This is a genomic window from Embleya sp. NPDC020630 (assembly GCF_044334985.1).
Lineage (GTDB): Bacteria > Actinomycetota > Actinomycetes > Streptomycetales > Streptomycetaceae > Embleya.
Window position 1 is genome coordinate 1 of the sequence record NZ_JBIRUB010000037.1, and the last position, 49,882, is coordinate 49,882.

The following is a 49,882-nucleotide window of genomic DNA, read 5'->3' on the forward strand; positions in this document are numbered from 1 at the left end:
GGGGCCCCCCCCCCCCCGGGGGGGGCCCCCCGGGGGGGGGGCCGGGCCGCCCGGGGGCCCCCCCCCCGGGGGGGGGGGGGGGGGGGGGGGGCGGGCCCCCCCCCCCCCCCCCGACGGCGGTGGGAGAACTCAGTGGAATTCTTCCTCCGGATGTTCGGTGCCCGCCGAGACCCGCGCGGCGAGGCTCTTGGGGCTGCTCAGGAAACCCGCGCCCCACGACCCGTGCATCGTCGCCAGCACGATCGGCAGCCGGACGAACGCGGCCGGCCGCAGACCTCGGCCCTCCCACGCGACGCCGGCGAGAATGCCGATCACGTAGCCGGCCGGCAGCAGCCACCCAGGCCAGAATCCGAGCACACCCGCGACCGTGCCCGCGGCGACCGCGAGCAGCGCGGCCGGCGGTGCCAGGTAGCGGAGATTGACCGAGCCCTTGTGGTGCCGGGCGACGACGCGCCGCCAGCGGCCGTAGTTGAAGTACTGCTTGGCCAGCGCCCGGGGCGTCTGCCGCGGCCGGTAGGAGACCTTGAGCTGGGGCGAGAACCAGATCAGGTAGCCCGCCTGCCGGATCCGATAGTTCAGCTCCCAGTCCTGGGCGCGCTCGAACTCCTCGTTGTATCCGCCCAATTCGTCGAGCACCTCGCGCCGGAAGACACCGAGGTACACGGTGTCCGCGGGGCCGGCCTCGCCGCCGGTGTGGAAGCGGGCGTTGCCGACGCCGAGCTTGGAGGTCATCGCCCGCGCGACGGCGTCCTCGTACGGGGTCGTGCCCTCGGCGTGCATCAGGCCGCCGACGTTGGCCGCCCCGGTGTCGGCGAGCAGCCGCACCGCGGTGGAGATGTAACCGGCCGGCAGGATCCCGTGCCCGTCCACCCGCACGATCACGGGGTGGTTCGACGCCCGGATCGCCGCGTTGAGCGCGCTGGGGGTACGACCGCTCGGATTGGCGACGGTATGTACCCGAATGTCTTCAGCGACCAGTTTCGCGGCGATCGCGTCGGTGTTGTCGGTCGACGGGCCGAGCGCGATCACGACTTCGATCTCGCCCGGATAGTCCTGAGCGAGCACACGACCGACGGCCTCCGCGAGATGTCGGGACTCGTTGAGCACCGGCATGATCACGGAGACGGGCGGTTTTTCGGGTAGCGGCTCCACCCTGCGAGCTGAGGGCTCGGGCTTGGCGGGCTCGTCGGTGGTGTGATTCATCGCCTCGGAGCGTACTGCGAACGGCCGGATCGGCGGGCATCGACCGGGTGGGCGAGCGCGGGCCGACCGTCGGCGTGCCGCTGCGGTTCGCCCCCCGTCCCGCTTTACGGTGGTTCGACGCCCACCGCAACCGTGGCCGGACGACGAGGCGTCCTTCGGGGGTAAGCGGGTACGGATGCACATCCGCACGGCGCGCGCGACGGTGCGCAACAAAACGGCGGGACGAGATCGGTCCGCGAGGAGGGACACCGCACCCCATGGCGACAACCGGCGGCCGATCCTCGGCGAGAAGCCCCCAGGGCGATCGGAACGGGCAGCGCGTCGGCCGCAACTGGCTGGTGCTGCTCACCGGCGCGCTGGCCGCGGCGATCCTGGCCACCAGCGGCATCGGCTGGGCCTGGGTGAAGCACTTCGACGGGAAGATCCAGCGGATAGACCCGTTCAAGGGTCTGACGGACCGTCCGGACACCGGATCCGGCAAGGACCTGAACTTCCTGATCGTCGGCTCGGACAACCGCGAGGGCATCCCCAGGGAGACGCTGAACAAGCTGCACGCGGGCGGCGAGTCCTGCGACTGCACCGACACGATCATGATCGTGCACCTCAACGGCAAGCGGGACCGGGCCACCATCACCAGCCTGCCGCGCGACAGCTACGTGGACTTCCCCGCGCACAAGGACAAGACCACCGGACAGCAGCGGGGCCCGTCCAAGGGCAAGATCAACGCCGCGTACACGCTCGGCGGCCCGACGCTGACCGTGGCCACGGTGGAGAAGGCCACCGGGATCCGGATCGACCACTACATCGAGGTCAACTTCGTCTCCTTCGTCAGCGTCGTGGACACCCTCGGCGGTATCGAGATGTGTACGCCCAAGGCGCTGCGCGACCCCAAGTCGGGCCTGGACCTGCCCGCCGGCACCAGCAAGCTGGACGGCGTCAAGGCGCTGCAGTTCGTCCGCGCCCGCTACATCGCCAGCGACCCGACCGGCGACATCGGCCGCACCCAGCGCCAGCAGAAGTTCATCACCCAGGTGCTCGCGAAGGCGACCTCCTCCGGCACGCTGACCGACCCGCTCAAGCTCAAGAACGTGCTGGACGCGGTGCTCGGGTCGATCAAGGTGGACGAGGGGATGAGCTCGCAGTCCTTCCTGGAACTGGGCACCAAGATGCGCAACCTGTCCAACTCGGGCGTGACCTACGCCCAGGTGCCGCTCAAGAGCATCGACCACCAGGTCCCGGAGTGGGGCTCGACGGTGTTGTGGGACGACGCCAAGGCCCCCGGCCTGTTCCGGGCGATCCGCGAGGACAAGGACCTGATCGCGCCGCCGGAGAAGAAGCCCGACGGGCCGAGCCCGAGCACCGCCGCCGCGCCCTCGCCGGTGTCGGTGGAGGTGGCGCCGGGCGACATCTCGGTGCAGGTGTACAACGGCACGCCGACCACGGGCCTGGGCACGCGCGCGTACGACGACCTCAAGGGCGCGGGCTTCGTCATGGCCGGTCTGCCGCGCAGTTCCAACGCCTCGGACGGGACGCGCACGATCATCCGCTACGACCCCAAGTGGAACCGGTCGGTCAAGACGGTGCAGGCCGCGCTGCCGGGCGCGGCCTCGGAGCAGGTCACCGGCCTGGGCCGGACGATCGAGGTGATCGTGGGCTCGTCGTATCCGGGCCTGACCCCGGTTCGGGTCGGCGGCGCGAACACCGAGGCGCCCTCGACCGATCCGGCCACGCCGGGTCCGGCATACTCCGCCAAATCCGGCGATGAGGTCTCCTGTAAGAAGTGAGCATCAAGTGTGGAACAGATGGTCGCCGAGTCGGGCATTCGGTTGCCTCGGGGCTGATCGAGTGACAACTTCGGGGGCATGAACACGTGGCCGCCGGGGTGGGCGGATGGCGACCAGCAGCCGCAGCAGCCTCCCCCGGGAACGATTCCGAGCCGCCCCGGCGGGAACGCCGCGGGCGGCTATCCACCGCCGCCGGCGCAGAGCCCGAGCGGATACCCGCCGCCGCCCCGGACCCCCGATGGCTACCCGCGCCCGCAATCCGGCGCGGCCGGGCCGGGCGGCGTGCCGCCGGTACAGGGGCCGCCCGGTGCGGACGGCTACCCGCCCCAGCCGTCGTACGCCGACGCGAACGCCGCACCGCCCGGACCGCCGCCGCAGCGCGCTCCGGACGGACCGGGCGGACCGGAAGGTCCCGACGGCCCCGGTGGTCCCGGGGGCCCGGGCGGCCCGCCCGCGCGTCCCCGCCGTCCGGTCAACATCAAGAAGCGCATCCTCATCGGGGTCGGCGTCTTCGTCGCGCTCGTGCTCACGTTCGGCGTGGTGACCTACTTCTGGGCCGACTCGAAGATCCGGCACGAGGACGTGCTGGACAACTACGCGGGCCGGCCCAAGGGCATCGAGGGCACCACGTGGCTGATCGTCGGCTCGGACAGCCGCGAGGGCCTCGACGCGACCGACCGCAAGAAGCTGCACACCGGCAAGGCCCCGGGCAAGCGCACCGACTCGATGATGCTGCTGCACAAGGGCAAGGGCGGCACCGCGCTGATCAGCCTGCCGCGCGACTCGTACGTGGACATCCCCGCGTTCAGCAAGAACGGCAAGACGGTCAAGGCGCAGAAGAACAAGCTGAACGCTGCCTTCGAGAAGGGCGGCGCGCCGCTGCTCGCCCGCACCGTGGAGATGGCCACCGGCATTCGGCTCGACCACTACGCGGAGATCGGGTTCGGCGGGTTCAACAACATCGTCAACGCGATGGACGGTGTGGACATCTGCCTCAAGGGGCCGATCAAGGACCCGAAGTCCGGGGCGAACCTGGAGGCCGGCTGCCAGACGCTGAACGGCGAGCAGTCGCTGGCCTTCGTACGCTCGCGCTACTACGACCCGGCGCGCTCCGACCTGGCCCGGATGGAGAACCAGCAGATGTTCCTCAGCGCGCTGGCCAAGAAGGCCAAGTCGGCGGGGATCCTGCTCAACCCGTTCAGCGCCTTCCCGGTCGCCGACGCCTCGCTGAGCGCGGTGACGGTGGACGACGACGCGGGCCTGTTCGACCTGTACGACCTGTTCAAGGACATGGGCAGCCTGTCCGGCGGCAAGGGCGTCACCACCACGGTGCCGATCGCCAATCCCGGCCACATGGTCAAGGACATCGGCTCGACCGTGTTGTGGGACGACAAGGGCGCCAAGGCGCTGTTCCAGGCGCTGCGCGACGGACGCACGGTGGACGCGGCCAAGAACTGAGCCGGGGGACGGGGCGCCGGATCGTGGTGCCCCGTCCCGCCCGTGGTGACTGATGGTCGACAAGTGACTCGCCGCCTGTCCCCGTCGTTTCGTACCATCGGCACTCGGCCGGGATGTCGGCCGGCGACCCTGCCCCGAGGTGACTGACTCCGCATGAACGACGCCGCGATATCCGACGCAGACCACACCTTCCAGGTCGATCTGCGGGGTCTGGTCGACCTGTTGTCGCACCACCTCTACTCCAGCCCTCGGGTATACCTGCGCGAGCTGCTGCAGAACGGCGTCGACGCGGTCACCGCGCGGCGGGCCGTCGATCCGCAGGCCGAGGCGGCGATCACCATCACGGTCGCCGACGGCGGGCTGCGCGTCGCCGACACCGGGGTGGGGCTGACCGAGGCCGACGTGCACCGCTTCCTGGCCACCATCGGCCGCAGTTCCAAGCGCGACGCGTTGGAGAGCGCGCGGCGCGACTACATCGGCCAGTTCGGCATCGGCCTGCTCGCCTGCTTCGTGGTCGCCGACGAGATCACCGTGGTGACCCGCTCGGCGCTGACCGACGCGCCGCCGGTGGAGTGGAAGGCGGGCGCCGACGGCCGCTACACGGTGCGCACCCTGGACCCGAGCGCACACGAAGTGCCGGGCACCACGGTGTTCCTGACCCCGCGTCGGGGCAGCGAGGCGTGGTTCGCCCCCGAGCGGGTGGTCGAACTGGCCCGCGACTTCGGCGCGTTGTTGCCGTACCGGGTCACCGTGGTGGCCGGCGGCGAGCACACCCCGATCACCGACACCCCCGCGGTGTGGGACCGGCCATACCCGACGGCGGGTCTGCGGCGGGCCGCGCTGACCGCCTACTGCGAGAGCCGGCTCGGCTTCACGCCGCTGGACGTGATCGACCTCGACGTACCGCTCGCGGGCGTGCGCGGCGCGGCGTTCGTCCTGCCGGAGGCGGTCAGTCCGGCGATGCGCGGCAAGCACCGGGTGCACCTCAAGGGCATGTTGCTCACCGAGAACGCCGACGGGCTGCTGCCCGACTGGGCGTTCTTCGTGCGCTGCGTGGTGGACACCGACACGCTGCGGCCCACCGCGTCGCGGGAGAGCCTGTACGACGACGAGTCGCTGGCCGGGGTGCGCGACGCGCTCGGCGGGCACATCCGGGACTGGCTCGCGGACCTGGCCGCGCACGACCAGCCGCGCCTGGCCCGGTTTTTGAGTGTGCATCACCTCGGCGTCAAGGCGCTGGCCCGGCACGACGACGAACTGCTGCGCCTGGTGCTGCCGTGGTTGCCGTTCGAGACCACCGACGGGCGGATCGCGCTGGACGAGTTCGCCCGCCGGCACCCGGTCGTGCACGTGACGTCGACGGTCGAGGAGTATCGGCAGGTCGCGCCGATCGCGGCGGCGGCCGGCCTCGGCGTGGTCAACGGCGGCTACACCTACGACCTGGACCTGGTGTACCGGCTCGCGGAGATCCGGCCGGGCACCACCGTCGCCGAACTCGACCCGGACACGGTCACCGCGCACCTGGACGCGGTCGACCCGGCCGTGGAACTGGGCGCGGCGAGCTTCCTCGCGCACGCGCGGGCCGCGCTGGACCCGCTCGCGTGCGATCTGTCGTTGCGCACGTTCCAGCCGGTGACCGTGCCCGCGCTGCTGCTGGACGGGCGCGACGCGCGCGGGGAGCGGGGTCGGGCCGAGGCCGAGCAGGACGCGGCCGGGCGCGGCGACGACCTGTGGTCGGGGATCCTCGGCTCCCTGCGCGACCAGGGTCCGCGCGCGCAGCTCGTGCTCAACCACCTCAACCCGCTGGTCCGCCGGATCGCCGGCCTGGCGGATCCGGAACTGGCCCGGGCCGCGGTCGAAGGGCTCTACGGCCAGGCCCTGTTGCTCAGCCACCGTCCGCTCACCTCGGCCGAGACCGGCCTGCTCGGCCGATCCTTCCTCGGCCTGCTCGAGCGCGCCGTCCACCAGCCGAACCCCGCCGAATAGGAACCCCGTGATGGAAATCCGTGACGACGCCGGGTTCTTCGCTGCCCTGGACGCGAACGAGGAACAGCCCTACGGCAAGGCCCGCACCGCCCGCGCCGAGGAACTGGTCACCGTCGCCGAGCGCATGGGCAACGACGAGAACCTCGCCTGGGCGCTGCTGCGGCTGATCACCGCGTACAACTACGGCGGCGAGTCGCCGCGCACCCCGGTGCCGCTGTCCCGGCTGCTCAAGCTGTGGGATGAGCACCCGGAGGGCTTCGACGAGCAGTTGACGCACCACCTGTTCTGGGATCTGAAGTGGATCACCAGTTCGCTGCTCTCGGTGCCCGAGGTGCCGCTGACCGCGATCCGCGGCTATCTCGCCGACATGGAACGCCGCTATCGCACGGCCGGACACAGCCTGCGGCCGGTGCACCAGAGCCGGTTCTACCTGGCCCGGCACATCGGCGCCGACGCGGAGACCACCGAGGCGTTCGAGGCGTGGCTGGCGGCGGACCGGGACCGGCTGGCCGACTGCGACGCGTGCGAACGACGCGAGCAGGCCCGCTGGTTGATCGCGCAGGGCCGGGACGCGGACGCGCTGGAACTGCTCGCGCCGACCCTGGACGGCGCGCTCACCTGCGCGGAGGAGCCGCAGGTCTCGTTGGCCACGTCGATGTTGCCGCTGGTGCGCGAGGGCAACCCGGACCGGGCCCGGGCGCACCACCTGCGCGGCTACCGGTCGGTGCGGGGCAAGGTGAGCACGTACGCGGCGGTCGCCGAGCACATCGAGTTCTGCGCGCTGACCGGCAACGAGGGACGCGGGATCGAGATCCTGGCCGAGCACCGGGCGTGGCTGGCGCGTCCGCAGAGCGATCCTTCGGACCACTCCGACTTCCTGGCCGGGGTTGCCGTGCTGCTGCGGCGTCTGGTCGCGGTGGGCGGGCCGGAGGTGGTGGTGTTCGAGGACACCACCGCCGGTGGGCTGGGGGAGAGGGTCGAGCGGGAGCTGTTCGAGATCGCCGCGCGCTTCGACGTGCGCAACGGGAACGACGCGGTGAGTTCGCGGGTGCGGCGTCGGTTGGCGGCGGCTCCGGTGGCGGATTCGCTGCCGCTGGGCCTGCGCTCGGTCCGGGTGGCGACGCGGGCTGTCGTCGATCCGGCAGCAACTGCGATGTCCGGTAGGGGCGTTGCGGAACTGCTCTCCTATGCAAGCGAGTTGGATGAGCGGGGGCATCCGCGGGCGGAGGCCGCCTGGCGGGACTACGCGGCGGCGGCGCGGGCGCAGGGGCAGGACGTGGATGGGTTCGCGCTCGCGGCGCTCACCGAGGCGGACGGCATCGAGCTGGTCGAGGAGGGCGAGTTCGCGGCCGGCGCCGCGGCGCTCGAACGGGCCGCGGCCGGCTATCGGGCGGCGGACGCGGCGGGGCGGGCGGTGGGCGCCGAGGTGCGGCTCGCGATGGCCCGGTTCCGCGCCGACGAGCCGGACGCGCTCGCGCTGTTCGAGGCGGCGCAGGTCAAGGCCGCCGCATTCCTGCCGGACGACGCGGCGCCGCTCGCGCTGGTCCTGCACCACCGCGCGATCGTGGCGCTCGCGAGCGAGGCCGAGGACGCGGACGCGATCCTGACCGAGCTGCACGACCTGGGCCGCGACCACGGGCTGCGGCACCGCCAGTCGGCGGCGCTGCACATCCGGGCCGAGCGGGCGCTCCAGGACGACCGGACGGCGGACGCCGAGGCCGACCTGAGTGCGGCCATCACGCTGTGCCGGGAGGCCGAGCGGCCGTGGCTGGCCTGCCGGCCGCTGTTCCTGCGCAGCCAGGTGCGGATGCGCCTCGCCGACCCGGCGGCGGCCGAGGCGGACATGCGGGCCGCGCTGGAGACGGCCGCGTTCTACACCGAGCCGCAGTTCCCGGTGGGACACGCGCTGACCATGCTGGCCAACGCGATCGGGGCGCAGAACCGGCCCGAGGACGCACTGCCGTTCGCGCTGGAGGCCGCGCACGTCTTCGACGACGAGGGCGACCCGGAGATGGCCGCGGCCTGCCGACGGGGCGCGGTGGGCATGTTGTTCGGCCTGGGTCGGGACGCGGAGGCCGCGGCGATCCTGGAGGAGCTGCTCCCGGAGGTCGAGGAGCACCACGGCCCCGAACACGCGATGCAGGAACGCTGGGCGCTCGGGTTGTGCCTGCGCCGACTCGGCGACACCCGGGAGGCGGCCCGGCACCTGGCGATGGCGGCGGAGACCGCGGTGAAGGTGGCCGACCGGGCGACCCAGGCGGAGCTGGCGGTGGCCGCGGCGCACGCGCTCGACGACGCGGGAATGGCGCCGCAGGCCCAGGCGGCGTTCGGGCGGGCGATCGAACTGCTGCGCGCCGAGGGGGATGTGCGCGAGACGGTCCGGGCGCTGCGGGCGAAGGCGTGGAACATCGCGAGCAGCACCGACCGGGAGGACCCGTCGGGGGTGGACCGGGCGGTGGCGCTGTTCGCCGAGGCACTGCGGGAGCTGGCGGGCGCCGAGACCGGTGCGCGGGCGACGGACGACGAGGCGACGATGGTCGTGGTCGAGCGGGCGGGTACGCACCACCAACTCGCACACCTGCTGGCCCGCGCCGACCGGCTGCACCCCGCTCGGGCGGCGGCGGACAAGGCGGCGACGGCGTATGTGGCCGTGCTGCCCGAGGAGGCCGACGGCTACCTGGACGCGGTGCAACTGGCCGCGCGCATCGAGGCGTTCGGCCTGGACGAGCGGCCGGCGGCGGTGACCCGGTTGGACGTGGCGTTGAAGGTGTGCGCCACGAGCGGGATCACGGCGGTGGAGGAACTGACTGAGCTGCGCGAGGAGTTGGACCGGGCCTGAGCCCGGAGGAGCCCGGCCGGGCGGGGCGTCCGGCCGGGCGTGGGGTCAGGCGCGGGTGATCGTCACGTCGCGCGTGTTCTGCGCGAGGATGTTCGGGACCACCGGGACCACACCTTCGCCGGGCAGGAGTTCGAGCAGCGTCGCGTCGCCGCGCGCGGGACCGGGCACGAAGTCGAGCGGGGACCGCGCGGAGCTGCGCCAGTCGTGCGTCAGGCCGTCGCACGTGGCGTCGCTGCCACCGACCGAGAAGTGCAGGCCGGCCTGGTTGACGTTGCCGCCGACCAACACGGTCCCGGTGTGGTCGGCCGAGCAGCTGTAGGTGCCGGAGATCGTGACGGTCCCGTCGGCCGTCACCCACACGGTGGGGTCGAGCGAAACCTGGTCGCCCGCGACCGGGAGCCGCCGTGCCTGGGGCTGCGCCGGTGCGTGTGCCGGTGTCTGTGCCTGTGCGGCGACGGGGACGAACGCGAGTGCGAGCCCGGCGCATCCGACGGACAGGGCCATGGCCGTACGGCCGGAACTGATCATCATGCCGACGCCAACGATCCGCACCCTCGAAGGTTCCGTGCACGCGTACGAACGGGGGAATGGTCAGTCGATGTCGAGGGTGGCTTCGATGGTGTCGCCGTCGGGGGTGGGGGTGGCGCGGGTGCGCAGGTGGGCGCCGGCGCCGCTGAGGAGGCGTCGGGCGGCGGTGTTGGCGTCGGTCGTGGTGGCGACGACGCGGGGCGCGCCCTGGGCTCGGGCCTCGGCGCGCAGGAGGGCGACGACGGCGCGGCCCACGCCTCGGCCCCGGTGTTCGCGGCCGATCCACAGGCCGGTCTCCAGGTCCCCGTCCGGGGTCGGCTGGAGGCGGGCGGCGCCGACCACCACGTCGTCGACCAGGATCGCGTAGGTGGTGGGCGTGGCGGCCCACTCGTGATGAAAGGCCAAAAACGCGGCCCGCCGATCGGCGGTCCACCCGGCCGCTCCGGCCTCGACCGGCATGACCTCCCCCGGCTCGGCCCCGCGCACGGCCGCATCCAACAGGGAGGCCGACAACGCCTCATCCAACCGCCGAAGCACCACCCGAAACCCATCCACCCCCAAACCCTCCCCACCCCCGGTTCCCCCGTCAAACCCATTCCCGGCCCGCCCGCCGCCCGCCCGGCCGATCGGCACCCACCCAGCGCGCCGCTCGTCCGGCTGTTCGGCGCCCGGCCGCACGCTTCGCCGTCCGGCGGCCGGTCGGTGGGGCATCGGGCGTGCGACGGCCGCGCCTCTTCCCTCTTTTCGGGGACGAGGCGCGGCCGTTGGTGGGGTGCGTCAGCGGTTTTTCTTGGGCGCGCAGATGTTTTTGTCGGCTGTTTCCATGTCGATGTTCTTGGGGGGCTCCGTGGGTGGGGCCGCGTTGTTGGGCGGGGCGGTGCCCGGGTAGTCCTTGCCGATCAGGAGTTCGAAGCGGGTTACCGCGGCGGACGTGCTCTCGGTCAGCGCGCTGTCGGGCAGGCCCGTCGCGGCGGCCAGGGCCTTGGCGGCGTCCAGGCGGCCCTTGGGGTAGGTGATCGAGCTGGTCGCGTGGGTCTTGCCGTCCTTCGCGTTGCCCGCGCTGACCGCGACGAACTTGCGGCCGACCAGGTCCGCCGCCACCTCGTTGGCCCGCTTGTTGACCCCGCTGCCGTTGCGGACGTCGACCTTGAGCGTGGCCGGGTCCACCTTCGGCGCCTCCGGCGTCGGCGGGGCCGCCGGCTGCTGCTCCGCGGGCTTGTCGTCCTTGGTGACCGCGGTGTCCGTACGCAGCATCGCCATCAGGTTGTTGGCCTCGGGCTGCTTCGGCTGCACCTTGACCTTGGGCAGCGGCGGGTATTCCTCGACCGGCAGCGTGGTGAACGCCATCCGCTTCTCGGGGACCTTCTTCAACTGGTTGCCCAGCGAGATCAGCTTGTCCACGCCGCCGAGGCCGTTGTCCACGGTCAGCGACTCCACCGCGATGTTGGCGATCTTGAACATGCCCTGGACGTTGGTCAACGACGCGCTGTTCTTGAGCTTGCGGGTGAGCGCCATCAGGAACGCCTTCTGCGCCTTGATCCGGGCCAGGTCGCTGCCGTCGCCGAAGGCGTGCCGCGCGCGCAGGAACTTCAGCGCGGTTTCGCCGCTCAGGTTCTGGTTGCCGGCGTCGAGCTTGAGGTCGGTGCCGCCCTGCTGGTTCGGCAGTACCGGGTCGTTGATCGGCTCCGAGATGCACATGTCCACGCCGTCGACGGCGTCGGTCATCTTCTTCACGCCGGTGAAGTCGATCATGATGTAGTGGTCCACCTGGACCCCGAGCATCTTGTCGACCGTGGACACCGTGCACGGCGGACCGCCGTTGGCCAGGCTCTCGTTGAACGACTGCGGCCCGTTGGACGCGGGATACGTCTTGCCGTTCACGACACACTTGGGTATCTGCACCATGGTGTCGCGGGGGATGCTGACCAGCGTCGCGTTGCTGCGGTCGGCCGATACGTGCATCAGGATCGTGACGTCGGCCAGGCCCTCGGTGTGCTCGGACGCGCCGTACTTCTTGCCGAGGCCCTTACGGCTGTCGTTGCCGATCAGCACGATGTTCAGCGGCCTGCGTCCGAACGCGTCCTCCTCCGCCTTGGGGACGCCTTCGCTGCCCGCGTTCTTCGCGGTGGTGGATATCTTGCTGTCCAGATACTTGATGTAGCCGTACGCCGTGCCGGCCAGCACCACGATCAGTCCCACCACGGTGAGCGCGATCCACTTGAGCCGCTTCTTCACCTTGCTCTTGGGCGCGGCCTTGTCCCTGCCCGCGGCGGCGTTGCGGGCGCCCGCGCGCCCGGCGGGGGCCGTTCCCGCGCCCCGCCGACGCGCCGACGACGGCGCGTCGTCGGCGGCGCCCTGCTCCGAGCCGGTGCCCCGACCCGAGGCGGCCTCCACCGCCGACGGCCGGCGCCGGCCCTCGGACGTACCCGCCGCCCCGGGGGTGCGCGGCCGGGTCGTGCCGGGGGCATCGACCACACCGCCGCCCGGCGCCCGCAGCTCGAAGCTGCCGGTGTCCGGGTTCATCACCCACATGTCCGCGACGTCGGCGTCGTCCATGCCGCCCAGGGGATCGTTGTCCCCGGGCGCGCCACGATGCGGCCCGTTCCCTCTGTTCACGCCGAGATCCCCTCCGGCTGTACCTGCCGCCGCACGATCCCCCCGGCTGTGCACGGTCCTCTTGGCGACACCGGGGTTCCGGAGCCACCCACGGAACCCGACGGTGATAAGTGATGGTCGGTATGAAGCAGCCACCATAACCGGCGAGATCTCGCCATGGTCACCGAGACTGCGAAGTCCTGACACTCGGATCATCGGAAAAGGCACAAAAACCTGATCCGACCGTTCCCGATCCGTCGTCAGTCGGTCGACAGCCGGTCATGGACCGGTCGTCGACCGGTCGAGGAAGGGCACACACGAGCGTCCTGATCCGCACGTCGCGCGTGCCCCCCTCGACCGCCCGCCGGTCATTTCCGGCGTGGTGAGGCGCACTTCGTGTTGTCGGCCGTTTCCAGGTTCAGGTCGGCCGCCTTGGGCGGCTCCGGCACCCGCTCGGGCCCTGCGCTCGCCGGACCCGTCGGCGAGCCGCTGCCGCCGGCGCCCGCGTCGGGCAGATCCGCGCCGATCAGCAGCTTGATCGTGCTCTCCCCCGCACGGGCCGCCTCCAGCGCGGTCTCCGGCAGGTTCAGCGCCACGGCGATCGCCCTGGCCTGTTCCTGCCTGCCGTCGGGGTAGGTGATCCGACTGTTGGCGTGTTCCCGCCCGTCCGGCATGGACGTACCCGAAGTCGCCTTGAAACCCAGCCGCTTGAGCGCGTCGACCACCGGGGTGATTCGTTTCCGCGCGCTCCCGCTGTCCACCGTCACCCGGATCTGCGCCGCGTCGGACGGCGCGATCGTCTGCGGCGGTGCCGGCGCCTCGGTCACCGGCGCGGGCGGCGGATCCGTGGCCGGATCGCCCGCGGTCAACGGCCGATCGGCGCGGATCGCGGCCCACAGGTTGTCGGCGGCGGGCCGTCTGGGCTGGACCTGATCCGGCGCGGGCCGGTAGGTCTCGGTCGGCAGCGTGGTGAACGCCATGCGCTTTTCCGGCACCTTCTTGATCTCGTCGGCGAGGTCGATCAGCTTGTCCACGCCCGCCAGGTCGTTGTCGACGGTCAACGCGCCGACCGCGCTGTTGGCGATCCGGAACATGCCGTCCACGTTGGTCAGTTTCGCGTTGCTCTTCAACTCGCGCGCCAGCGACGCCAGGAACACCTTCTGCGCCTCGATCCGCGCCAGGTCGCTGCCGTCGCCGAACGCGTGGCGCGCGCGCAGGAATTGCAGCGCGTCGTTGCCGCTCAGCGTGTTCGGGCCGGCCGGCAGGTCCAGTCCGGTGCCGCCGCGCTGTCCGGACAGGACCGGGTCGTGGATCGGCGCGTCCAGGCAGATCGGCACGCCGCCGACCGCGTCGGTCAGGTCGCGGACGCCCTTGAAGTTCACCTCGACGTAGTGGTCGATGCGTACCTGGAGCATCCGGTCCACGGTCGCCACGGTGCACGGCGCGCCGATGCTGCGGAAGCTGTCGTTGAACTGGCCGAACCGGGCCTCGGTGACCTTTTTGTCCTTGCCCTTGCCGATCTCGCATCGCGGGATGTCCACCATCGTGTCCCGGGGGATGTTCACCAGCGTGGCGTTGGAACGGTCGGCGGACAGGTGCATCAGGATCGCCACGTCGGCGAGCCCTTCGTGCCCCTCCGCGCCGTAGCGCCGGCCCTCACCGATCCGGCTGTCGTTGCCGATCAGCAGGATGTTCATCGGACTTCGGCCCTGGGCGTCCTTCGGGGACGCCGGTGGTCGGTTGTTCTTGTCGGCGGTGATCTGGGTGTGGTGCAGCTTCCCGTTCAGGTACCGGATGTACCCGTACGCGCTGCCGGCCAGGATCAGCAGGACACCGACCACGGAGATCGCGATCCATTTGAGGCGCTTCTTCACTGTGCTCTTTCTGCGTCCGTCCCGTCCACCGGGTGCCGTGGGTCCCCCGGTTCCGGTCTCCGCGTCCGTGCCCATGCGTGGCGTCCCCTCCGGCGACCTGCCGGGGGCGTCGCGGTCGGCGACGTCCCCGGCTCTCCCTGATGCGGTGTCGATGAATCAGCCCGCGCACACGTCCTGTTCCGCCGTCCGCCCCGAGACGGTGACGATCGGGCTCGTGTCCGCGGGCGTGGTCGGCGTGGCCGACGGGATGCCGCTGCTCGAAGTGGGGTCTGCCGTGGACGTCGACGAGGGCGCCCCCGTACCCGGCGGGGTGGATCCGGCCGGGGACCGCGTGGCGCCCTTGCCGGTCGCGCCCGTGCCCGGGGCGGTCGGGGTGACGGTCACCCGTTCGCCGTTCTCGTCGATCGTGGTGCGGGTGGACGGCAGCGGGGTCGCCGGCTGCTCGATCCGCACCTCGCCGTTGTTCTCGAAGCCGTTCTCGTCCTTGCCGCTGACGCCCGCGCCGACCGCGACCCGGTCGAAGCGGATCGCCTCGAACAGCCGGTCCGCCTTGGGCTGGACCAGTTCGTCCCGGTCGGTGTCGAACCGGTACGGCTGACGGGGCACGGTCAGGAACGCGACCTTGTCGTTCGGGATGCCCTTGATGCTGTCGGACAGGTCCATCAGCTCCTTGAGCGAGCTCAGTCCCGGATCGGCGGTGATCGACCGGGTTCCGGCGTCGAGGAGGTTGTACAACTTCCACGGCTGGGTCAGCATGTCGCCGACCTTGACCTTCTTAACGAGCGCGGCCAGAAAACGCTGCTGTCGGGTCATCCGCTGGGTGTCGCTGCCGTCGTCGACGTTCTTGCGGGCGCGTACGTAGCCGAGCGCCTGCTCGCCGTCGAGCTTGTGCTTGCCGGCCGGCAGGTCGAGCTTGGCGGCGGTGTCGCGCATCGGGCGGCTCAGGCACACCTCGACGCCGTTGACCGCGTCGACCATCTCCTTGAAGCCGGAGAAGTCGATCACGATGTGGTGGTCGACCCGGACCTTGGTCATCTGTTCGATGGTCTTGATCGTGCAGGCGGCGCCGCCGATCTCGAACGCGTGGTTGAACTGGTCCCGGTACGCCCGCGACTTGCTGCCGTCCGGCCGGACGCAGGAGGGGATGTCCACCATCAGGTCACGCGGAATGCTGACCGCGACCGAGCTCTTCCGGTCGGCGGCGAGGTGCAGCAGGATCGTGGTGTCGGAGCGCTTGGTGCCCTCGCCGACGTCGCCGTACTGCTTGTTGTCGCCGCTGCGGTCGTCCGAGCCCATCAGCAGGATGTTGGCCGCGTCGTGTGCGCCGGCCGCCACCTGCGGGCGTTCGGTCTCCGGGCCGAGCTTCGCGCTCAGGTCCTCGGAGGTGATGTTGCCGTCCAGCTTGCGGTACAGGGTGTAGACCACGACGCTGCCGGCGACCAGGCTCAGCGCCACGGTGACGGTGACGCCGATCAGGATGCGCTTGTACACCCGGCGGCGGCGGTCGCGCCGGGCCCGCCGGTCGGCCGCCTTGCCGCCGTCGGCGGCCATCGCGGCCACGGCGGCGGTGAGCGGGTCGCCGCCGGCCGGGGGAGGGGTGGTGGTGGGGGCGGTGGAGGGCCCCGCCGCACGGGTCCCGGCCGAGGTCGCACCGTCGCCGCCCTCGGCCGTGGTGGCGTCGCCCGGAGCACCTGCGGCGCCCGCCGCGTCGGCCGTCGCGCCGTCGGTGGTCGCGCCAACTGCCGCCGTGCCCGGTGCGTCGGCGGCCACCTCGGCCGCCGCGCCCTCGGTGGTCGCGCCATCGGCCGTTGCGCCGTCGCCCGGTTCGGCCGCTTCGCCTTCGCCGTCCTCGGCCGACGCGCCCGACTCTGCGGCAGGGGCGGCCACGGCGGCGTCCTCGGCACCCGGTGTGGGTGCAGGGCCGGCCGCCGCCGATTCGCCTACGGGTTCGGCCGCGTCGGGCCCGGTCGCACCCGAAGTCGGCGTCGCGGACCCCGCGTCCGCGCCCGACGCGGCTGCGCCCGAGCCGTCCGGGCCCACCGCGTCCGCGCCCGACGCGGCCGCGTGCGTGCCCGGTTCCTCCGCGCCCGCCGCCTCCGCGCCGCGCGCGTTGCCGGCGTTCGCGTCCCCCACCGGCCCGTTCGGGGGCGGAGTCGTGGATATGTCCGGTTCGGTCGGGGTCTCGGGCGCCGTTTCCGGGCTCGCGTCCCGACCGGATCCGGCCTGCTTGCCGGCCCGTTCGCTGTCACTCACGTCGTGTCTGCTTCTTTCCCCGAGGCGCCCAACGCTCATCAAGCGACGAACCGCGCGTGGGGCGGCCGTTGCACTGATAGACGTGGCGCCGGTTCTTCGAGTTGCGTGCACCCTTGTGCGTGTGACACAGGTCACGCCGAACCGTCGCAACACCACGTGTCGACCCGGGCCGCACGGCTGCCGGCACGTTATCGTGCGCGACTCCCGGGGTCGGCCGCCAGGTGGGCTGCCGGCCTCCGGCCGCGATGACGCGCGATCAGTTCGCCTTGCAGATGTCCTGGTCCCCGTCGCGGACCTCGGCCTTCACCGGCGGCTTCACCGGTTCGACCGGAACCGCGCCGCTCCCGGGCGCGGCGGATGTCGCCGGCACCGCGCCCGGACCGCCGAGTGCTCGCGCCGGCACACCGGCCGGGACCGCCCCACCCGCCGGCGCGACCGGGGCCGGGGCCGGTTCCACGCCCGGTTTGCGCCGACCGTCCAGCGGCTCGTCGTGGTTGATCGCGTCGAACAACCGCCGCGCGTCGGGCTGGATCAGCGCGACCCGGTTGTTGTCGTCCGGCGGGTTGTACACCGGGATGTGCGCGAAGGTGATGTTCTTCGTCTCCAGGTCCCGCATCCCGCGCGCGAGATCGACCAGCGCGGAGACCGAGTCCAGACCCTCGTCCGCCCGGATCGACTTCGTCAACGCGTCGGCGAGGGCGAACAGCCGGGTCGGACTGGTCAGCGTGTCGCCGCTGCGGATCTGCTTGGCGAGCGAGGCCACGAACGCCTGCTGCCGCTTGATCCGGCCCAGGTCGCTGCCGTCGCCGCCGAGCCCGATGTCGTGGCGCAGCCGTACGTAGTCCAGCGCCTCCCGGCCGTGCACCTTGCGCCGGCCGGCCGACAACGAGATGTTGCCCTCGCGGTCCTGCACGGTCCTGGGCAGGCAGATCTCCACCCCGCCGACCGCGTCGACCATGCCCTTGAAGCCGGCGAAGTCCACGATGATGTGGTGGTCCACCCGCATCGCGGTGACCTTCTCGACGGTGTTGCGCGTACAGGCCGCGCCGCCGAGTTCGAACGCCGAATTGAACATCACCCCGCGCTGCTCGGCCGAGCGCGCCCCGTCCCTGGTCACACACGAGGGCACGGTCACCAGCAGGTCGCGCGGGATGCTCATGACCACCGCGTGTTCGCGGTCGGACGTCAGGTGCACGAGGAGCGTGGTGTCCGAGCGCTCGCCGATGTCGCCGCCGCCGCCGAGCGCGCGGTTCTCGCCGGCGCGCGAGTCCGAGCCGATGATCAGCAGGTTCATCGGCTTGCCCTTGCCGTTGCCGCCCACGTCGGGACGGTCGGCGTTGAGCTTGCCGTTGACCGGGTCGGTCTTGATGTTGCCGTCGAGCCGCCGGTACGCGACGTAGGCGGCCGAGACGCCGGTCAGCAGGATCAGCGTGATGCCCACCCCGATCGGCAGGAACACCCGGCGCCGCCGGTCCCGCCTGCGGCGCGCGCGCCGGGTGGCGGCCCGACCGGCGGCGGCGTCGACCGGGGTGGACTCGTACGCCGGGCACGCCGCCGGTTCGGGCACGTCGGGTTCGGGTGCACGTTCGGACCGGTAAAGGTGATCCCACACGTCCATGAACCCCACGCCTCCCCGCCTGCTGAGGGACCGCCGGGCACGGCACTACGGGCGGTCGGGGCCACGAAAGCGCAGCCTGACCCGTCTTGTCATGGACTAGTCGGCGGAACGGGTGACGGCGCGCGTGACGCGCTCCGCCTCGATGCGCCGCTCCAGCAGGGATTCGTCCAGGTGACGGCATACGACGACGGGTACGGACGCGGCCAGGGGCGCGAGCAGGCCCGCCCGCAATCCACCCGTTCGGGCGAAGCTCGAAGAGGTGAGCAAGCGATCACCTGGGCCGAGGTTCCACTCCCGCGCGGCGGCCTCGCCCGCCGCGGCCAGGTCGCCGGCGGTGTACTCGCGGCCGGCCTCGATCAGCGCCGGCGCGTCGGCGCGCGCCGAGCCGTCGGGCACGAACCGGTCGCCGTGTCCGGCCACTTCCGCCGCGTAGTCCAGGAAGCCGGCCGGCGGCTCGGGGAAGCGCCCGCCCATCGGCCGCAGCGCCAGGGCGACCCGCTCGCCGGGGCAACTCGCCGCCCGATCGAGCGTCTCGGGGCCGGACACCACCACGTCGGCGTCGGCGGGATCGCCGTCGAAGGTCACCGCCAGGCCGAGCGACCACGCGGCGAGCAACCACACCTGGGTCTGCCAATGCGCCGGCAGCAGCAACGACACCCGGGCGCCGGGCTCGACCGCGAGGTCGTCGCGCAGCAGATTCGCGGTCTTGGCGACCCAGTTGTCGAACGTCGCCACGGAGAGCTCGACCCGCTCGCCGGTGGCGTCGTCGTAGAAGGTGGTGAAGGGCCGCGCTGAGTCGGCGGCGAGCGCGGAGCGCAACTGATCGACCGGAGTGCTGGGCATGCGCCCAGCCTATCGAGCGGATGAATTCGTACGACAAATGGGTGTAATTGCTGCATTTGGTACAAGCGTTGTGGCGGGACCGGGCACCCGAACGACTCCACCGCCCACGATGGAGGGGCCCGCCCGTGTTCACCAGAATCGTGCTGTCGATCGTCGCCCTCGCCGTGCCGACCGTGCTCGCCGGACCTCCCGCGCAGGCCGACGCGGGACCGAGCACCCCCGGTACCACGATCACCCTCCCGCTGACCGGGGTCGAACAGGAGTCCGACGTCGCCGCGCCCCGCGAGGGGCGGACCGGGGTACTGACCGCCGAACGCGACACCGCGGCCTTCTCGTTGCTCGGCGTCACCTGGGCCGACCCCGACCCGGCCGCGGGCGCGGGGGTGGTCGTCCATGTACGCACCCGCACCGGCGGGGTATGGAGCCCCTGGCGCGCGCTGCACGCGAGCGGCGACGGGATCGGGCCGGCCGAGGGCCGCGTCCGCGGCGGCACCGAGCCGTTCTGGGCCGGTCGTTCCGACGGTGTCCAGATCCGCGTGGGCGTGCTCGCCGGAGCGCTGCCGACGGACCTGCGAGCCGAACTCGTCGACCCCGGCGAGTCGATCGTCGACCGCATGCCGCCGCGCCCGACCCGGCCGAACAGCGTCGACGGCCGGGTCAAGGGCCGCGCCGAGCGGCCCGCGATCGTGGCCCGCCGCGACTGGGGCGCGGACGAGTCGCTGCGGGACGCGAAGTTCAAGTACACCGGCACCGTGCGCGCCGCGTTCGTGCACCACACCGCCGACGGCAACGACTTCCCGTGCAGCGACTCGCCCAAGGTGCTCCGTTCCATCTACCGCTACCACGTGCTGACCAACGGCTGGGCCGACGTGGGCTACAACTTCCTGGTCGACCAGTGCGGCACGGTCTTCGAGGGCCGCGCCGGCGGGGTGGACAAGCCGGTGCTCGGCGCGCATACGCTCGGCTTCAACACGGACAGCATGGGCGTGGCCGCGATGGGCACCTACACCAGCGCCGAGCCGCCCGGGCCGATGCTGATCGCGCTGTCCGCCCTGATCGCCTGGAAGCTCGGCCTGGACGACCGCGACCCGACCGGCCGGGTCACGCTGACCTCCTCCGACAGCGGCAGTCGCTACCCGAAGGGCTCGACCCATTCGTTCGACGTGATCTCCGGCCACCGGGACGCCTTCAACACCGAGTGCCCCGGCCAGGCGCTCTACGAGCAACTGCCCGCGATCCGCAAGGACGTGGCCGTGCGGCTGGGTTAACCGGCGGCGCGCGGGGACGGCGCGGCGGGCGGGCTACCCACGCTTGTCCACGATCTCCCGCAGGCGCTCCACCAGCGGCTCGACCACCGCCTCGGGGACGAACCGCTCCCGCGCCAACGCGACCGCCGCCGCGCGCAGTCGGGCCACCTCCGGCGGATGCTGGGCCAGCCGGCGCAGCGCGTCGGCCAGCGCGTCGGAGTCGCCCGCCGGGACGAACAACCCGGCCGCGCCCAGCAGTCGGCGCTGCGGCGCGGTGTCCGAGGTGAGCACCGCGCACCCCGCCGCGGCGCCCTGGAAGACCTTGTTCGGCACCAGCCGCAACGCCTTGGCGCCGGTGCCGAACACCCCCAGGCACACGTCGTGCGCGGCGACCAGGCGCGGCAGTTCGGCCTCGGGCACCCAGGTCCGCCAGGTCACCCGGGGCGCGTTCGGCCCGACCAGGTCCTTCGTACGCTGGGCCTGGAGGCCGCGGCCGATCATGGTCACGGTGATCGGATAGCCGTCCAGCCGACTGAGCGCGGCGCCGATCACCGGCGCGCCCTGCACCGGCGAGTACAGCCCGACCGAGATCACCCGCAGGTCCTCGCCCGGCCGAAAGCCCGGCTCGAAGTCGGCCGCCGGCTCCGGCAGCGGGTCGCGTCGCGGCTCGGCCGACGCGTCGCCGAACGGGTCCGGGGACGCCTTCGGGCCCGCCCGCCCCGCGTCGAACCACACCGGCGCCGCCCCGATCGGCACCACCACGGCCCGATCCTGCTGCGCCGGCGCGAGCACCCGGCGGTGCTCCTCGGTGTCCACCAGGACCAGGCGCGCCGCGGCGATCGCCGCCTGCTCGATCCGGTCCACCTTGCGCAGTTCGGCCTGGGCGGCGTGGCCCAGCCGATCGGCCACGTCGTCCACGCTCTCCAGGTGGTCCAGCACCAGCGGCACCCCGGGGAACAACCGCCGCGCGATCTGAATGTCGAGCCGGCCCTGATAGCCGACGATCACCACGTCGGGGCGCGGCGCGCGCCGCGCCTTGGCCACCAGCTCCGCGATGCACCGCGCGTGCCGCATGCGCTGGCGGGAGATCCCGGGGTGTGCCGACGGCGGCGGGACCATCGGGCCCGCGTCCATGTGGCCGAGCGGAACGTTGCAGGTCACCACCTCGATGCCGTGCCGCCGCAAGCCCTCGATGAGGATTCCCACCCGGGGGTGGACGGTCGTGTCATAGGTGCCGAACGCCATCACCCGCATAGCTGAAGTCTGCTCTGCGCACATCGGCACAAAACCGGGAAGGTACCGTGGCGGTCCGAACCCGGACCCCGAGGAGAGCCCGTTGCACCCCAGTGCCCACCGGCGCGTGTGGCGTCCCGGGTTCGCCCTCGATCTCCGGCTCACCCTCGGCCAACTGCGCCGGGGACACAGCGATCCGACGTACCACGCGGGCGCCGACGGCTCGGTGTGGCGCACCTCGCGCACCCCCGAAGGGCCGTGCACGCTGCGGGTGATCGACCGACCCGCGACCGGCGAGATCGAGGCGAGCGCGTGGGGGCCGGGCGCCGAGTGGCAATTGCACGCGCTTCCGGCGCTGCTCGGCGCCGACGACGACCCGGCCGCGCTCGTCGCCCGACACCCGATCGTGCGCGACGCGCAACGCCGGTACACCGGCCTGCGGATGCCGCGCAGCGCGCTGGTCCTGGCCGCCCTGGTGCCCTCGATCCTGGAGCAGAAGGTCACCACGATCGAGGCGCGCCGGGCCTTTCGGCTGCTGCTCGGCAAGTACGGCGAGGCCCCGCCCGGCCCGGCGCCGGCGGGCCTGCGGGTGATCCCCGACGCGCGTACCTGGGCGCTGATCCCGTCCTGGGACTGGGCCCGCGCCGGAGTGGACGGGCGCCGCTCGCGCACCGTGATCGAGGCGACCCGGGTGGCGGGCCGCCTGGAGGCGACCACCGAGGTGTCGCACCCCGAGGCGGCCCGGCTGATGCGCCTGGTGCCCGGGATCGGGGTGTGGACCGCGGCCGAGACCATGCAGCGCTCGCACGGCGACCCCGACGCGCTGTCCGTGGGCGACCTGCACCTGCCCAAGACCATCGGCTTCGCGCTCGCCGGGCACGCCGTGGACGACGCCGGAATGCTCGAACTCCTCGCCTGCTACGGGGGAAACCGGCACCGGGCCGCGCTGCTGATCCGCATGTCGGGGGTCAAGGTCCCGCGCCGCGCGCCCCGCTACGCCCCGCGCCCGCACTTCACCGGCCGGACCCTGTGAACGGGCGTCCCTCGGCGGGCGGCACGTTTGTCCCCCGAGGCCTCGGGCAGCCGTTCGGGTGAAGGACCCGGCTGCGCAGCACGGCAGCTCGGAACCGACACCGAGAACGAGGAGGAAGTGCTCGTGACGACCGTCCAGCACTCGATCGACGTGGACGTGCCGGTCCGCACCGCCTACAACCAGTGGACCCAGTTCCGGGAGTTCCCGCGGTTCATGAGCGGGGTCGAACGGATCGATCAGATCAACGCGACACACACCCACTGGGTGACCAAAATCGCCGGAGTGACCCGGGAGTTCGACGCCGAGATCACCGAGCAGCGGCCCGACGAGCGGGTCGCGTGGAAGACCGTGGACGGCCCCCATCAGGCGGGTGTGGTCACCTTCCATCGGCTCGACGACGTACACACCCGCGTGATGTTCCAGATGGAGTTCGACCCCGACGGCCTCGTGGAGACGGTCGGCGACAAGCTCGGCTTCGTCCGCGGCCGGACCAAGGGCGACCTGGAACATTTCAAGACGTTCGTGGAGGAGCGGGGCCAGGAGACCGGCGGCTGGCGCGGTGAGGTCGAGCCGCCCGGCAGCCACGGGTCGGCCGACCTGCCGCAGACGCCGCCTCCGCCCTACCCCGGTCCCGGCATGGCGCCCACTCCCGGGCGGACCGGAGCCCCGGGCGGTGGGCACATCCCGCCGCCGCGTCCGCAGGCTCCGCCGACCACCGGCGGCGGGACGCAGGGCTACTGATCAGGCGTGAAGCCCCCGGACATCGGCCGGACACCGTCCTCGACCCCACGTCGGCGGCGGTGTGGGCCCGCCGATTCCGGGCCGGCAGCGCCGAGCGGTGACGCACCGCGGTGAACCATGACGAAAGGGTGGGCCCCTCGCGGGCCCACCCCTTCGCCTGTCCGGGTTCCGCCGCCCGGTGCCGCGCTCAGCGCACCACGATCACGTCGTCCACCGTGCGGGCCGGACGCTCCCGGGGCGGCTCGGCCGGCCGGCCCACCGCGACGGCGCCCATCGGGTCCCAGTCGGCGGGCAGCGCGAGCGTGGCGCGCACCACGTCCGGACAGAACATCGTCGACGACACCCATGCGGAGCCCAGGCCCTCGGCGGTCAGCGCGATCAGCAGATTCTGTACGGCGGCGCCCGCCGCGACGGTGAACATCTCCCGCTCGGCCCGCGAGCGCACCGGGTCGGGGTAGGCGTGCGCGCCGTCGGTGACCAGGCACGGCACCACCAGGTACGGCGCGTTGCGCAACACGTCGCCGCGCCCGACGCGCCGGGCGATCCGGTCCTCGTCCAGGCCGTCCGCGCGCAGATCCGCCACCCAGCGCGAGCGCATCGCGTCGAGCAGGTCGATCCGGGCCGGCGCGCTCTCCAGGAGCACGAAGCGCCACGGCACGGTGTGATGCGGCGCGGGCGCGGTGATCGCGGCGGCCACCGCGCGGCGTACCGCCTCCGGATCCACCGGCTCGTCGGTGAACGCGCGCACCGTACGTCGGGCGGTGATCGCGGTGCGGGCCCCCTCGGCGACCGCCTCGGCGGTACCGAGTCGGAACATGTCGTCCGCGGCGCCGCGCACCAGCGGGCGCACTCCGGCCCCGTCGGCCTCGGTGACCAGGTGCGCGAGGCCGCGCACCACCGCCACCGGGACGGCGCCGGCCTTGCCTTTGACCAGTTCGGCGGCGCTCGCGAGTTCGTCGACCACGGCGGTGATCGTCACCGCCAACTCGTTGCCGTGCGTGTCGATCCGCCCCCGGTGGTCGTCGACCGCGTCCAGCCCGGCGACGCCGATCGCGACGTCGGTGACCCCGTTGCGCCACGGCCGGCCGAAGGTGTCCGACACCACGACGCCCACCCGCACGCCGGCCCGCTCGGCCAGCGCAGCGCGCAACCGCCGGGCGGAGGCGTCCGCGTCCTCGGGCAGCAACAACAGCGTGCCCGGCTCGGTGTTGGAGGCGTCCACACCGGCCGCCGCCATCACGAAGCCGTGGCGGGTCTGCACGATCCGGGTCGACCCCTTGCGGGCGACCAGGCGGACCGCCTCGGCGTCGATCACCTTCTCCCGATCGACCCCGCGCAGCAGCCGACCCTCGGCCTTGCTGAAGATCTTCGAGGTGACCACGAGCACGTCGCCGTCGCGCAGTCCGGGACCGTCGGGGCCGGCCGCCGCGTCCGCGATCAGCGCTGCCAGGTCGGCGCCTTCGCCCATCTCCGGCAGCCCGGACACGCCCAGGATCGAGTAGCCGCTCGGCGGGGCGCCCATCACCGCACCTCGTCCGCGAGCGCGAGCGCGGCCCGGGCCATCTCGGCGGTGGCCTCGACATCGCTCATCAACAGCGGGATCGCCCGGCACGGGATGCCGGCGGCCTCCACGCTCAGCACGGCCGCCGCGTCGGCGGTGTCCACGAGCCAGCCGTCGAGCAGACCGGGGCCGTAGTGCTGCGCGACCGCCGCGGCGCTCGTCTCCACACCGACGGCCTCCAGGACCCGGTCGGCCATCCCGCGCACCGGGGCGCCCCCGATGATCGGCGACAGGCCGATCACCGGCGCCTCCGCGGCCACCAACGCCTCCCGGATGCCGGGCACGCCCAGGATCGTGCCGATGCTGACCACCGGATTCGACGGCGGGAACAGGATCAGGTCGGCCGCGGCGATCGCCTCCAACACGCCGGGCGCGGGCTTGGCGGTCTCGATCCCGACCGGCACGATCGCGTGCGCCGTCGGCGCGGCCCGCAGCCGCACCCAATACTCCTGGAAATGCACCGCCTTGCGGGTGCCGGGCTTGTCCGGATCATCGATCACCACGTGCGTCTCGACGCGGTCGTCGCTCATCGGGATCAGCCGCACCCCCGGCTGCCACCGCGCGCACAGCGCCTCGGTGACGGCAGACAGCGGATACCCGGCGCCGAGCATCTGGGTCCGCACGATGTGGGTCGCGTAGTCCCGATCGCCGAGCCCGAACCAGGTCGGCTCGACCCCGTAGGCGGCCATCTCCTCGCGAATGCTCCACGACTCGTCCCGACGCCCCCAGCCCTGCTCCTCGTTGATGCCGTCGCCGAGCGTGTACATGACGGTGTCGAGGTCCGGACACACCTTCAGCCCGAACAGGTGGATGTCGTCCCCGGTATTGCCGACGACGGTGATCTCCGCTTCCGGAACGGCCGCCTTGAGCCCCCGAAGAAACCGAGCCCCGCCGATACCTCCGGCCAGTACAACGATGCGCATGAAACCAGTCTCGCAGCACCCGACACCGAAGCGCCGGGGTGGGCGAACCCGACGCGCCACGACGGCAGGTCTTACGAACGGGTGACATCGGGGCGTGTGGGGGGATGAGGCGGCGCGGAGCGACTTAGCTTGGGCGGTATGAGGATCCTTGTCACCGGCGGAGCCGGGTTCATCGGGTCGCACGTCGTGGAGTGCCTGGTCGAGGCCGGGCACGAGGTGCGGGTCTTCGATCTGGTGTCCGTCGAGGGTGTGGACTCCGTGGTCGGGGACGTGCGCGACGCGGATGCGGTGGCGCGGGCGCTGGTCGGTGTGGACGCGGTGTGTCATCAGGCGGCCAAGGTCGGGCTCGGGCTGGATCTGGGGGACGCACCCGACTACGTGGGCTGCAACGACCTCGGCACCGCGGTGCTGTTGGCCGCCATGGGGCGCGCCGGTATCGGGCGGCTGGTGCTGGCCAGTTCGATGGTGGTCTACGGGGAGGGAGTGGGGCGGTGCGCCGAGCACGGTGACGTGGTGCCCGGTGCGCGGCCGATCGAGGCGTTGGAGGCGGGGCGCTTCGAGCCGCCGTGTCCGGTGTGCGGGATGGAGGTGACGCCGGGGCGGATCTCCGAGGAGGCGGCGCCCGACCCGCGCAACGTCTACGCCGCGACCAAGCTGGCCCAGGAGCACCTGGCCGGCGCGTGGGCCCGGAGCACCGGCGGCGTGGCCACCGCCCTGCGCTACCACAACGTCTACGGCCCGAGGATGCCGCTGGACACCCCGTACGCGGGCGTGGCCGCGATCTTCCGCTCGATGCTGCGCGCCGGGTTGCCGCCTCGGGTGTACGAAGACGGCGGCCAGCGGCGCGACTTCGTGCACGTACGGGACGTGGCCACGGCCAACCTGGCCGCCTTCGAGCGCTCGACGCCCGGTCTGCGGGCGTACAACGTGGCCACCGGCGTGCCGCGCACGGTGGGCGAGATGGCCCTCGCCCTGGCGGCCGCGCACGCGGGCCCGACGCCGATCACCACCGCGGAGTATCGACTGGGCGACGTGCGCCACATCACCGCCTCCGCGGCCCGGCTGGAGGCCGAACTCGGCTGGCGCGCCGAGATCGCATTCACGGACGGCATGGCCCAGTTCGCCCACGTGTGAGCGACCCGCCGGCCGGCGGGCCCGGAGCACCCCCGCCCTCACCCCGCCGGCAGGCGCACCTCGAAGCGGCAGCCCGTGCCCGTGTTGGCGACCGCGACCCGGCCCGCGTGGGCTTCGACGATGCCGCGGACGATGGCCAGGCCCAGACCCGCGCCGCCGGCCGGGGACGGGGTGCGGGCGTGGGTGCCCCGCCAGCCCGTGTCGAACACACGCGGCAGGTCCTCCTCCGGGATGCCGCCGCACGCGTCGGTGACCGAGACCACCACCTCGCCGGCGGCCGTGCGCACGCCGACCGCCACCGTGCCGTCCGACGGCGTGTGCCGGATCGCGTTGACCAGCAGGTTCGTCAAAGCCCTGGACATCTCCCGGCCGTCCACCCGCACCGGCACCGCGGCCATGTCCTCGCCCGCCACCCGGACCGATCGGGACCGGGCCAACTCCTCGGTGCCCGCCATCGCGTCCGCCACCAGGTCGTAGAGCGAGACCCGGGCCGGGGACAACTTCAACGCGCCCGCCTGGATCCGGGACAGCTCGAACAGGTCGTCCACCATGCCGCTGAGCCGATCCACCTCGGTGCGGATCCGCCGGTGATAGCGCGCCGGGTCCTCGGGCAGGCCGTCCTCCAGCGCCTCCGCCATCGCCCGCAGGCCCGCCAGCGGGGTGCGCAGATCGTGCGAGATCCACGCGATCAACTCGCGGCGCGCGTGCTCGACCGCGCGCTCGCGGGCGCGCGACTCGGCCAGCTGTACCCCGGCGCGCTCCAACTCGCGCCCCAGTTCGGCCAGTTCGGCCACGGCCGAGACCTGCCGCGGCGGCGCGGGCGGGGGCGGCCCGCCGCCGAGCGCCCGAGCGGTGCCGCGCAGCGCCCGTACGTCGGCCACCACCGGGCGGCCCAGCACCATCGCCACGGCGATCGCCAGCATCGCCGACACCGCGCAGACCACCATCACCACGGTCAGGTCGTGCGAGGACAACAACATCGCCTGCGAGACGCCGACGGTGCCCGCGGCCATGCCGGCTATCGTCACCACCGACATCGCGGCCAGCGCGACCGACAACGAGCGGTTGCGCAACGCCCGCAGGCCGAGCAGCCCGAGCAGCGTGACCCCCAGGCCGCTGCCCGCCGCGATCAGGCAGATCAGCGCGAAATCCTTCACCGGCACCCGGGTTCGACCTCCAAGCGGTATCCCACGCCCCACACGGTCACCAGGAGCCGGGGCGCGGCCGGGTCGTCCTCGATCTTCTCCCGCAGGCGCCGTACGTGCACGGTCACCGTGGACTGGTCGCCGAACTCCCACCCCCACACCCGGCGCATCAACTCCTCCCGGGTGAAGGCTCGGCCCGGCGCCGCCAGGAAGAAGCAGAGCAGGTCGAACTCGCGCGCGGTGAGCGAGAGTTCGCGGCCGGCGCGGAGCACCCGGTGGGCGTGCACGTCCACCTCGACGTCGGCGTGCCGAAGCACCGACGGCACCGCCGCCGCGACGGGCCCCGCGACGCGGCGCAGCACCGACTGCACCCGCAGGACCAACTCGCGCGGGCTGAACGGCTTGGTGACGTAGTCGTCCGCGCCGACCTCCAGACCGAGCACCCGATCGCCCTCGTCGCCCAGCGCGGTCAGCATCACCACCGGGATCGGGCCGCGCTCGCGCAGCCGCCGGCATACGTCGAGGCCGTCCATGCCCGGCAACATCAGGTCGAGCACCACGAGGTCGGGAGGGTCGGCGGCGGCCAGGTCCAGGGCGGACGGTCCATCGGCGGCGTGCGCGGTGTGGAACCCCGCACGTTCGAGATAGCCGACGACGACCTCGGCCACGGTCGGGTCGTCGTCGACGACGAGCACCTTCATGCCGGCGAGTGTAGGTGCGCGAAGGTGGACGATTCCGGCGCGGGTCGGATCCGTAAGCGGCCCGTAACCCACACGGCCGTATCGACGCGACGTCAGTACTTCGTAAGCACGTCATGCCTGGGTACACGCCGCACGCTTACCTAGCGTGAGCCGCATGGACGCCTCTTCAGCACATGCCGTGGAGCAATCCGCGGCCCATTTCGCGACGCGGTCCGCCGAGCCGGCCGCGCCACACTCCGCGGCCCGGGCCCGTTCCACAGCTCACTCCACAGAGCCATCCACGATGCACTCCGCGGCGCCCTCCGCCGCCCACACGGTGGACGTGGTGCTGCCCTGTCTCGACGAGGCCCGCGCGCTGCCCTGGGTGCTCGCGCGGATGCCGGCCGGATATCGCCCCCTCGTGGTGGACAACGGCTCGCGCGACGGCTCGGCCGACCTGGCCCGCTCGCTGGGCGCCGAGGTGGTGGTCGAGCAGCGGCGCGGATTCGGCGCCGCCTGCCACGCCGGGCTGCTCGCCGCGACCGCGCCGATCGTCTGCTTCTGCGACTGCGACGCGTCCCTCGACCCCGCCCAACTCCCCGAGGTGGTGGACCCGGTACGTGCCGGCGACGCGGACCTGATGCTCGGCCGCCGCCGCCCGCAGAGCCTCGGCGCCTGGCCGCTCCACGCCCGCCTCGCCAACGCGGTACTGGCCCGCCGACTGCGCGGGCGCACCGGCGCCCGCCTGCACGACCTGGGACCGATGCGCGCCGCCCGGCGCGCCGACCTGCTCGCCCTCGACGTCCGCGACCGGCGCTCCGGTTACCCGCTGGAGACGGTGGTCCGCGCCGCCGACGCCCGCTGGCGGATCGCCGAGGTCGACGTGCTCTACCGCCCGCGCGCGGGCCGCTCCAAGGTCACCGGCACGGTACGCGGCACCGTCACGGCCGTGCGCGACATGAGCGCGGTACTGGTCCGCCCCGGGCGGCCCGCATGACCACGCTGCTCGTGATCGCCAAGGCCCCCGTCCCGGGCCGGGTCAAGACCCGGCTGACCCCGCCGCTGACCCCCGACCAGGCCGCCGCGGTGGCCGAGGCCGCGCTCGCCGACACGCTCGCGGCGGTGCTGGCCACGCCCGCCCGCCGCCGCGTCCTGGTGCTCGCGGGCGCGCCGGGGCCGTGGTTGCCGCCCGGCTTCGAGGTGTGCCCGCAGCACGGCGGCGGCCTCGACCTGCGCCTCGCCGCCGCGTTCGCCGGGTGTACCGGGCCGACCCTGCTGGTCGGCATGGACACCCCGCAGATCACCCCCGACCTGCTCACCGTGGACTGGTCGGCCGCCGACGCGTGGTTCGGCCCGGCAACCGATGGCGGGTTCTGGGCTATCGGTATGCGTCGACCGGATCCCTCGGTCTTCCCCGGTGTGCCGATGTCGGTGCCCGAGACCGGCGCGGTACAGCGCGCCCGGCTGCTCGCCGCCGGCCTGACCGTGCGCGACCTGCCCACCCTGACCGACATCGACACGGCCGACGACCTGGCCGCCGTTACCCGCGACATCCCCGGCACCCACTGCGCCGGCGTGGCCCGCGCGCTGCTCGGCGACGGGGTGTACGCATGACCCTGGTCCACGAGCCGACGCCCGGGACGAACGCCGCGAGCGATCCGTACGCGGACGCCGCCGATCCGTACGCGGTCGCGCTGCGCGAGGGCGGCGCGCTCTACCTGCGTCGGCACGGCGGTCGGCGGCAGCGCCTCGAACTGGCCCGCTGGTGCGCCGAGCCGGACGCCGCCGACGACACCCTGCTGGTCCGCTGTACCGGCCCCACCCTCGACGTCGGCTGCGGCCCGGGCCGGCTGGCCGCCGCGCTGACCCGGCGCGGGGTGGCCGCGCTCGGCGTGGACCCGGTACCGGCCGCGGTGGCCCGCAGCCGAGCCGCCGGCGCGAGCGCGCTGTGCCGCTCGGTGTTCGAGCCGCTGCCGGGGGAGGGCCGCTGGGCGGTCGCGCTGCTCGCCGACGGCAACATCGGCATCGGCGGCGACCCGGCCCGGCTGCTCGACCGTATGCACACCCTGCTCGCCCCGGGCGGCCTGCTCCTGGTCGAGACCGACCCCCAGGACGTCCACGAACGTTTCGCGGCCCGGGTCGAGAACGCGGGCGGCGGCCACGGCGGCGCCTTCCGCTGGGCCAGGATCGGCACCCCGTCCCTCCGCCGCCTCGCTCCCGCCCACGCGTTCACCCCGACGGAGAGCTGGACCCACACGAAGCGCACGTTCGCCGCTCTGCGCCGGCACTGACCCGGGGCCGATCCCGCCCGCGTCCGTGCCCCACCCGCCCCCGCTCAGTCGTGCCCCCGCCCCCGCGCGTACCGCCACCCCACCACCAGCGCCGTCCCCGCCACCACCACGCCCCACACGATCGCCAGCCCGTCCGCGTAGTCCAGCGGCAGCACCGACGGATTCTGCGTGGGCAGCGGCCGCAACAGCGCCGGCAGCGCGATCAGCGTGCCCGCCACCCCCACCGCGAGCCCGCCGAGCACCGTCCGGCGCACCCACGCGGGCGGCCCCGGCCGCACCCGCATCACCAGCGCGCCGACCACGAAGACCACCACGGCGAATACCGCGTCGTGCAGCAGCAACCCACCGACCAGCCACTTCGCCAGACCCAGCCGATCGCGCAGGAACGGGTCGTCGCGGACCCCGACCACACCCCACCCGATCCCGGCCAGGCCCACCGCCCCGAGCACGAGGCGAACGACCGTGACCACCCGCCCCGTACGCGGCGCGACCGGCGGCGGCTCGAACGCCGTACTCATCGCACCACCTCCATCCTGGCGACCCACTTCGTCTGCAAGACGCCCGGCCGGTTCGGTGCGATGATCCGCGCGGGATACCCGTGATCCTCGGCCAGCGGAGCGCCGTTGAGCATCAGCGCCAGCAGGGTCAGCGGATCGTCGGTCCACTCGCCCGGCATGTCCATCACCGAGTACGGACTGAACCGCTCGTGCGAGAACACCCGCAGCCGATCCCCCGGCGCGGCCCCCGCCCGCTCCAGCAGATCCCGGATCCGCACCCCCGACCAGTGCGCCGACGCGCTCCAGCCCTCGACACACGTGATCGGCAACACCGACCGACTCTGCGGCATCGCCAACAACTCCGCCCGGGACAGCGCGAACGGCCGCGGCCCGGCCACCTCCAGCCGCCACCCGGGATCACGCACCGCCGCGAACACGCCCGCCGCGGCCGCCGTCCGGTTCACCGGCAGCCCCTGCGGCCCCAGATCCGCCCGCCGCGGCGCCAGTACCGACACCCGCCCCAGCGGCGTCACCGTCTGCCCCACCGTGGCCAGCGTGACCACACCCACCCCCGCGCCGAGCACGGTCAACAACCCGCGTCGCGACGGTCCGTGCGGATCCGCCGGCGCCCCGCGCGGCCGGCGCCAATGCGCCACGATCAGCGGCAACTTCACCGCCACGTGCAGCGTGATGGCCCCCGCCGCCACCCACGCGATCCAGTAGTGCGCCGGCACGAACGGGAACGGCCACGGATACCACTGGACGACGTTCAACAAACCGGTGCCCAACTCGAAGATCGCCGCCATCATCAACACCGCGACGGACAACCGCTCCAGGGCGTGCACCACCGACTTCGCCGGCGGCCAGGCGAACAGATGCGGATACACCACCCACAACTTCACCAGGAGCAACGGCACCGCGGCGATCCCGGTCGCCACGTGCAGCCCCTGGGTGACCCGATACCCCCACACCGGCCGCGCGGGCAACGCGAGCCAGTGCGGCTGATGTTGCAGCACATGGCTGTACACCCCGGTCAGGAAGCAGACCAGGAACGCCGGACCGAGCAACCGGCCCACCACCACGGCCGTGCGCGGATCGTGCAGCGTGTCACGGAAGGCCCCGGCCCGGAACGGACCCCGCCGCAACACGGCGGGCGGCTCCGGCAGGCGGATGTCGAGCTTCATGGGTCCAGCCAACGCGCAAAACCCGCCGCCGGCCCCCATTGACCGCCTTACGGAGTGCTGACGGTCGGCCCGGGATGCCCCGAAAGCGGCCCGGCCGCCGACAGACTCGCCGCATGCCACCGAGCCCGCCGCCCACGACCACGAGCGCGACCACGCCCACGCGCAGACCCGCGACTCCCGGCCCCGCGACCACGATCGCCGCCGCCGGCACCGGACTCGCCCTCGCGGCGGCCGTGGGCTGCGCGGTGTACGGGCCGTGGACGCACCCCGGCAGCGTCGGCGTATTCGTGGTCTACGGCGTCGCCTGGGCGCTGTTCGCCCTCGGCGCCCACCTCGTGCGCCGGCTTCCGGAGCGCCGCGCGGTGCCGCTGATCCTGCTCGGCGCGGTGGCGCTGCCCTTCCTCGCGACCGGCGCCGAACCGCGCACCAGCGACGACGCCTACCGCTACGCCTTCGACGGCCGGGTCCAGGCGGCGGGCCACTCGCCCTACACGCACACCCCCGCCGACCCCGAGGTGGCCCGCTACCGCGACGACTGGCTCTTCCCGAAGGGCGAGTGCGCCGGGTGGTTCCGGCACCCGTTGCCGGACGGCGGCTGCACTCGGATCAACCGACCCCAGGTGCACACCATCTACCCACCCGTGGCCGAGGCCTACTACCTGCTGGTGCACCTGGCCACCCCGCCCGGCGGACACGAACCGGTCCAGGCCGCCGCCGCGTTGCTCGCCGTCGCGGTCACGGTGAGCCTGCTCCTGGTGCTGCGCCGCTTCGGGCGCGACCCCAGGAGCGCCGTGTGGTGGGCGTGGTGTCCGATGGTCGCGCTCGAAGCGGGCAACAACGCGCACGTGGACGCGCTCGGCGTACTGCTCATGGTGCTCGGGCTGGCCGCGGTCGCCGCCCGCCGGCCGATCCTGGGCGGCGTACTGCTCGGCGGCGCGGTCGCGACCAAGATGTTCCCCGCCGCGGCCCTGCCCGCCGGGCTGCGCCGCGCCCCGGTGCGGCTGCTCGGCGCGGCCGGGCTCACCGTCGTGCTGGTCTACCTGCCGCACGTGCTCGCCGCCGGGCACGCGGTGCTCGGCTACCTCCCCGGCTACCTGGCCGAGGAACGCTACGACGACGGCGCCCGGTTCGGCCTGCTCGGCCTGGTGCTGCCGGTGGAGGCCGCCCCGTACGCCGCCGTCGTCGTACTGCTCGCCCTCACCGCCGCGGTGATCGCCCGCGCCGACCCCGACCGGCCCTGGCACGGCGCGCTCACCCTCACCGGCGGCATGTTGTTCGTACTCACCCCGGCCTACCCCTGGTACGCGCTGCTCGTGGTCGCGCTCGTGGCCCTGGACGGCCGGCGGTGGGAGTGGCTGGCGCTCGGCCCGGCCGGTTACGCGCTCTACCTCACCTGGGGCCTGGACCTGTCCCCGGACCAGGTCCGCGCCACCCACCAGATCGGCTACGGCGTGGCGTTGCTCGTCGTACTCGCCGCCGCGCTCGTGCGCCGGCTGCGTCCGGCGGACGGCACCACGGGCAGCCCCGCCGCCTTCCACGCCTGGAAGCCGCCGATCAGGTCGGTCGCCCCGGACAGCCCCAGGTCCACCAGGGAGGCCGCGGCGAGGCTCGATGCGTAGCCCTCGTCGCAGAACACCACCACGCGCACGTCCCAACCGGTCGCCTCGGGCACCCGGGCCGTGCCCTCGGGATCGAGCCGCCACTCCAGATGGTTGCGCTCGATCACCAACGCGCCGGGGATCGCGCCGTCGGCGTCGCGCTGGAAGTCGGGGCGGGTGTCCACCAGGATCGCCCCGTCGTGGAACGCGGCGTGCGCCTGCTCGGGGCTCACCCGCACGAGCCGGGCCCGGGCCAGGTCCAGGAGTCGGTCGACGGCGCTCACCACTGCTCTCCCGAACGCTCGACGCCGACCCGACGCAGCGGCGCGAAGCTCGGCCGGGCGATGTCCTCGGCCGCGTCGTAGAGGTTCATCGACGCCAGGCGCGGGCTGTACACGTGCACGCTGACCGCGGGCTCCGTGCCCATGTTGGTCACCTCGTGCACGTAGGTGGGCCCGAATACGCGGGTCGCGCCCGGGGCGAGCACCCGCTCGCGGGCGCCCGCCCGACGCAGCGGGGTGACCACGAGCGAGCGCTCGTGCAACTCGCCGGAGACCACGGTGAACACGCCGGACGAGCCGCCGTGGTCGTGCAGACCGGTGCCCTGGCCGGGCAGCCAGCTGAGCAGCCACACCTCCAGGTCCTCGGTCGCGGCGAGCCGCTTGTACCAGCGGGTGATCGGGTCGTAGCGGACCTGATCGAGGTCGGCGGCGACGAGGCCGGCATGCTGCCGGGCGAGCGCGGCGAGGCGGGCGACGGCGGGGCGCACCGGGGGAGCGACGGGGAGGGCGAGTACGGCGGGGGCGGCGAGCGGGTCGCCGGCGACGGTGATGTCGCTGGACATAAGGGGGAGTCCTTCGGGATGTCTGCGCGAAATCTCACGCGCGGCGGATCTGGCGAACGCGGCGGATCGAAAACGAACACGCGAGCGGCAGACGGCGACCCGAACAATCGACCGAATCGAACGAGTCGAACGGTCGTGTCGATAAAGGGGGAAAAAGGGGAGAAGCCCCTTCAATGAGTGCCGCCGCTGCGCGGAGGACTGCCGAAATGGCGTCCTCAGGCGTTACAGCCGGTACAACAGCTGTACACGTGGTCACACGGCGGACACAGCGCACAGAAGACCCGACGGGCGTCGACAGGACGACTCCGGAACAGGCTGCAGCGTGCGGACATGGGAAAAGGACACCGTCTGGGGGGTGGCCCTGTCAACTCGCCGCGGTCCGCCGCGCCCCGTCGGTCCCCGATTCGGGTGACCGGGGTCGCGGGCACGGGTGAACCGGGGCCGTGGACAAGACTGGGCACGGGTCGCCGGCGCGGGCGGACCCGAGGCCGCGAACTCGGCCGACCGCTGGCCGATTCGGGTGAGGAATCCGGGGAAGGGATTGAAGCTCGCGGGGCACGGGGAGGGCCATTTCCGTGTGACGTCGGTCATCATCGCGGTTTTCCGGTCCCGCCCGGGAACTGCGTGGATGGTGCGAGGCGTAGTCCCTTGTAGAGGTCATCACGGGTTGGCATCGAATGGCGTCGCGCCTCCCGCCGGTACGCTCCCCGCCCGGAACGTCGAGGCGATTGCGCGGCACAACAGGTTGTCCGGATGTGTCCATTTATGTGGTCAATCCGGATTGTTGTGGTCCCGGGGAGTGAATCCCCGCCCTAATAGCAGAGCCCGGCTTGACGTCGCAGCAACGACGCGCTTGTAATTTCACACACGTCGTGAACCGTTACCGGTAACGGCTTAATCACGGGGACGCAAAAACGGGTCGAGGAGGCACGCGATGGGCGAGCTGTTCCAGCTACTGGTCGCCGACGGCGAGAGTGAGGAGGAGGAGTTCGGTTGGCAGGAGCGCGCCCTGTGCGCCCAGACCGATCCCGAGTCCTTCTTTCCCGAGAAGGGCGGTTCGACGCGGGAGGCCAAGAAGGTCTGCCTGGCGTGCGAGGTGCGCGACGAGTGCCTGGAATACGCGCTGGCCAACGACGAGCGCTTCGGGATCTGGGGCGGACTGTCCGAGCGCGAGCGGCGCCGGCTCAAGAAGGCGGCCGTCTGACGCTCGCCGGTTCGGGCCCGCGCCCGATCCGGGCGGGGCCGAGGTGCCCGTCGCGTAGTGTGTGGGCCGTTCGGCCGGATGCCGGACCGCTGGTACCACGCCGCTACGAGCCCCCCGGGGTCCCCGCACTCGATGTCACTTTTCAGCCATCAGTCGGCATACGCGCAAGCTCCGGCTTTCCCACGGCACATCGTCACCGCGATCCTCGTCGCCCATGACGGGGCCCGCTGGCTGCCCCGCACACTGACCGGCCTGCTCGGTCAGGAGCGCCCGGTCCAGCGCGTCGTCGCGGTCGACACCGGCAGCACCGACGCCTCGGCGGGTCTGCTGGAGGACGCCCTCGGCCGGGACTCGGTGCTGCACACCGAGCGACGGACCGCGTTCGGTGCCGCCGTGAGCGAGGCCCTGCGCGCCGCGCCGCACCTCGACCCCGCGTCCCTGCCGTACCGCACCGACACGTACGACGTGTCGGATCCGTACGGCGACACCGACGAGGACCGCCCGCCGAGGTCGACCGAACCGGTCGAGTGGCTGTGGCTCCTCCACGACGACAGCGAACCCGCCCCCGACGCCCTGCACCTGCTGCTGCGCGCCGCCGACGAACTGCCCTCGGTGGCCGTGCTCGGCCCCAAGGTGCGCAGCTGGTACGACCGCAGGCAACTGCTCGAGGTCGGCACCACGCTCACCGGCAGCGGCCGACGCTGGACCGGCCTGGAGCGCCGCGAGCAGGACCAGGGCCAACACGACGCGATCCGCGGCGTGCTCTCCGTCTCCAGCGCCGGCCTGCTGGTGCGCCGCGACGTGTGGGAGAGCCTGGGCGGCTTCGACCCGCGTCTGCCGCTCTCGCGCGACGACACCGACTTCGGCTGGCGTGTCAACGCCGCCGGGCACCGCGTGGTCGTGGTCCCGGACGCGGTGATCCAGCACGCCGAGGCGGCCACGCGCGAGCGCCGGCCGATCGACGTCGCCGCCAACCGGCCGCACCGCGTGGACCGAGCGGGCGCCGCCTTCACGCTGCTCGCGAACAGCACCGGCGCCGGCTGGCCGCTGCTGTGGTTCCGCCTGCTGTTCGGCGGCCTGTTCCGCAGCCTGGGCTACCTGCTCGGCAAGCTGCCCGGCATGGCGCTGGACGAACTGCTCGGCACCGTCTCGGTGTTGCTGCGCCCCGCCGGCTTCCTGTCCGCGCGGCGGGCCCGGGCCCGCACTCGCACCATGTCCGACAAGGACCTGGGCGACCTGTTCCCCAGCCGCGCGGCCACCGTGCGGCACGCCGCCGAGGGCCTGATCGGCAACCTGCGGCGCAGCGAGGAACCGGAGAACCGGTCCGGCCGGCACAGCAGCGCCGAATCGGGCCCGGTCGACGAGGACGCCGAGTCGCTCGACACGGAGAACTTCGTCAAGCTGCGCATGCTGATGCGCCGCCCCGGCCTCTCGCTCGCCGTCGCGCTCACCCTGATCACCCTGTTCGCCGCCCGCGATCTGCTCTCCGGGGGCAGCCTGTTCGGCGGCGCCCTGCTGCCCGCGCCCGAGGGCGCGTCGGACCTGTGGGACCGCTACGCCGACACCTGGCAAGGCGTCGGCTTCGGCGAGGCGGCCAGCGCGCCGCCCTACGTCGGCGCGCTGGCCGCGTTCGCCACGCTTCTGTTCGGCAAGGCCGGCACGGCGGTGGCGGTACTGCTGATCGGCAGCGTGCCGCTGGCCGGGATGAGCGCCTACCTGTGCTCGCGCCGCCTGGTCTCCGCGCCGGGCGTGCGGGTGTGGGGGGCGTCCGCGTACGCACTGACCCCCGTCGCCACCGGCGCGATCGCCGGCGGCCGGATCGGCACCGCCGTCGCCCTCGTCCTGGCTCCAGTGGTCGCGCGCGGCGCGGCCCAGGTGCTCGGCGCGGGCGACCTCAAGGCGTCCATGCGCGCGGCCTGGGCCACCGGCCTGGTCCTCGCCGTCGTCGCCGCGTTCACCCCGCTGCTCTGGCTCGCCACCGCGCTGCTCGCGCTGATCGCAGTCGGGGTCTGCTTCGCCGGGCTGCTCGGCCCGCGTCCGGGCATCGGCCTGCTGCTGCGGGTCGGCGTGGTGCTGGGCACCCCGCTCGTGCTGCTCGGCCCGTGGACCCTGGCCCTCGCGGGCAAGCCGGCGCTGTTCCTGAGCGAGCCCGGCCTGGCCGGCGACGCGCTGGCCGAGAAGGGCACCAGCCCGGTCGGCCTGCTGCTGCTCGACCCCGGCGGCCCCGGCACACTGCCGATCTGGCTCACCGGCGCGCTGCTGGTCGCCGCGCTGGCCGCGCTGTTGCGCGACTCGCGTCGGGCCGCGGTGCTCGGCGCGTGGGCGGTGGCCCTGGTCGGCCTGCTGCTCGCGGTCGTGGTCAGCCACGCCGAGATCACCGTCGAGGCGACCGGCGCCAAGGTGCCCGCATGGCCCGGCGCGGCCGTCGTGGTGATCGCGCTCGGCTACGTGACCGCGGCGATGGTCGGCGCCGAGGACGCCCGCACCCGGGTCGCGGCCGGCAGCTTCGGCTGGCGCCAGCCCACCGCGGTGGTGCTGGCCGTGGTCGCCGGCGCCGCCCCGCTCCTGGCCGCCGGGACCTGGCTGTGGAAGGGCGCCGACGGCCCGCTGGAGCGGCGCGACCCGGTCGTGGTGCCCGCGTTCGTGGCCGAGGAGGCCACCGGCGCGCGCCACCCGCGCACCCTCGTACTCACCTCGCCCGAACCGGGCAACGTCAGCTACACGATCGTGCGCGGCGAGGGTCCGGCGCTCGGCGACGCCGAGACGGCGCCCAAGGCGTCCACGTACCGGCAATTCAACACCTTCCTGGGCAAGTTGATCGCCGGCGGCGGTGGCGCGGACGCGAGCATGCTGGCCCCGTACGGCATCGAGTTCATCCAGCTCAAGCCGCCGGTGGGCAGCGAGTTGACCGCCCGGCTCGACGGCACCCCCGGCCTGGCCCGGGTCGGCGCCACCCAGGGCGCCACGCTCTGGCGGCTGCAATACCCGGTCGGCCGGGCGCTGATCGTCGACCCCGACGGCAAGGCCAAGGCCCTGCCGACCACCCGCGAGGGCGTGTCCACCCGGATCGAGGCGGGCCCCCAGGGCCGGATCCTGCGGCTCGCCGAACGCGCCGACTCCGGCTGGCAGGCCACCCAGGGCGGGAAGAAGCTCACCGCCCGCACGCTGGACGGCTGGGCCCAGGGCTTCGAACTGCGCCCCGAGGCCGGCCGGCTCGAACTCACCCACTCCTCGGGCGGACACGGCGTCTGGCTGCTCGTGCAGGGCGTGCTCGTGTTCGTCGTGTTCGTCATGGCGCTGCCCGCCCGCCGGCGCGGCACCGACGACGACCTGCCCGAGGCCGCCGCGGCGCCGGTCGCGGCAGGCACTGCGGCCGGCGAGGGCGGCGGGCGGCGCGGCCGACGCAAGGCCGAGCCGGCCGAGCCGGCCGAGCCGGTCGAGGCGCCGGAGGCGGTGCCGGTCGCGGTGGGGGCCGACGGGCTCGACGCGTACGGGTTCCCCGAGTTCCCCGAACAGCGCACCGACCCGGCCGAGGCGCCGGTGCCGGTCGAGGCCTGGCAGGGCACGCCCTACGACGGCACCACGACGCCGGCGTACGAGCAGTACCCGCAGCAGGACTACGGGCAGCAGTACCAGGGCTATCCGGACTACCAGGGGTACCAGTACGACCAGCAGGCCCAGGGCCTGCCGGTCCAGGGCGCGCCCGACGGCTCGGACGCGGCGGGCTCCTTCGGCTGGAACGGGCAGCCGCATCAACAGCCGCACCAGCAGCCCGCCTACGACGAGTACGGCAACCCGCTGCCCCCGCAGCAGTACGACCCGACCGCCTACCAGGACCCCGCCGCCGGCCGCCCGCCCGAGCCGCGCTCGGGTGACGATCCGTGGCCGCCGTCCCCGCAGGGAGACCGCCCGTGAAGCGCACCACCCTCTCCCTGGCCGCCGTCGTCGCGCTGCTGGCCGTCGTCGTCGGCCTGGCGGTCGTGACCCGCCCGACCGAGAGCAAGGCCGCGCCGCCGCCCGCGGCGCCGCGGGTGCCGGTGCAACAGGCCGAGGTGTCCTGCCCGTTCGTGCGCCAGCTGCCCGGCAGCTCGACCGCGGTCTCCGCGCTCGCCCCGCCCGCCCAGGCCGGGGCGAGCGGCGGCGAGGCGAGCGTCGTCGAACTCGGCGACCGGACCAAGGTGCGCACCAAGGTCGAGGCCCCGGGCAAGCTCGCGAGCATCGGCGTGGACAACACCGACGTGCCGCCGCTCCTGGGCACCGCCTCGGGCGCGTTCGCCCCGGGCTTCGGCGCGGGCGCGGTCACCCGGGTGCCCAGCAACGCCGGCCGCGGGCTGGCCGGGGTCACCTGCGAGGCGTCCACCACCGACCGCTGGTTCGTCGGCGCCGCCACGACGGAGAACCGGGAGGCGTACCTGTACCTGTCCAACAGTCGGGACACCCCCGCCGTCGTCGACGTGGAACTGTTCGGGCGCAACGGCCCGATCGAGTCCGAGGCCGGCCGCGGCATGTCGCTGGCCCCCGGCGCCTCGACGGCGATCCTGCTGCGCACGCTCAACCCGAGCGCGATCGAGCCCGGCCTGGCAGTGCACGTGATCGCGCGGTCCGGGCGGGTCGGCGCGGCGATCCGGGACCAGGAGGGGGCGGTCGGCACCGACTGGCTGCCCTCGTCCGGCGCCCCGGGCCGCAATTTGGTGATCACCGGTCTGCCCGCGATCACCGGCGACGCCGGCAACGTGCAGCTGATGCTGTTCTCGCCGAGCGGGGAGAGCACCGACGTGCAACTGTCGGTCGCGGGCAAGGTGAACACCTTCAAGCCGGTCGAGCACGAGACCACCGAGGTCAAGGGCAACAAGCTGACCGTCTTCGACCTCGGCCCGGTCAACCGCGGCGACGCGGGCGCGCTCCGGCTGGTCTCCGGCCGCGCGGACATCATCGCCGGGGTCCGGGTGGTGCAGGGCGGCGGCACCGACGCGGAGGTGGCGTTCCTGAGCGCCACCCCGGAGCTGACCGGTCGCGCGCTGATCGCGGAGAACCGCACCGGCGGCGCGGTCGCCACGACCGTCACGCTGACCGCGCCCAAGGGCCCGGCCAAGGTCAAGCTCACCGCGTTCGGCGACAAGGGCGACCCGGTCTCCGCCGACGTCGAGGTACCCGCCGGCACCACCGTCCAGGTCAACGCCCCGGCCCCGGCCGGCGCCACGCGGTTCGCCCTGGTCGCCGAACCGCAGCCCGGCTCGCAGCCGGTGCACCTGGCCCGCACGGTCACCGAGACGATGAACAAGACCGCCGCGTTCACGGTGCAGCCCTTCGTGCCCGGCGTGGAGACCGTGGTGGTGCCCAACGCCCGCCAGGACATGTCCCTGCTGGTCCCGCAGCGGTAGCCGCACGCTCGCGAGACGACGAAGGCCCGGACCCCGCAGCGGGGGCCCGGGCCTTCGTGGTTCCGGCTCTCAGTCGTCGGGGTCGATGGTGTCCGGATCCATCCCCAACAGGTCCGCGACCTGCTCCACCAACACGTCGTTGACCAGCATCTCCAGCTCGGCCCGACCCTCCGCGCGCAGCTCCAGCGGGCGCCGGTACAGGATGATCGTGGCGGGCACGGCCTTGGTCGCCGGCACCAGCCGGCCCAGCGCCACCGCCTCGTCGCCGTTCACCGCCGTCTCGGCCTCGGGCACGTCCAGGACCGCGAAGCGGACCTCCTCCAATTGCGGCCAGCGCTTGGCGAGCCGTTCCACGACATCGGCGGCGAGGTCGTCGAACCGCTGCGCGCGGGTCAGCGCGATCGGCACGGGGGGCGGGGCGAGCGGGCCGCGCATGCCGCGGCCGTGCCGGTCGCGCCGACTGCGACGGCGCGAGTCGCGCTCGCGGGGGGAAGAGGGGACCGAGTGCTCGTTGTGCACGGCACGAGCTTAGGGCCTGGCCGCCCGATCCGGACCGGTCCGCGCCGCCCCGTCGAAGGACGTCGCGGACCGCCCCGAACGGGTGTCCCCATGCCGCCGACATCCTGTGAGGAGCGACACGTGAGTCACACCGCACCCGGATACCACGCGGGTTCGGCCCGCTTGCGGTACCGTCCATCGTCGTGAGCCCTGTACGTCGCTGTTCGCGGACCGCCTGCGGCCGAACCGCAGTCGCCACGTTGACGTACGTCTACGCCGACTCCACGGCCGTCCTGGGCCCTCTCGCGACCTACGCCGAGCCCCATTGCTACGACCTGTGCGCCGAGCACTCGGAGCGGCTGACCGCGCCGCGCGGCTGGGATGTCGTGCGCCTGGCGCCGGATCCGAGCGCGGGCAAGCCCAGCAGCGACGACCTGGAGGCGCTGGCCAACGCGGTGCGCGAGGCAGCCCGCCCGCCGCAGCCCCCGCAGCCCGCGCCCGAGCCGCCGGACCGCGACGGCCGTCCCGAGACCGGCCGCCGCGGCCACTTGCGCGTTCTGCGCTCACCCGAGAGCTGACCGCCGGCCGATAGGGTCTGAGGCGTCGTCCGCGGGGCAGGGGTCGACGGACAACGGCCAACACCGCGGCGAATCGCGACCGCGGTCGAGCGAGTGGAGTCTTCGGGTGCGCGACCTCTCCCAGATCGTGAAGGCGTACGACGTGCGGGGCGTGGTCCCCGACCAGCTGGACGCCGACACCGCGCGAGCACTGGGCGCGGCGTTCGTCCGGGTCACCGGAGCCGAGGCGATCGTGGTCGGCCGGGACATGCGGCCCTCCTCGCCCGAGTTGTCCGGCGCGTTCGCCGAGGGCGCCGCGGCCCAGGGCGCCGACGTCACGCTGATCGGGCTCGCCTCCACCGACGAGCTGTACTTCGCCAGTGGCAGCCTGGACCTTCCCGGCGCGATGTTCACCGCGAGCCACAACCCCGCGCAGTACAACGGCATCAAGATGTGCCGCGCCGGCGCCGCGCCGATCGGCCAGGACAGCGGCCTCGCCGACATCCGCGCGCTCGCCGAGGCCGGCGTGCCCGACTTCGCCGGCACCCCGGGCACGATCGGCGAGCACGACGTGCTCGCCGACTACGCCGCGCACCTGCTCGGCTTGGTCGACCTGACCGGCATCCGGCCGCTGAAGGTGGTCGTGGACGCGGGCAACGGCATGGGCGGGCACACCGTGCCGACCGTGCTCGGCGCCGCGAGCGGGCTGCCGCTGGAGATCGTCCCGCTCTACTTCGAGCTGGACGGCTCCTTCCCCAACCACGAGGCGAACCCGCTGGACCCGAAGAACCTGGTCGACCTCCAGGCGAAGGTCCGCGAGAGCGGCGCCGACCTGGGCCTGGCCTTCGACGGCGACGCCGACCGCTGCTTCGTGGTCGACGAGCACGGCGACCCGGTGTCCCCCTCGGCGGTGACCGCGCTGGTCGCGGTCCGCGAGATCGCCCGGGCGAAGGCCAACGGCGAGGCGAAGCCGATCGTCATCCACAACCTGATCACCTCCCGCGCGGTGCCCGAGATCGTCGCCGAGCACGGCGGCGAGGCGGTGCGCACCCGGGTGGGCCACTCGTTCATCAAGGGCGAGATGGCGAAGACCGGCGCGATCTTCGGCGGCGAGCACTCGGCGCACTACTACTTCCGCGACTTCTGGCGGGCCGACACCGGGATGCTCGCCGCGATCCACGTGCTCGCCGCGCTCGGCGGCCAGGACCGCCCGCTGTCCGAGTTCGCGAGCGAGTACGACCGCTACCCGGCCTCCGGCGAGATCAACAGCGAGGTGCTCGACCAGGCGGCGGCGACCGCGCGGGTCCGGGCCGCGTTCGTGGACCGGCCCGGGGCCGCCGTGGACGACCTGGACGGCATGACCGTGGTCGCCGACCGGTGGTGGTTCAACCTGCGCGCGTCCAACACCGAGCCCCTGCTGCGGCTGAACGTCGAGGCCGACGACGAGGCGACCATGATCGCGATCCGCGACGAGGTGCTGGCACTCGTCCGGGACTGACCGGTCGGCTCGGTAAGGTGATGGGTTCAATCGGACGACTGCCGCACCGGACCCGGACGAACAGGTACGAACGGTACGAACAGTCGGAAATGTGGGAGATGTCGTGAATCTGGAACCGTCGCAGCTGGCGATCCTGACGTGCCCGGTTTGCCACGCCTCGCTGCACCGGGACGGGGACGCCGCGCTGGCCTGCGACAACTCCTCCTGCGGGCTGGTGTACCCCGTCGTCGACGACATCCCGGTACTGCTCGTGGACGAGGCTCGCCGGTCGGGCACCGATCGGGCATGAACATCCTCGACGAGGCCCTGCTGGACGACCAGGACGGCATCGCCCGGGCCGATACGGCGGAGACCCTGCGGGCGCTGGCCGGTGCCGGCGCCCAGGTCCGCCGGGCCGTGCAGGCCGCGCGCGAGGCGCTGCCCGCCGCGATCGCGCCCCGGGACCGGCCGCGCACGGTGATCCTGGCCGCGCCCGCGTACGGGCCGCTCGGCCATGCGCTGCGCGCGGTCACCGGCGCCGACGCGGCACTGCCGGTGATCCTCGGCACGGGCGGCACGCTGCCCGGCTGGGCCGGTCCGATGGACCTCGTGTTGACGGCCGGGCGCGGCGACGAGCCGGGCCTGATCGACCTCGCCGGCCAGGCCTACCGGCGCGGCTGCCAGACGGTCGCGGCCACGCCCGGCGGGTCGGCCCTGGACGCCGCCGTACAGCAGAGCCGGGGCGTGGTGGTCCGAGTCCCCGTCGACGCCGGCTCCGTGGGCGCGGCCGGCTACGCCGACGAGACCGTGTTCGCCGCGCAGACCGCGTTCTGGCCGCTGTTCACCGCGCTGCTCGCGATCACCGGCGCGTGCGGCGCGAGCGCGTTCACCCCCGGCGAGGGCCTGGCGAGCGTGGACGCGATGGCCGATCGCCTCGACGAGACGAGCACCCGCTGCCGGCCCGCCGCCGAGGCGTACCTCAACCCCGCCAAGGGCCTGGCCGGCGCGATCGCCGGCACCATCCCGGTCGTGTGGGGCGCGGGCACCGTGGCGGGCGTGGCCGCCGAGCGCTTCGCCACGATGCTCACCGGCGTGGCCGCCGCACCCGCGCTGTCCGGCCCGCTGCCCATCGCCGGCCGCTATATGGACCGGGTCTTCCAGGCGGGCGAGGCCGGTGCCGCCGAGGACCCCGACGACTTCTTCCGCGACCGGGTGGACGAGCCCGACCCGGTGCGGATGTACCCGGTGCTGCTCGTCGACCACGACGACCCGGCCGCCGCCGCGCCCGTCGACCACGCCCGCCGCACCCTGGGCGCGCTGGGCCGGGCGGCCGTCGGCGAGGTCGGCGCCCGCGGCGGCAGCCCCGTCGAGCGCTTGGCCGAGCTGATCGCCGTCACCGACTTCGCGGCCGTCTACCTGGCCCTGGGCACCGGCGTGGGTCCCGCCGCGCCGGGGCTGTTCCCCTGGACCGAAGGTGGTCCCCGCTAGCCATGGACCGCCTTCTCAACCGGGTCCGCGCCAACGCGTGGGGTTCGCTCACGGCCATCCCCGAACTGCTCGGCGTCGCCCCCACGGGCGAGCCGCAGGCCGAGCTGTGGATGGGTGCCCACCCCGGCGCGCCGTCCGAGGTCGATCGCGGCTTCGGGGCCCGCTCGCTGGTCGAACTGATCGCCGCGGACCCGGCCGGCGAGCTGGGCCCGGACACCGCCGCCCGGTTCGGTCCGCGCCTGCCGTTCCTGCTCAAGGTGCTGGCCGCCGAGGAGCCGCTGTCGCTCCAGGTGCACCCCGACGCGGTCCAGGCCAGGCAGGGCTTCGCCGAGGAGGAGGCGCGCGGCGTGCCGATCGACGCGCCGCACCGCAACTACCGCGACTCCAGCCACAAACCGGAGATGATCTGCGCGCTCGGCGACTTCGAGGGCCTGGTCGGCTACCGCGAGATCGCCGAGACGCTGAAGCTGCTCGACGCCCTCGACGTGCCCGAACTGGCCCCGTTCGCCCGGGCGTTGCGCAATCCGGACGAGGAGGCGGCGCTACGCGCGGCGACCACACACGTGTTGATGCTGCCCGAGCGCCTGCGCACCACGGTGGTGGACGCGGTCGCCGCGGCCTGCCGCCGACTGGCCGCGAACGGCTCGCCCTACGCGGAGGCGTGCGCCGCGGTCGCCGGTCTGGCCGAGCGGCACCCGGGCGATCCCGGTGTCGCGGTGGCGCTGCTGCTCAACCACATCCGGCTGCGCGAGGGCGAGGCGGTCTTCCTCGCGGCCGGCATGCCGCACTCCTACCTGCACGGGGTGGTGGTCGAGATCCTGGCCAACTCCGACAACGTGCTGCGCTGCGGCCTGACCGACAAGCACATCGACGTCGGCGAGCTGCTGCGGATCATGGCCTTCCGGGCCGGACCGGTGGAGATCCTGGGCCCCGAGCCGAGCGCGGCGCACCCGGGCGAGGAGGTCTACACGACTCCCGTGGCCGACTTCCGCCTGTCCCGGCTGCCCGCCGGCCCGGGCTGCGGGCCGCATTTTCTGGACACCGCCGGTCCGCAGATCCTGCTGTGCGTACGCGGCTCCGCCACCGTGCGACAAGAGCCCGAGCCGGGGGGCGCGGCCGCAACGACCCTCGACCTGGCGCGCGGCCGGTCGGTGTACATCCGCGCGGGTGAACCCCGCGTCGCGGTCACCGTCGACGGCGCCGACGGCCTGGTCTTCCGGGCGACCGTGCCCTGCCGCTGAGCGCCGCCGGCCGAGCGCGGCCGGGCGTACTTACCGCAAGTCTGCCGGGGTAGACGCCGGCCCGATGACACACTGATCGCCGACACAGGCGGCCGGTGACGACGACGGTGGTCAACCAACGGGCGGGAGTCGATTCATGAGTGCGGGCGGCGGGACCAAGGCGGTCGTGGCGGCACTGGCCGCGAACCTGGGGATTGCGGTGGCCAAATTCGTGGCCTTCGCCTTCACCCGGTCCTCGTCGATGCTGGCCGAGGGCGTGCACTCGCTGGCCGACTCCGGCAACCAGGTGCTGCTCCTGGTGGGCGGCAAACGCTCGGAACGCGACGCCACCCCCGAGCATCCGTTCGGCTACGGCCGCGAGCGCTACATCTACGGCTTCCTGGTCTCCATCGTGCTGTTCTCCGTCGGTGGCATGTTCGCCATCTACGAGGGCTACGAGAAGATCGCCCACCCACACGAGTTGAAGAGCTGGTACTGGGCGGTCGGCGTGCTGGTGTTCTCCATCGTCCTGGAGGGCTTCTCCTTCCGGACCGCGATCAAGGAGTCCAACCAGCATCGGGGTTCGCTGACGTGGGCGCAGTTCATCCGCCGGGCCAAGTCGCCGGAACTGCCGATCGTGCTCCTGGAGGACTTCGGCGCGCTGATCGGCCTGCTCCTCGCGCTCGGCGGCGTCGGCCTTGCGGTGGCCACCGGCGACGGCGTCTGGGACGGCGTCGGCACGCTGTGCATCGGCGTGCTGCTCGTGCTGATCGCGATCGTCTTGGCCCTGGAGACCCGCAGCCTGCTGCTCGGCGAGGCGGCCGGGATCGAGACGGTCCGCGAGATCGAGGCGGCGATCGTGGCCGGCCCCGACGTCGAGCGGCTGATCCACATGCGCACGCTGCACCTCGGCCCGGAGGAACTGCTGGTCGCGGCCAAGATCGCGGTGCGCCACGAGGACACGGCGGCCGACGTGGCCCGGGCGATCGACGCCGCCGAGGCCCGCATCCGCGCCGCCGTCCCGATCGCCCGAGCGATCTACCTGGAACCGGACATATACCGGGCCGACGAGGCCGCCCGCGGCGCCGATCCCGAGGCGACACCTGGCGGAAAGTACCCGCACACGCCAACCGGATGAGATGTTAACGTCGTTGGCGCACAACGACAGTCGCTGCAGAGGGCGGTCGGGTCTCGGGCCCGTAGGCACAGAAGTGTCCGACTGGATGGCACGTCATCGGCGCCCCCGGCACCGGTGTGTCTCCAGTCCCATCCACCCCCCCGCAGAAGGATCGAATCATGGCTTCGCAGCTCGACGGCGACTTCAAGGTCGCCGACCTCTCCCTCGCCGCGTTCGGCCGCAAGGAGATCACCCTCGCCGAGCACGAGATGCCCGGCCTCATGGCGATCCGGCGTGAGTTCGCCGCGGCCCAGCCGCTGGCCGGCGCGCGGATCATGGGTTCGCTGCACATGACCGTGCAGACCGCCGTGCTGATCGAGACGCTGACCGCGCTCGGCGCCGAGGTGCGCTGGGTCTCCTGCAACATCTACTCCACCCAGGACCACGCCGCCGCGGCCATCGCGGTGGGCCCCGAGGGCACCCCCGAGGACCCGCGCGGCGTGCCGGTCTACGCCTGGAAGGGCGAGACCCTGGAGGAATACTGGTGGTGCACCGAGCAGGCGCTGAACTGGCCCGGGCACGACGGTCCGAACATGATCCTCGACGACGGCGGCGACGCCACGATGCTCGTCCACAAGGGCGTCGAGTTCGAGAAGGCCGGCGCCGTCCCGGACGCGACCGCCGACGACTCCGAGGAGTACACGGTCTTCCTGGCGCTGCTGCGCGCCAACCTGGCCGAGAACCCCGGCAAGTGGACCGCGATGGCCCCCGGCATCAAGGGCGTCACCGAGGAGACCACCACCGGTGTGCACCGCCTGTACGAGATGTTCCGGGAGGGCTCGCTGCTCTTCCCGGCGATCAACGTCAACGACTCGGTCACCAAGAGCAAGTTCGACAACAAGTACGGCGTGCGCCACTCGCTGATCGACGGCATCAACCGCGCCACCGACGTCCTGATCGGCGGCAAGGTCGCGGTCGTCTGCGGCTACGGCGACGTCGGCAAGGGCTCCGCCGAGTCGCTGCGCGGCCAGGGCGCCCGGGTCATCGTCACCGAGGTCGACCCGATCTGCGCGCTCCAGGCGGCGATGGACGGCTACCAGGTCACCACGCTGGACGAGGTGGTCGAGATCGCCGACATCTTCATCACCACCACCGGCAACCGCGACATCATCATGGCGTCGGACATGCAGCGGATGAAGCACCAGGCGATCGTCGGCAACATCGGCCACTTCGACAACGAGATCGACATGGCCGGCCTGGCCAGGATCCCGGGCATCGTCAAGGACGAGGTCAAGCCGCAGGTGCACACCTGGACCTTCCCCGACGGCAAGACGCTGATCGTGCTGTCCGAGGGCCGCCTGCTCAACCTGGGCAACGCGACCGGTCACCCGAGCTTCGTGATGTCGAACAGCTTCACGAACCAGACCATCGCCCAGATCGAGCTGTTCACCAAGCCCGAGGAATACCCGATCGGCGTGTACGTGCTGCCCAAGCACCTCGACGAGAAGGTCGCGCGCCTGCACCTGGACGCGCTCGGCGTCAAGCTCACCACCCTCACCGAAAGCCAGGCCGCCTACATCGGCGTGCAGGTCGACGGCCCGTACAAGCCGGACGCGTACCGGTACTGACCCCTACCTGGTCGACCCGCTCGACCCGATCGGTGCGGTGACGCGCCGATTCGTCGACGCGGGTCGGCATACTCGCCCGTCCCACGGACAGACGCACGGACGGACAACGGATCGGCGGTGGGGGGGGGGGGGGGCGCCCCCCCCCCCGCCCCCCCCCCGCCCGCCGCCCCCCCCACCCCCCCGGGGGGGGGGGCCGGGGCGGCGCCACCCAGTGGCCGCC

At 73.1% G+C, this 49,882-nt stretch carries 38 protein-coding genes and 2 pseudogenes; 22 read left to right on the forward strand and 18 right to left on the reverse strand.

Annotation, left to right across the window (positions count from 1 at the left end; translation table 11 throughout):
* Positions 1–129 precede the first annotated feature (129 nt).
* Positions 130–1,203 carry a glycosyltransferase family 2 protein gene (locus ACH4XV_RS46140; protein WP_395800236.1) on the reverse strand — a complete coding sequence of 358 codons (1,074 nt, stop codon included), beginning with the start codon at positions 1,201–1,203 and terminating at the stop codon, positions 130–132.
* Positions 1,204–1,460: 257 nt separating this feature from the next.
* On the opposite strand from ACH4XV_RS46140, the gene ACH4XV_RS46145 reads away from it, so the two are divergent.
* From ACH4XV_RS46145 to ACH4XV_RS46160, 4 genes are all read left to right on the forward strand, one after another.
* Positions 1,461–2,987 (forward strand): LCP family protein, encoded by a 1,527-nt coding sequence (locus tag ACH4XV_RS46145; protein ID WP_395800238.1) that lies wholly within the window; start codon positions 1,461–1,463, stop codon positions 2,985–2,987.
* Between the two features lie 78 nt (positions 2,988–3,065).
* Entirely contained in the window at positions 3,066–4,445 is a 1,380-nt protein-coding gene (locus tag ACH4XV_RS46150) for an LCP family protein (RefSeq protein ID WP_395800240.1), read from the forward strand.
* 153 nt (positions 4,446–4,598) lie between these two features.
* On the forward strand, positions 4,599–6,431 hold the full coding sequence (locus tag ACH4XV_RS46155) for an HSP90 family protein (RefSeq protein ID WP_395800242.1): 1,833 nt from the start codon (positions 4,599–4,601) through the stop codon (positions 6,429–6,431).
* Between the two features lie 10 nt (positions 6,432–6,441).
* Positions 6,442–9,270 carry a hypothetical protein gene (locus tag ACH4XV_RS46160; RefSeq protein WP_395800244.1) on the forward strand — a complete coding sequence of 943 codons (2,829 nt, stop codon included), beginning with the start codon at positions 6,442–6,444 and terminating at the stop codon, positions 9,268–9,270.
* 45 nt (positions 9,271–9,315) lie between these two features.
* Here ACH4XV_RS46160 and ACH4XV_RS46165 read toward each other — a convergent pair whose 3' ends face one another.
* The 7 genes from ACH4XV_RS46165 to ACH4XV_RS46195 all read right to left on the reverse strand — a co-directional run bounded on the left by ACH4XV_RS46165 (position 9,316) and on the right by ACH4XV_RS46195 (position 18,981).
* Positions 9,316–9,801, reverse strand: a complete 486-nt coding sequence (locus ACH4XV_RS46165; protein ID WP_395800246.1) for a DUF6299 family protein — start codon at positions 9,799–9,801, stop codon at positions 9,316–9,318.
* Positions 9,802–9,861: 60 nt separating this feature from the next.
* Complete coding sequence (locus ACH4XV_RS46170; RefSeq protein ID WP_395800248.1) at positions 9,862–10,353, reverse strand: GNAT family N-acetyltransferase; 492 nt, start codon at positions 10,351–10,353, stop codon at positions 9,862–9,864.
* 222 nt (positions 10,354–10,575) lie between these two features.
* Positions 10,576–12,414, reverse strand: a complete 1,839-nt coding sequence (locus ACH4XV_RS46175; protein ID WP_395800250.1) for an LCP family protein — start codon at positions 12,412–12,414, stop codon at positions 10,576–10,578.
* 347 nt (positions 12,415–12,761) lie between these two features.
* Positions 12,762–14,267 (reverse strand): LCP family protein, encoded by a 1,506-nt coding sequence (locus ACH4XV_RS46180; protein ID WP_395800252.1) that lies wholly within the window; start codon positions 14,265–14,267, stop codon positions 12,762–12,764.
* Between the two features lie 156 nt (positions 14,268–14,423).
* The gene (locus ACH4XV_RS46185; RefSeq protein WP_395800254.1) at positions 14,424–16,520 is read right to left on the reverse strand and encodes an LCP family protein; all 2,097 of its coding nucleotides are present in this window, start codon (positions 16,518–16,520) and stop codon (positions 14,424–14,426) included.
* A gap of 256 nt (positions 16,521–16,776) precedes the next feature.
* The gene (locus ACH4XV_RS46190; protein WP_395800256.1) at positions 16,777–18,138 is read right to left on the reverse strand and encodes an LCP family protein; all 1,362 of its coding nucleotides are present in this window, start codon (positions 18,136–18,138) and stop codon (positions 16,777–16,779) included.
* Positions 18,139–18,234: 96 nt separating this feature from the next.
* On the reverse strand, positions 18,235–18,981 hold the full coding sequence (locus ACH4XV_RS46195) for a TIGR03089 family protein (RefSeq protein WP_395800258.1): 747 nt from the start codon (positions 18,979–18,981) through the stop codon (positions 18,235–18,237).
* A gap of 125 nt (positions 18,982–19,106) precedes the next feature.
* Here ACH4XV_RS46195 and ACH4XV_RS46200 point away from each other — a divergent pair, with 125 nt between their 5' ends.
* The gene (locus ACH4XV_RS46200; protein WP_395800260.1) at positions 19,107–20,249 is read left to right on the forward strand and encodes a peptidoglycan recognition protein; all 1,143 of its coding nucleotides are present in this window, start codon (positions 19,107–19,109) and stop codon (positions 20,247–20,249) included.
* Between the two features lie 33 nt (positions 20,250–20,282).
* Here the strand turns inward: ACH4XV_RS46200 and ACH4XV_RS46205 are convergent, their stop codons facing one another.
* Positions 20,283–21,482, reverse strand: a complete 1,200-nt coding sequence (locus ACH4XV_RS46205) for a glycosyltransferase family 4 protein (protein WP_395800262.1) — start codon at positions 21,480–21,482, stop codon at positions 20,283–20,285.
* 82 nt (positions 21,483–21,564) lie between these two features.
* Between ACH4XV_RS46205 and ACH4XV_RS46210 the strand changes: the two genes are divergently transcribed.
* Together ACH4XV_RS46210 and ACH4XV_RS46215 are read left to right on the forward strand one after the other, a co-directional pair.
* Positions 21,565–22,494, forward strand: coding sequence for a DNA-3-methyladenine glycosylase family protein (locus tag ACH4XV_RS46210; protein ID WP_395800264.1), 930 nt, complete (start codon positions 21,565–21,567; stop codon positions 22,492–22,494).
* 123 nt (positions 22,495–22,617) lie between these two features.
* Positions 22,618–23,061 (forward strand): annotated as a pseudogene (locus tag ACH4XV_RS46215) (SRPBCC family protein); the annotation flags it as partial.
* A gap of 361 nt (positions 23,062–23,422) precedes the next feature.
* On the opposite strand, the gene ACH4XV_RS46220 reads toward ACH4XV_RS46215, so the two are convergent.
* Both ACH4XV_RS46220 and cofD read right to left on the reverse strand, forming a co-directional pair.
* Positions 23,423–24,757 carry a coenzyme F420-0:L-glutamate ligase gene (locus ACH4XV_RS46220; RefSeq protein WP_395800266.1) on the reverse strand — a complete coding sequence of 445 codons (1,335 nt, stop codon included), beginning with the start codon at positions 24,755–24,757 and terminating at the stop codon, positions 23,423–23,425.
* Complete coding sequence (gene cofD, locus ACH4XV_RS46225; RefSeq protein WP_395800268.1) at positions 24,757–25,719, reverse strand: 2-phospho-L-lactate transferase; 963 nt, start codon at positions 25,717–25,719, stop codon at positions 24,757–24,759. The genes ACH4XV_RS46220 and cofD overlap by 1 nt, the downstream gene beginning before the upstream one ends.
* 138 nt (positions 25,720–25,857) lie before the next feature.
* On the opposite strand from cofD, the gene ACH4XV_RS46230 reads away from it, so the two are divergent.
* Positions 25,858–26,853, forward strand: a complete 996-nt coding sequence (locus ACH4XV_RS46230; RefSeq protein WP_395800270.1) for an NAD-dependent epimerase/dehydratase family protein — start codon at positions 25,858–25,860, stop codon at positions 26,851–26,853.
* A gap of 38 nt (positions 26,854–26,891) precedes the next feature.
* On the opposite strand, the gene ACH4XV_RS46235 is transcribed toward ACH4XV_RS46230, so the two are convergent.
* Both ACH4XV_RS46235 and ACH4XV_RS46240 read right to left on the reverse strand, forming a co-directional pair.
* Positions 26,892–28,010, reverse strand: a complete 1,119-nt coding sequence (locus ACH4XV_RS46235) for a sensor histidine kinase (RefSeq protein ID WP_395800300.1) — start codon at positions 28,008–28,010, stop codon at positions 26,892–26,894.
* Positions 28,007–28,699 (reverse strand): response regulator transcription factor, encoded by a 693-nt coding sequence (locus ACH4XV_RS46240; RefSeq protein WP_395800272.1) that lies wholly within the window; start codon positions 28,697–28,699, stop codon positions 28,007–28,009. The genes ACH4XV_RS46235 and ACH4XV_RS46240 overlap by 4 nt, the downstream gene beginning before the upstream one ends.
* 283 nt (positions 28,700–28,982) lie before the next feature.
* On the opposite strand from ACH4XV_RS46240, the gene ACH4XV_RS46245 reads away from it, so the two are divergent.
* From ACH4XV_RS46245 to ACH4XV_RS46255, 3 genes are read left to right on the forward strand one after another with little or no spacing between them, the layout of a single operon-like run.
* On the forward strand, positions 28,983–29,675 hold the full coding sequence (locus tag ACH4XV_RS46245) for a glycosyltransferase family 2 protein (protein ID WP_395800274.1): 693 nt from the start codon (positions 28,983–28,985) through the stop codon (positions 29,673–29,675).
* Complete coding sequence (locus ACH4XV_RS46250) at positions 29,672–30,292, forward strand: DUF2064 domain-containing protein (RefSeq protein ID WP_395800276.1); 621 nt, start codon at positions 29,672–29,674, stop codon at positions 30,290–30,292. Before ACH4XV_RS46245 ends, ACH4XV_RS46250 begins: the two co-directional genes overlap by 4 nt.
* Entirely contained in the window at positions 30,289–30,969 is a 681-nt protein-coding gene (locus ACH4XV_RS46255; RefSeq protein WP_395800278.1) for a class I SAM-dependent methyltransferase, read from the forward strand. The genes ACH4XV_RS46250 and ACH4XV_RS46255 overlap by 4 nt, the downstream gene beginning before the upstream one ends.
* Before the next feature lie 44 nt (positions 30,970–31,013).
* On the opposite strand, the gene ACH4XV_RS46260 is transcribed toward ACH4XV_RS46255, so the two are convergent.
* Together ACH4XV_RS46260 and ACH4XV_RS46265 are read right to left on the reverse strand one after the other, a co-directional pair.
* Positions 31,014–31,487, reverse strand: coding sequence for a hypothetical protein (locus ACH4XV_RS46260; protein WP_395800280.1), 474 nt, complete (start codon positions 31,485–31,487; stop codon positions 31,014–31,016).
* Positions 31,484–32,650 (reverse strand): molybdopterin-dependent oxidoreductase, encoded by a 1,167-nt coding sequence (locus ACH4XV_RS46265; RefSeq protein WP_395800282.1) that lies wholly within the window; start codon positions 32,648–32,650, stop codon positions 31,484–31,486. Before ACH4XV_RS46265 ends, ACH4XV_RS46260 begins: the two co-directional genes overlap by 4 nt.
* 113 nt (positions 32,651–32,763) lie before the next feature.
* Here ACH4XV_RS46265 and ACH4XV_RS46270 point away from each other — a divergent pair.
* Positions 32,764–33,873 (forward strand): annotated as a pseudogene (locus ACH4XV_RS46270) (glycosyltransferase 87 family protein); the annotation flags it as partial.
* 221 nt (positions 33,874–34,094) lie between these two features.
* Here ACH4XV_RS46270 and ACH4XV_RS46275 read toward each other — a convergent pair.
* Together ACH4XV_RS46275 and ACH4XV_RS46280 are read right to left on the reverse strand one after the other, a co-directional pair.
* Entirely contained in the window at positions 34,095–34,532 is a 438-nt protein-coding gene (locus ACH4XV_RS46275) for a rhodanese-like domain-containing protein (protein WP_379999943.1), read from the reverse strand.
* Entirely contained in the window at positions 34,529–35,092 is a 564-nt protein-coding gene (locus ACH4XV_RS46280; RefSeq protein ID WP_395800284.1) for a cysteine dioxygenase, read from the reverse strand. Before ACH4XV_RS46280 ends, ACH4XV_RS46275 begins: the two co-directional genes overlap by 4 nt.
* Positions 35,093–36,026: 934 nt before the next feature.
* On the opposite strand from ACH4XV_RS46280, the gene ACH4XV_RS46285 reads away from it, so the two are divergent.
* The 3 genes from ACH4XV_RS46285 to ACH4XV_RS46295 all read left to right on the forward strand — a co-directional run bounded on the left by ACH4XV_RS46285 (position 36,027) and on the right by ACH4XV_RS46295 (position 41,677).
* Positions 36,027–36,296, forward strand: a complete 270-nt coding sequence (locus ACH4XV_RS46285) for a WhiB family transcriptional regulator (protein ID WP_078976971.1) — start codon at positions 36,027–36,029, stop codon at positions 36,294–36,296.
* A gap of 132 nt (positions 36,297–36,428) precedes the next feature.
* Positions 36,429–40,211, forward strand: coding sequence for a glycosyltransferase family 2 protein (locus ACH4XV_RS46290; RefSeq protein WP_395800286.1), 3,783 nt, complete (start codon positions 36,429–36,431; stop codon positions 40,209–40,211).
* On the forward strand, positions 40,208–41,677 hold the full coding sequence (locus tag ACH4XV_RS46295) for a DUF5719 family protein (protein ID WP_395800288.1): 1,470 nt from the start codon (positions 40,208–40,210) through the stop codon (positions 41,675–41,677). The genes ACH4XV_RS46290 and ACH4XV_RS46295 overlap by 4 nt, the downstream gene beginning before the upstream one ends.
* Before the next feature lie 69 nt (positions 41,678–41,746).
* Here ACH4XV_RS46295 and ACH4XV_RS46300 read toward each other — a convergent pair whose 3' ends face one another.
* The gene (locus ACH4XV_RS46300; protein ID WP_078976974.1) at positions 41,747–42,112 is read right to left on the reverse strand and encodes a metallopeptidase family protein; all 366 of its coding nucleotides are present in this window, start codon (positions 42,110–42,112) and stop codon (positions 41,747–41,749) included.
* Positions 42,113–42,378: 266 nt separating this feature from the next.
* On the opposite strand from ACH4XV_RS46300, the gene ACH4XV_RS46305 reads away from it, so the two are divergent.
* From ACH4XV_RS46305 to ahcY, 7 genes are all read left to right on the forward strand, one after another.
* Positions 42,379–42,753 (forward strand): DUF3499 domain-containing protein, encoded by a 375-nt coding sequence (locus tag ACH4XV_RS46305; RefSeq protein WP_174861553.1) that lies wholly within the window; start codon positions 42,379–42,381, stop codon positions 42,751–42,753.
* 106 nt (positions 42,754–42,859) lie between these two features.
* A complete protein-coding gene (locus tag ACH4XV_RS46310; protein WP_395800290.1) occupies positions 42,860–44,230 on the forward strand; it encodes a phosphomannomutase/phosphoglucomutase in 1,371 nt (456 codons plus the stop codon).
* Between the two features lie 103 nt (positions 44,231–44,333).
* Complete coding sequence (locus ACH4XV_RS46315; RefSeq protein ID WP_379999953.1) at positions 44,334–44,519, forward strand: Trm112 family protein; 186 nt, start codon at positions 44,334–44,336, stop codon at positions 44,517–44,519.
* Positions 44,516–45,697 (forward strand): SIS domain-containing protein, encoded by a 1,182-nt coding sequence (locus ACH4XV_RS46320; protein ID WP_395800292.1) that lies wholly within the window; start codon positions 44,516–44,518, stop codon positions 45,695–45,697. Before ACH4XV_RS46315 ends, ACH4XV_RS46320 begins: the two co-directional genes overlap by 4 nt.
* A gap of 2 nt (positions 45,698–45,699) precedes the next feature.
* Entirely contained in the window at positions 45,700–46,938 is a 1,239-nt protein-coding gene (gene manA, locus ACH4XV_RS46325) for a mannose-6-phosphate isomerase, class I (protein ID WP_395800294.1), read from the forward strand.
* Between the two features lie 136 nt (positions 46,939–47,074).
* Entirely contained in the window at positions 47,075–48,055 is a 981-nt protein-coding gene (locus ACH4XV_RS46330) for a cation diffusion facilitator family transporter (protein WP_395800296.1), read from the forward strand.
* Positions 48,056–48,213: 158 nt separating this feature from the next.
* Positions 48,214–49,662, forward strand: coding sequence for an adenosylhomocysteinase (gene ahcY / locus ACH4XV_RS46335; protein ID WP_395800298.1), 1,449 nt, complete (start codon positions 48,214–48,216; stop codon positions 49,660–49,662).
* The last annotated feature ends 220 nt before the right edge of the window (positions 49,663–49,882 follow it).

Excerpts from the sequence above, each read along its gene's own strand:
- ACH4XV_RS46140 (WP_395800236.1), bottom strand. The coding sequence starts at position 1,203 with ATGAATCACACCACCGACGAGCCCGCCAAGCCCGAGCCCTCAGCTCGC.
- ACH4XV_RS46145 (WP_395800238.1), top strand. The coding sequence starts at position 1,461 with ATGGCGACAACCGGCGGCCGATCCTCGGCGAGAAGCCCCCAGGGCGAT.
- ACH4XV_RS46150 (WP_395800240.1), top strand. The coding sequence starts at position 3,066 with ATGAACACGTGGCCGCCGGGGTGGGCGGATGGCGACCAGCAGCCGCAG.
- ACH4XV_RS46155 (WP_395800242.1), top strand. The coding sequence starts at position 4,599 with ATGAACGACGCCGCGATATCCGACGCAGACCACACCTTCCAGGTCGAT.
- ACH4XV_RS46160 (WP_395800244.1), top strand. The coding sequence starts at position 6,442 with ATGGAAATCCGTGACGACGCCGGGTTCTTCGCTGCCCTGGACGCGAAC.
- ACH4XV_RS46165 (WP_395800246.1), bottom strand. The coding sequence starts at position 9,801 with ATGATGATCAGTTCCGGCCGTACGGCCATGGCCCTGTCCGTCGGATGC.
- ACH4XV_RS46190 (WP_395800256.1), bottom strand. The coding sequence starts at position 18,138 with ATGGACGTGTGGGATCACCTTTACCGGTCCGAACGTGCACCCGAACCC.
- ACH4XV_RS46195 (WP_395800258.1), bottom strand. The coding sequence starts at position 18,981 with ATGCCCAGCACTCCGGTCGATCAGTTGCGCTCCGCGCTCGCCGCCGAC.
- ACH4XV_RS46205 (WP_395800262.1), bottom strand. The coding sequence starts at position 21,482 with ATGCGGGTGATGGCGTTCGGCACCTATGACACGACCGTCCACCCCCGG.
- ACH4XV_RS46220 (WP_395800266.1), bottom strand. The coding sequence starts at position 24,757 with ATGGGCGCCCCGCCGAGCGGCTACTCGATCCTGGGCGTGTCCGGGCTG.
- cofD (WP_395800268.1), bottom strand. The coding sequence starts at position 25,719 with ATGCGCATCGTTGTACTGGCCGGAGGTATCGGCGGGGCTCGGTTTCTT.
- ACH4XV_RS46230 (WP_395800270.1), top strand. The coding sequence starts at position 25,858 with ATGAGGATCCTTGTCACCGGCGGAGCCGGGTTCATCGGGTCGCACGTC.
- ACH4XV_RS46240 (WP_395800272.1), bottom strand. The coding sequence starts at position 28,699 with ATGAAGGTGCTCGTCGTCGACGACGACCCGACCGTGGCCGAGGTCGTC.
- ACH4XV_RS46245 (WP_395800274.1), top strand. The coding sequence starts at position 28,983 with ATGCACTCCGCGGCGCCCTCCGCCGCCCACACGGTGGACGTGGTGCTG.
- ACH4XV_RS46250 (WP_395800276.1), top strand. The coding sequence starts at position 29,672 with ATGACCACGCTGCTCGTGATCGCCAAGGCCCCCGTCCCGGGCCGGGTC.
- ACH4XV_RS46255 (WP_395800278.1), top strand. The coding sequence starts at position 30,289 with ATGACCCTGGTCCACGAGCCGACGCCCGGGACGAACGCCGCGAGCGAT.
- ACH4XV_RS46260 (WP_395800280.1), bottom strand. The coding sequence starts at position 31,487 with ATGAGTACGGCGTTCGAGCCGCCGCCGGTCGCGCCGCGTACGGGGCGG.
- ACH4XV_RS46265 (WP_395800282.1), bottom strand. The coding sequence starts at position 32,650 with ATGAAGCTCGACATCCGCCTGCCGGAGCCGCCCGCCGTGTTGCGGCGG.
- ACH4XV_RS46280 (WP_395800284.1), bottom strand. The coding sequence starts at position 35,092 with ATGTCCAGCGACATCACCGTCGCCGGCGACCCGCTCGCCGCCCCCGCC.
- ACH4XV_RS46285 (WP_078976971.1), top strand. The coding sequence starts at position 36,027 with ATGGGCGAGCTGTTCCAGCTACTGGTCGCCGACGGCGAGAGTGAGGAG.
- ACH4XV_RS46290 (WP_395800286.1), top strand. The coding sequence starts at position 36,429 with ATGTCACTTTTCAGCCATCAGTCGGCATACGCGCAAGCTCCGGCTTTC.
- ACH4XV_RS46300 (WP_078976974.1), bottom strand. The coding sequence starts at position 42,112 with ATGCGCGGCCCGCTCGCCCCGCCCCCCGTGCCGATCGCGCTGACCCGC.
- ACH4XV_RS46320 (WP_395800292.1), top strand. The coding sequence starts at position 44,516 with ATGAACATCCTCGACGAGGCCCTGCTGGACGACCAGGACGGCATCGCC.
- manA (WP_395800294.1), top strand. The coding sequence starts at position 45,700 with ATGGACCGCCTTCTCAACCGGGTCCGCGCCAACGCGTGGGGTTCGCTC.
- ACH4XV_RS46330 (WP_395800296.1), top strand. The coding sequence starts at position 47,075 with ATGAGTGCGGGCGGCGGGACCAAGGCGGTCGTGGCGGCACTGGCCGCG.
- ahcY (WP_395800298.1), top strand. The coding sequence starts at position 48,214 with ATGGCTTCGCAGCTCGACGGCGACTTCAAGGTCGCCGACCTCTCCCTC.